We start from the raw sequence: 57,445 nt of genomic DNA, 5'->3' as shown, positions 1-57,445 counted from the left end.
GGCAAACCTCAGCGTAAAAATTCCCCTCGTGGGAGGCGCAATCGAAAAGGCCGCACACGAAGCAGCGGGCGATGCCTTCGACACCGAGGAAGCATTTGCCAACGACGTCCTCGCAAACGAGCGCTAGGCTTCGAGGAACTCCCTGACGGCGCTGGCTTCGCTCGCGTCGAACCACAACACATCGGGAGCGTAGGGATCGTCGGCAACCTCAGCGGCCGAATTCTGGGTGATGAGATAGGCCCGTAGCGGCACCGTTATCGCCTCGCTCTTAAGGAGGTGCGACCACTCGCCAACGTCGGCCGAGGCGTCGCTCTCGAGTGCGCGATCGGGAAGGTCAAACGCTGCGATCGCAATCCGGCCCCCACTTCTGTGCGCGTGGGCGAGGGACAGGATGCATTCACACATCGCCTCGAATTCGCGCTCTTCGGCTTCATCACCAGCGAGCCCCTTAGTCGCCGAGGCCGGCACACCCCACACCCGCGCGCCTGCGGGAAGGTCGAACGTCGGGACCGTCATATCGAGAACGCTCGTATCTCCCGCGAGCGCATCCACAGGGCAGAACACGCGCATGTGCCTCTCCTTGGCTAGTAACAGCTGAGGCCTCAAGACTACCGAAGAAGATTCTGGTCGACGTGAGTGGCGAGCCGCGTGAGCGCCTGCCGAAGTTTCGATTTCGGTGCAGACTCTGACAGGAGGACGCCGTCCCACCTCGCGCGAGAGGCTACCGCGGCATCGAGCGGGAGGGCGAGGCACGTATCAAAATCGAGGCGCGCGCGAAGAGTCCGCTCGATGCTCGCGAGCGTCACGCTTGAGTCGAGTTTGTTGACGACGACGGTCACGGGATTCCGCGCGAGCTCCATGACCTGGGGAGCTTCACGCACAAAGCGCGTCACGCTAATGGGATCAGCGGCCACAACGGCGATCACGTGTGAGGCCGACACAAGTGCGGTTCGCGTGGTGCCATTGCGGTGCTGAGCCCCGAAGTCACCCCCGCTGCCCTCGTGGTCCAGTGGCGCGGCGACATCAACGACGACGGTGTTCGTCGCCTCTCGAGCTTTTCCACATACCGCTTCGAGGGCATTGTCGTAGACCTCGATGTAACGCGACGGGACGCCTATTCCGCTGAGGAGGTGGAGGTCTTCGCTTACGAGCGGAGAATACTGGAGGACAAGCTCGGCTGTGAGCGCGCCTTTATCGCTTGCTCGACATGCGGCGACGAGCCCGGGCACTTCATCAAGGACGCCGAAAATCTGTGATTGGCACGGACCGTAGGTGTCGGCATCGATGAGAATGCTCTCGCCTCTGAGAAGCGACAGTTCGTGCGCAAGATGTGCGGCGACGAAGGAGCGCCCGGGGGCGCCTTCGGGGCCCCATACGGTCACCATCGGAGAGGCTGCTTCGTCGGTGCTTGGCTCTTGGGTCCACGTAGAGTGATCGGGATCCTGCGTTTCGAGCCCCGCGTGCAAGAGCAAGTCGTAGAGCTCATCGGCATCGATTCCGCCGTGCACTTCGAGGGTGATTCCAAGTGTCGCAGGATCGGTGCGGCTCGACTGAGATGTCACGGCAATGACGCCGGTTCCCCCACGCCTGATCTCGTGGACGATTTCACGCGAAAGCCCCGCAACATCAACATCGAGAAGGAGAACATCGCCGAGTTCGGCTCGTGTGAGAGCAAGAAGCTCCGTAAGGTCAACGCACCGCCTAAGCACACGGCAACGAGTGGAAAGTCGCTGCGCGATGGTCGAAACCAGCTGAACTTCGTCAGCACCCGACGCGCACACGAGGATGTCGATCATTCGGAATCCTCAAAAAGCCCCGGCGCTTCGACAACATAGAGGTTGCGCTTTGTTCCGAGTGCATCGAGCACGCTTGCCACGTGTGCGGAGGGGATGAGGACCTCAACTCGCGCGCCACGGCCACTGAGCCCGCCACCCTCATCAACGCCTCGAACGACGGCACCCTCCACGAGGATCGTCGAATTGGCTGCATCCTCACCACCGGAAGCCCACACGTCAACCAGTGCACCCTTTTTGAGCGAAGACGTGACTGGCTGATCGACCTGAATGGTAACGGGACGCATCGATGAATCTGCCGCTTGCCCGACGGCGCTGCGGGGTAGAAGCTCTCCTCGCGCGATGCTTTCACGGGCAACGCTTCCCTCTGCGATCGAGGCGGCTTTGTGCACGTAGTGCTCACGACTCTCCCCCATGCGGACCTCGGCCACCGTAAATTGTTCGGGTGTGAGCACGTCACCCTCGGCGATATCGGTTGTCGCGACAAGAACGTCTTCGCTCGAGGACACCATCGTGAATGCCAGGCCCCCGACGAGAGTGCTACCTAACACGAGTGCAGCGCCCGTAAGCAAGCGGGTATCGCGGTATGGATTCTTTCTGATGCGTCGAAAGCGCGTGCGCTCCCCCATTGACCCCCCAATGTTCGTGAACCACGTAGTTCACGACGAGCATAACGACAGTCGTGGCAGCATGCGAGCGGTTTTTCCAAATGTGGACAACTGCCGGGGCGCCAACCCGTCGACACTTATCCACAGGGTCGCTAATCCGGATGACTGTTCATGCAAAAATAGTGGAGAGCCAAGTTGACCGAGGAGCACCATGCCAATGCACTTCTACACGCTCGATGAGGTGTGCGAGATCCTCGCGATCGAAAAACCGCAGGCCTACTCGCTTGTGCGTAGCGGAAGTCTGCGCGCAATCAAACTTGGAGGGCGCGGCCAGTGGCGCGTTGAAGAGGCCGAGTTACGCGCGTTCGTCGATCGCGCCTACGCCGAGACCGAAGCGGAAATTAATGCGCACAACAGCGCCCGCACCGCCGAGCGCACGCGATAGAGCTAAACGACCCAGATAGCTTCAAGCGAGGAAAACGGCACGGAAATAACGCTCTGCGTCCGCCTGGAAGCGTCGGCCCCTGCGACCGCCCTGATCTCGCAGTGATCTGCGAACACTCGCGCCACCACCCCGGTAAGGTCCCCGGTCACCGTCACGATCACTGCACGACGCCCAGTTTCGGCCATTTCTTGCACGGCACTGCGCAGCCCTAGCCGCGGTCGCCGCTCGTCACCGGGTCGCACCCGACCAAGAGCGCCACTCACCCACGCGACTTTCGCCGCGTTCACGATCATTGTGCGCGAGGGGTGGAGAGCATCGAGCTCGATCCAATCGCGGCCGACACGTCGCACGCGCCCCTCGTATGCCCGACCCGAGCAAAGACTTATCGTCACAGCCTGTCCCGCGGTCCCCGCGATTCGGTCGAGGAGTCCCACTTCCGCACGCTCTGCTTCGGCGAGCTCCTGCGCGTCTTGGCGAATGCGTTCAAGGCGCTCTCGCTCGAGCCAGCGATCGAGATCCTCGAGACGGTCATCGGCACTCATGGCGACAAGGTATCGCACTCTCCACAGTGACCTCTTGCACATCCACCAAAAAGCACATAACATCATTCACGAACATCAAAGTTCATCAAACTGCATCAAATGGTGCGTACGTGCTCAGTACTCCCGAGAGGCTTTCCGCTGCTTCAGCAAAGCTTCGACGTTTCTGCGCGCGAGCAGTCGCACTCACGCATAGGGGGAACACTGTGACCACGACGTTGACCGCGCACAGCCATCGCGCAGAGAGCTTCCAGTCCACCGAGCTCTCCACATTGGCACCCGTCGAAATTCGAAAGACTCGCGCCTTCGCCAAGGCGCTCGCGTGGCTCATCGCGAGCGTCGCCGCTGTCGGTGCACTCACCTTCGCGCTGCATAGCGCTCACTCGAGCGAAGGCACCAGAAAATTCGCGCTCTCGGTCTTCGCGTTAGGCGCCGGAGGGCTCGCCGCGCTCACCGCGCACTTAAGCGTGACCTGGATTCTCATCTCATGCGCGCTCACCGCGCCCAGGCACTCCTCTCGCCGCGCATTCGCTCTCAAGGCTCTACGCCTCTGGTCTCCGCGAGCCGCGCGGCTCGCGGTCGTCGCACTTGGGATCTCGGCAACAGCCCTCTCCCTTGGCGACCCCACACGGGCTCTCGCCGATGCCGCACCAACGCCCCCGTCTGCCACAGCCACTCCACACGCCTCCGATTCGGGAGAAAGAGACAACCCCGTGGAGGCTATCGGCAATAGTGAAGGCATTCCCTTATCCGACGTCACCACCCTCGGTTGGGCTCCACGAGAGGCAAGCTCGGGCATCATCCCAAGCCTAGAGACGACCGCGGAGCCCACACCTTCGCAATCGATGGCGTACAGCGGCGCATCACAGGCCCTCCCAGCGCCAGCGGCTGCCCCAAACGCTATCGAGCAAGAAAACGCATCTCCGGCTCCTACCGCCGCTCGCACCGCAACGGCGCCACGTTCGAGCGATACCTACACAGTGAAGCAGGGCGACACGCTATGGACGATCGCAAAGCGCCATCTCACCAGCCTCAACGGTGAACGCCCCACCAACGGAGCTATCGTTCGCGAAATCGAGAGAATCGCCGCGCTCAATCCCGAAATCGACGACGTCGATCTAATCTTCCCCGGCCAAAACTTCAACCTTTGATCGCTAGCCGCACCACGCAGAAAGATTCACGCCATGCTCACCAATCCTCATTCCCCGTCACCGCGCATCGAAACCCCATTCGACGACGACATCAAGGCACGCAGGCTCGTCGAGGCAGTCTCGCGTCAAGCACTTGAGGTACTCAACGGCTATCGCCCCGTCACGTCGCTAGGCAAAGTTCTCGTTCCGCAAGAACAGGAAAACTTCGCCAAACGCGTCTCCTACGTCAACGCCTACCGGCACACTGCTGGTATCAAAGTCGCCCCACGCGTGAGTGTCGGCGGCGTGCACATATGTCAAGTCAGCGACAGCGTGATCGAGGCGAACTCGGTCGTGCGAGACTCCCTTCGCCCCAGATTCGTGTGCATGAGGTGGGAGAAGAAGCGTTCCGGCTGGAAAATTACAACTCTCGAACTCGGCTAACGCACCTCAGCAGGCTTTAACCGACGGCGAAGGTCAGTTGTTTTTCGTGCGTTTGCGCTCCTCGCGCTCCTTGCGGCGACGCTCGGCACGCGAGAGCGGCCGCTCGGTGGCTACTTCGCCCTCAGCGGAGCTGTAGGAGAAGTCCTCAACCTTCGGCCCTTCGCCAAGACCTTTCGCCGCGATCTCGATGCCTTCGGAGTCGCTGGCCTGGTTTGTGGCCCCAGACCCGGCTTTCGCCCCACCCGGCACAGCCTTTGCCTGAGCCGCAGCTTCGCGCACGAGCTTTGCGACCTGCTCGGGAACCTGCCCCTTGCTGGGTGCTTGCTGCACCTTGACATCAAGATTGAACAGGTACCCCACGACGTCTTCCTTGATGCCAGCGACCATGTCGTTGTACATCAGGAAGCCCTCGCGCGCATACTCAATAACCGGATCTCGCTGGGCCATAGCGCGAAGCCCGATTCCCTCCTTGAGGTAGTCCATCTCGTAGAGGTGCTCGCGCCAGCGCCGGTCGATCACCGAAAGGAGAACGCGGCGCTCAAGCTGGCGCATCGCTGCTTCTCCGAGCTCGTCTTCACGCTTTTCATAGGCAAGCGCGATGTCGGAGCGGATCTCACGCTCAAGACGCTTTGCCGTGAGGTTTTCCTTGCCTCCAACTTCCTCAACGACGTCCTCGGCCGTGATGGAGGCGGGGTAGAGCGCTTTGAGCGAGCCCCAGAGCTCCTCGAGTTCGAAGTCCTCGGCGCTCTTGCCGGCGGTCGCGTTACGCACGAGCGCTCCCACGACGTCGTCGATGTAGCCAGTGATGGAGTTTTCGAGATCCTCGCCTTCGAGAATGCGGTTGCGGTCTTCGTACACGCGGGCACGCTGCTTCGTCAGAACGTCGTCGTACTTCACGACGTTCTTACGAATCTCGAAATTCTGCGCCTCGATACGCTTTTGAGCGCCTTGGATCGACCCTGTCACGATCCTGCCTGTCAGCGGCGTGTCCTCGTCAACACCTCCGCGCTCAAGAATCTGTTCGGCACGCCCCTGCGAGAAGCGACGCACGAGATCATCCTGAAGTGACAGGTAGAAGCGGGACTCGCCGGGGTCTCCCTGGCGGCCCGAACGACCGCGCAACTGGTTATCGATGCGGCGGGATTCGTGGCGCTCCGTGCCAAGAACGTAGAGACCACCGAGGTCGACAACCTCATCGTGTTCCTTGGCGACCTGTTCGCGAGCTTTCTCGAGCGCGTCGTCCCACGCCGCCTCGTATTCCTCGGGCTGTTCCTCGGCGCTGAGACCGCGGTTCTCGAGTTCCTTATGCGCCATGAACTCGACGTTTCCGCCGAGCATGATGTCGGTGCCTCGGCCGGCCATATTGGTCGCGACTGTGACGGCTCCCTTGCGGCCCGCCATCGCGACAACGGCAGCCTCGCCCTCGTTGTTCTTAGCGTTGAGGACGTTGTGAGGGATGCCCTTCTTCTTGAGCAGCCCGGAAAGGTACTCGGACTTTTCCACGCTCACCGTGCCAACGAGAACCGGCTGGCCCTTCTTATGGCGCTCCTCGATATCGGCGACGACCGCGCGGTACTTCGCCTTCTCCGTGCGATAGATCTGGTCCATCTGATCGATGCGCTGAAGAGGAAGGTTCGTGGGAATTGGGACAACGCCAAGCTTGTAGGTACCCATGAACTCGGCAGCCTCAGTTTCGGCGGTACCGGTCATGCCCGCGAGCTTGTCGTAGAGCTTGAAGTAGTTCTGGAGGGTGATCGTCGCGAGCGTCTGGTTCTCGGCTTTGATCGCGACGCCTTCCTTAGCTTCGATCGCCTGGTGGACGCCTTCGTTGTAGCGGCGGCCAGAAAGGATGCGGCCCGTGTGCTCATCGACGATCATGACCTCGCCGTTCATGACGACGTAGTCCTTGTCGCGCTTGAAGAGCTCTTTGGCCTTAATGGCGTTGTTAAGGAAGCCAATGAGCGGGGTATTGAGCGACTCGTAGAGATTGTCGATGCCGAGCTGGTCTTCGACGAGGTCGATCCCCGGCTCAAGGATGCCGACGGTGCGCTTCTTTTCGTCGACTTCGTAGTCACGGTCGCGCTTGAGCTTAGTTGCGACGCGCGCGAACTCAGCGAACCACTTGTTCACGTCACCCGTGGCCGGGCCGGAAATAATGAGGGGCGTGCGGGCTTCATCGATGAGGATTGAGTCAACCTCATCGACAATTGCGAAGAAGTGGCCGCGCTGCACTTTATCGCTAACCGAGTGCGCCATATTGTCGCGCAGGTAGTCGAAGCCGAATTCGTTGTTCGTGCCGTAGGTGATGTCTGCGGCGTACTGCTTACGGCGCTCCACGGGGTCCTGGCCGGAGACGATCACGCCGGTTGTGAGGCCGAGCATGCGAAATACGCGGCCCATGATGTCACCCTGGTACTTCGCGAGGTAATCGTTGACCGTCACGATATGGACGCCTTTGCCGGCGAGCGCATTGAGGTATGCGGGAAGGGTCGCGACGAGGGTCTTGCCTTCACCGGTCTTCATTTCGGCGATCTCGCCGCGGTGGAGTGCAGCACCGCCCATGAGCTGCACGGGGTAGGCGCGCTGGCCGAGTGTGCGGCGCGCGGCCTCGCGAACGGTCGCGAAGGCTTCGATCAGGATGTCGTCGAGCGTCTCGCCGTCGGCGAGACGCTTCTTGAACTTGTCCGTTTCTTCTCGAAGTTCATCGTCGGTGAGTTCGAGGAAGCCTTCCTCGATATCATCGACACGTTGAGCGATGTCGGCGAGGCGTTTACGCTCGCGGCCTTCACCGGCACGAAGGATGACGTCGAAAAGCTTGGCCACTGGAAAACTCCCTTAGAGGATCTCGTCATGCACGCGCGCGTGCGGAACACTCACGGCGCGGTTTCCTTGCGGATAACAGCGCGAACCGTGCCAGTCTACGTGGCAAAGGGGGTCCGCGCGCTACTTGAGCGCCCGGACCCCTCGAGTAAGTCATCACACACCGGAAAAATCGCAACTTAGCTGGATTTTTCGCGGCGGGTCACAATTATTCCAATTCGATAACGCCGTAGTTCCATCCTTTGCGGCGGTACACCACTTTCGGGTTGGCGGTTTCCTCATCAATGAAAAGGTAGAAGTCGTGGCCGACGAGCTCCATCTGGTAGAGGGCGTCGTCGATGCTCATCGGCGTGGCCTTGTGCTTCTTTTCGCGAATGACGATGGGGGAATCAAGTGCGGGGTCGTCAGGGGCCTCCGTGTCGCTGTCATCATTCTCCTCGCGTGGTCCTGACTCGGCTTTGGCGAAAAGCTCTTCAATCCGGTCCGCATCGGCCTGCATCTTGCGGAGCGTCTCGGTATCAGCGCCATGTCCCTTGGAGCGGCCACGGTGCCGGTCCTTTCGCCTATCTGCGAGGCGGCGGAGGCGCTCATAAAGCTTGTCAAGAGCGAGGTCGAGTGCAGAGTATAGGTCCCCGGAGCGTGCTTCGGAGCGGATGATCTGCCCCTCGTCATGGACGGTGAGCTCAACGCGTTCGCTTTCGTCGGCGCGGCGCGGGTTCTTTTCGGACGAAACTTCAACGTCCACTCGCATTGCGCTTGGCGCTAGTTGAGGAACCTTGCTGAGCTTGTCCTCAAGGTGGCGCTGGAAGCGTTCAGAAACGTCCATTTTGCGGCCAACAACATTGATATCCATGGAAATCCTCCAGAGTTGAGAAGTGAATGGGCGGCCACGATCCGCCCGGTTCTACGGGTGGGTGGTTCACCTCCTCCTCACGAGGTTCGCGGCGTCCCTGCCGCTTTGTGGTCTCTCAATTATGAGGCTTCTGACTGAAAACGTACCGCAGATCACACGAGTAGACTGGGAACGTGTGTGCGCGGAACCCTCGCAGACGCGAGCGTCAGTGCCGCGCAGGTGTGCACCCCAAGCCCTGCGAGAGCATCGCTTGTCTTTTTCAGAGTTGTGCCTGTCGTGACAACGTCATCAAGGATGACCGCCGAAACGCCGCGCAACCCCTCCCATTCGTCGCTTCTCCTCGGCCCGATCACACGGCCTCGCCCGGCCGCCCTCTCGCGCTTCGTTCGCGAGTGTTGGCTCGGCCCACTGAGGCGCAACGCCGGGGCTAGGCGCACCCGCGCGTGTGCGCTCACGTGTTCGGCGAGGAGTCGCATGTGATCCTCTCCCCTGCGCCGCACCGCTTCGCTGCGTGAGGGTACCGCGACGAGGATATGTCTGTGGGCGCACCGCTCAGCGAATTCGGCGAGAGCATCCGCAAGGAGTGGCCCGAAGTATTGCGCGAGCGCGAAGTGCCCTCCGTTTTTGTAGTCGAGAACAAGGTTCTTCGCGCGCCCCTCATACTCGGCGAGAGTCACCACGGGAAACATCGGCAGCGCTTCGATCTCGCGGCCGTCGGCACTTGGCCGTGCCTCGCAGACCCCTTCGCATACCTCCTCCACGCGGATCATCCCACCCGAAAGGGCACTCGCACATTCATCACACATGTGAAGCCCTGGTTCTCCGCACGCACACGAAAACGGCACGAGAGTGTGACATGCCCATGCAAGGGTGCGCGCGAGCGCCGAGGTGATGCGTCGTCTCATGGCTCCATTCGACCGCGTTTCTCCGTCAGCTGATGAGCCTCCTCGGCATGCTGAGGATGGAACGTCGCTGTGGAGGGCGTTCCGACGGCTACCGGGCAAGCACTGCCGCACTAATAAAGGGCGATATCCCGCCCACGAGCGTCGATATGCGCCCACGAGTCCACGGTCCTCTCGACGACCTGCCCGTCGTCGCTGCCGACAAACAGCAGCCGTGCTTCGGACGAGCCGGCAACGGACGTCGTGTTCTCTCGAAGTTCACTCACCTGCTCGAATCCCGTGCGCAAGCTCCACGCGATGGCAACAGGCATGGCGCTCGCATCCGACGCGCCCCACAGGAGGATCGATTCCTCGGAGTACCACGCGATGCCCTGAACACTGTCGAGGGCAACGCTCACCTGAAGTGGTTCCGCAAGACCCGTCGGGGTACCGTCGGGCTCCCTCACAATTCCCATGATGCTCAAGGTCATGGCTCCCGGCACCCCATGCGCGATAGCGAAACGCACCCCGTCTGTGGACATCGACGTGAAGGCAACGTCCTCGGTCGGCTCCCACACCACAGCAAACTTTCGCACGGCGCGCTCAGGATCGGGGTGGACCGCGAGAAGCTCCGGCCCTCCAGCCTCCGGCATCGTCCAGGCGTATCCAAACTGGTCGATACTTGGGCTGCAGAGGGCTTCACCGAATGTTTCCCGGCGAACTTCGGCCTTGGTTGTCAGCGCTGAAACGAGAAGCTCGCGTCGATCAAGGCTCACGGCACTTGCGTAACGGCCGCGTAGACTCACGCGTCCACAACGCACGGTCTCGGACGCGAAAGCGGGTACGAGCGATGCCCCTCCCGTGTCACTGGCAAGAGAAATAATGCCGCTGTCACCCGATCCATAGAGCCTATGCCCCACCGATGCCTTCATCGGGTGGGTCTCCGGCGCAACAGAAACCTTTTCGCTACCGTTCATGAAGATGATTGACGACATGCGCTTGACACTCCGAAGTGTCTCGGAAATCTGGGCCAGTGCGAGCGCCCGTTCGCTCTCGGGCAGCTCGAGGACCGAGACCGGCGTCTGCACCAAGAGATCCCCCGCCTCGTTTCTCGACAGCGCGCTCGAGGCAATCACGATGCCCTCATGAAGTGCGGAACGCACGGCCCCCTTGAGGTAGGGGGCCGGCCCAAGTGCAAGCCGATTGAACGCGGAGGCGAACGTCGTTTGACGCATAAACCATCGAGGATCCGCCACGAGCATATTTCCTGCATTCGCAACGAAGTACACGTTGACAGGCTCGTACAACCGGGCGAAGTCCTCCGCCCCCAGAACGAGCGCATCGGGAGCCTCCGCGATTCTCCACTCGCCATCGACCTCGGTGAGCCGAAACTGCGCCAGTTCCCGTGTGGCCTCGAGATTCGTGGTGCGTGCGCCCGTAGCCGAAACCTTTGAGACGACCGGCACCGTGACCGCGACCCCGTTCCCCTCTCGCTCCTGAAACACGAGCCCCTCCGACTCGGCGAATTCAATCGCCGTCGAGGGATTCCATGCCTCGCGCGCATTCCCCGCCAGGTATTCGCGAGCAATGCGGTTACCGTCGTCGACGCCAAGGTGAGCCGCAAGGAAACCGCGCACGATGTCGATCTTTGTCGCCCCCTGATCCGGGGGCGCCACCGCGGCGTTGCCCTGCGCGCCGAGACCGATTCCCTTCACCGGCGCCGTGTGGACGTCCGAGGAATTGGGGATGCGGGCGCACCCCGCAAGCACAGCGGCTCCTGCCCCACCGAGCACGGCACGCCGCGACACATCGCGGGAGAGAGAAAAGTGATTGTTCATTCGGCTTCTCCCTTCTCCGCCGACCGCACAAGCGCGAGCGGCGAGGCGGTTAGCTTCGCCCCGGGACTACGCGGGAGCAGCAGTCGAAACACTGCGGTCTCCCCCTTGACGCCCCATGCCTCAAGAAGCCCCCCGTGAGCCTCGGCGTCCTCGTGTGCAATGGCGAGGCCCAACCCCGTTCCCCCTAGGGTGTGCGTGCGCGACGGCGCCGCACGCCAAAATCGGTCGAAAACACGGGTCGCCTCTTCCGGACTAAGGCCCGCGCCAAAATCCTGCACAGTGAGCGCAAGAGTCGACCCCCGCGAAGCCGTACGCACATCGATCACACCACCTGCACCGTGTTCGATCGCGTTAGTCAGGAGGTTTCGCACGATGCGCTCGATGCGCCTCGAATCCATGTCGCCGACGGTATCCACGCTCAAGTGCTGTACGCGGATATCGGCTGCGTACTCGGCGGCGATCGGCTCGAGTTGCTCAACGACATCGTCGACAAGCCTCGCCAGCGATGTTGGTTTAGCCTCGAGCTCCACGGTTCCGGCCTCGTGCCGAGAAATTTCGAGGAGGTCCGCAATGAGCGACTCGAAACGCGCCACCTGTTCTTTCAACAGTTCGAGACTACGCTTACCCGAGGGGCTGAAGGAGTCCTTTTCCATCTCGAGCATTGAGGCGGCCATCTTGATCGTCGTGAATGGCGTCCGAAGTTCGTGAGAGACATCCGAGACGAAACGTTTTTCAAGCTCCGAAAGCTCGACGAGCTCGGTAATCGTCGATTGGAGCGAAGCCGCCATGTTGTTGAAGCTCGTTCCCATTCGCGCAAGGTCATCGCCGCCTTGAATCGCGAGGCGATAATCCAGGTCATTTTCCGAAATGTGGTCGACGGCCCGCGCGGCGCGTTTGAGTGGTGTCGTCACGATCCGCGAGATCGCGAGGGACACGAGGAAGAAAAGCAGCACGAGAACAGCGCCGCCAATCACAAGAATTGTGTTCACGCGGTCGAGCGTCTCTTGCTCCTGACTGACGGAGTACAGCATGAGAAGCCTGTAGAGGCCCGCTCCGGGAACATCGATCGTCGCTCCCACGAGAATCGCGGGTCCGGAGTCTCCACGTTCGACGTACTCGATACTGCGGTACACGAATTGGTCACTCGCGGCGTCGAGCTCGCGCTCGAACTTTTCGTTCACAAACGCCGTGAGCGCCCCGTTGCTCGTCACTGCCTCGCCCGCGGTACTCCCCATCGGTATCACCGCAAGTCCTTTAAAAACCTTCGGATCCCCGATGGTCGCCCCCTCCATAAACGAAATGATCACGTCCTGACGTTCGTTCACCGACGTGCCCACGAGAGGCTCGAGGTCACTCACGAGCGCGCTACGCAACGCTTCGGACTGTTCAAGCGACCGATCGCGTCTAAGCTCGTAAAGGGCGTCGGAAATCGCCGTGGAGAGGAACGTTTCGACCACGAGGATCGAGAGGACTGATAAGAGCATCGTCGCGAAAACCGCGCGCGCGGCGATCGGCCATGTCGAGAAATCGCGAAAGCGGACACGCCCCGCGCTTCGCGAACTGATCTGTGACTCATCCGCTGAAGCCGGGGGGAAGAAGCGCTCGCGAAGACTACTCACCCGCGCGGTAGCCCACGCCGCGAACCGTCACAATCAAGCGCGGATTGTCGGGGTCAATTTCGATCTTCGAACGCAGGCGCTGCACATGAACGTTCACGAGCCGCGTATCCTTCGAATGCTGATAGCCCCACACCTCGCGCAACAGCTCCTCTCGGCTAAATACCTGAGAGGGATGACGCGTCATTTGCAGGAGCAACCCAAACTCCATCGGGGTGAGTCGTATCGTCTCGCCGTTCCTGATGACCTGATGGCGATCAACGTTGATCTCAAGGTCGCCGAGGGTAAGAACCTCAGCCTCGCCATGAGGCGCACGGCGCACACGGGCACGAATGCGCGCAACGAGTTCTTCGGGCTCAAACGGTTTCGTCAGGTAGTCGTCGGCACCTGCCTCAAGCCCCTCGACCACTTTCTCGGTCTCGGTGCGTGCCGTGAGCATGATGATTGGAACGTTCGAACTCTCGCGAATGTGCCTGCAGATCTCGATGCCGTCCATCACGGGAAGCATGAGGTCAAGGAGAACGAGATCGATGTTGTCACGCTCGAGAATAGCGAGGCCCTCACTCCCGTTGGGGGCCGTAACAACGCTGTAGCCTCGCCCTTCGAGCAGAATTGAAACCATCTCGGCAATGGCCGTGTCATCGTCAATCGCAAGGATCCTAGGGGGTGTGCTCATGCCGTTATCCTGCCAGAAACCAGTAACAGTGAAAACTTTTTAGTCGCGAATGCTTGAAACGTCGCGCGAGATGAGCATGGGAATACCGCCCTCACGCTCGTAGCGGCGCCCACACGACTCGCAAACGATCAGTTCTTTTCCGAGGTCAAGACTCGCGTGGCACTCGGGGCAGCGCACGAGGCTGCCAACCCAGTCCATCCCCTCTAGGTTCCGTTCATCTGGCGACATGGTGCTCTCCTTTTCGCCTTCGCCGTGCGGAGCAACCTCGCCGAGTACCTCCGCCTCACCGCGCACGAGCGCGAGCGCGAAATCTCGCAGGTGCTGCATGGTCGCCTCCTCAGCAGCTTCGACGTTAAGCCGCACGAGCGGCTCGGTCCCCGATGGCCGAACCGAAAGCCACCACTGCTCACGTGGATCAGCTGCTTCATCCCAGTGGGTGAGCGTCACACCGTCGAGGTCGTCGCGTCGCGCACCGCGCTCGACAAAAACTCGCGCAACGCGTTCGAGGATCTCGTTCACGGGTTCGTCGACTCGAGAGTTTATTTCACCGCTTGCCGCATAAGGCGAGTAGCGCTCCAAGAGCGAACTCAAGGATTGTGCATCACTTCGCTCCAGTGCGCCGAGCACATGAAGCGCCGCGAGCATCCCTGAATCAGCGAAGAAAAACTCCCTGAAGTAGTAGTGGGCGGAGTGCTCGCCTCCAAAAACCGCGTCGCGATCCGCCATTTCTTGTTTGATGATCGAGTGGCCCACCTTCGTGCGGACGAACTCGCCGCCTGAGGCCTCCACTACCTCCCGGACCGCTCGACTCGACACGGCATTGCCGATCACGACCGGACGCGAACGACCGTCGAGCATTGAACGCGCAATCTCGGCCTCCGCGATCATTGCGGTCACCGCCGACGGGGGAACGATCTCACCTCGCTCATCCACGACGATGCAGCGATCGGCATCGCCATCGAACGCAAGGCCGAGATCTGCCCCGTTCTCGCGCACCGCGTTTTGCAGGTCCCTCAGGTTCGCGGGGTCGAGAGGGTTTGCCTCGTGATGTGGGAACGTTCCGTCGAGGTCGAAGAAGAGCGGAATAATCTCCACGGTGGGAAGACGCTTCGCAAGTGCGGGGACCGTGTGCCCTGCCATCGCGTTAGCCGCATCGACCACAACCCTCAGTTGTCGCGTGCCCTCAAGCGGCGCAAGCCGCAGCATCGTGTCGATGTAGTCGTCGAGCATATCGAGGCGCTCAATGCGCCCGCCCTCACGAATAGGGATGGAACCTCTATCCAGGTATGCGCGTGCACCATCGTGCACGTCCAGCAGGCCATTTGCCCTCCCCACGGGCTTCGCGTACGCGCGACACATTTTGATGCCGTTGTCGCGCGCCGGATTGTGCGATGCCGTCACCTGCGCGCCTGCCGCGGCGAACAGTCCGCTCGCGCAATAGAGCTGATCCGTCGAGCTCAGGCCCGCGAACGCGACCGTTGAGCCGCGCCTCACCGCTCCGCGCGCGAATGCCTCGGCGAGGTCAGGGCTCGAGATGCGCATGTCGTGCGCGACGATGATGTCGCCGGCATCGAGAAAGTCGGCAAAGGCCGCACCTAGTGCACCTGCAATTTCTGGCGTCAGAGTTTCGTCGGCAACGCCACGAATGTCGTAGCTGCCAACTATCGCCTCAAGAGCCCCTGCATGATCTCGCGCGCCCTCAACGCTCATCGCTCTCATCCTTCACAAGGGTGAGCCGCCTTCGCCCTTGGGGCCGGGGGTCCGACGTCTGTTTGCCTGCCCCGTGGCCTACGTCTTCATAGCTCGGCTTGGCTTCTGGTTCGTCGGCGAGGGCGCGCGCGAGTGCGAGCACATCATCTTCGGGCTCAAGCGGCGCCGGAGCCGTCACGACTGTCCAACCCCTGGGCGCCGTGAACGAAGCGGCGTGGCTCGCGCACAGGTCGTAGGTGTGCGGTTCGCTTTCGCGCGAGAGCGGACCAATGACTGCGGTCGAGTCCGCGTACACGAAAGTGAGCGTCGCAACGGCAGGCTGGGAACATGAGGATTTGGAGCATGAACGGGCAGACACGACGTCCATCTTACGGCCCGATGGCTCGTGAACCACTCGACGCGGCCGCCACGCGTAGGCTTATGGCATGGCTTTCACACGAAATGCCCGGCTGCGTCGCCGAGATCGGCATGGGCGCGGGTTCCGCGGCGATCTCATTCCCTCGCATCTTCCGGGTTTTGCCACGCCGAGCGACCGCTTCGATGCACTCGTTGCCGAGGCGATGGGCCCGCTCTACGAGAGGTACGCAAAACTCGAGTACTTGCAAGTCCTCATCGAAGAGGTTCCGCTCGATACTTCCGCCCTTCACGCTCCTCCACTCGGACGCTATTTCCCGGGCGACCGCCGCACGCGTCCACGGATCGTCCTGTATCGGCGCGCGATCGAATCCCGCGCCGGCAACCGCGAGGAACTCGCCGAGCTCATCTACGTCGTTGTACTGGAGAACGTTGCGGTTGCCCTCGGGAAGCGAGTCGACGAAATCGACCCGTGGGCCGCGTAAGACACCCCGCTCTTCTGGCGCTCGCGCTTACCTAGGCTCGAGGTTGACAGTCATCCCAGTTGCCCGGGCAGCGTTTGCGGCGAGGGGAAGGGTCGTGACGAGTGTGCCGCCATCGTCCGCAGCGGCCGTTTGCGACCAGGACCCCCTGTACGCCCCTCCGTCCTGAGACACCACGAGGAGACCGACGATCGAGGCTGGATCCTTTCCCAGTTGATCGGGGTTCACGGTTACGGAGTGCCCAGCCTCGATATCGACGGAAGTGCTCGCGCCTATCGTCCCGTCACGTCTGATTGGTGCGACACTCACGTGCGCCCCGTGCTCTGAGTTGAGCGTGAGGCTTCCGCCTTCAGCTCCATGCCCGAGTGCGAGAACCGAAGCGGAGTCGATTGCTTCCGAGGGGGCGTACTCGGCAAAGTCTTGCGGAAGACCGACCGTGTCGCCCTGCCGTGCACCGCTTGCAATCGACGAGCGCAACGACGCTGTGACGGCGCTTCGCGCACTCAAGGAGATTGTGTAAGTTCCAGCATTGAGGCCGTCGAGCGGAATCTCTACGGTTGCACCCTGACCCGGGTCTTTGACATCCCACTCTTTCACGAGCTTGCCCTGCGCATCGAACGCACGGGCCGTCGCGAACGCCTCCTCAGAGCGCACCTGCGCCACATCCCCGGGTTCGCCACCTCGGGCGGTGCGTGCGAGCGCAAGGCGTGCACTCCCTCCCTCGCGAAGCACCACTCCCGGCCACGTAAGGGAGCTGCTCGGCTCGCTCGCCTGGACATTTTCAGTCCCCTGAGGCACGAGCCCCTCGCGCCTCACGAGCTCCGTGCTCATGGCGAGCGCGGTGCCTCGCACCTCGACATCGAGGGCTACCGTTTCGCGCTCGTCAACGAGGGTCGAGACCGGAACACGAGCAGTTTCTCCCGGGCCTACGACGATGTCGGAACCCTGGGTTGCCGGTTCCACTCCGTTTTCCGAGTACACGGTCACACGCGCACGGGAAGCACGCGTTCCTGGATTGGACACCACCAGAGTGTCGAACGTGCCCGCTCGCGTGGTGAGACCAGCGAAGGAGGCGGAGGTCGTCGCTTGGGCGCACCGCGCGAGTGCGAAACCTCGGTAATCTCCGCTTCCGGTCACATGGGCTTGGCTCGCATCAAGAACCGGCGCGGTCTCATCTGCGGTGCTCGCGGTGAGGATGGTTGAAGCGTCTAGGGAGTCGAGGCCGTATACCGAGTTCAGGAGGGCGCTCGACGCGGCATCGACATCGGCTGCACGCCCCTGAGCATCGACTCGGGAAAGGCGAGGCGAGGCGTCCTTGCCATTCATGTCGGAAGAGGCAGGGTCGAGATTCGTTTGCGAGGACTGCGTCCCTCCGTACAGAGCATTCGACGAGGGATCGACTGCGACCGCGTTCATCGACACCTGCGGGGAAGGAGCGCCACCGGCGAAGTCCGCGTCTGACGTCTGTGTTCCCGCCGGTCGAGCGACGATTGGCCCCTGGCATACACGCGCGGCACGCGTCGACGTGGCAGCCGCACTTGGGAGACTCGCCTTCGTCAAGGTTTTCTCGGGCACGAGCACAACAACGCTTCCCACGAGCACAACGATGGCGAGAACCGCGAAGGCAGCGAGGAGTGCCCGGGGCTGCTTATGCGTATCGGTCATCGCTTCTCCTCGCTTCGAATCCGCCTCGGGACCGCGACGAGAGCGCACACAATGAGTCCTACGACGGTGACAAGACCAGCAACCGTCTGCACGTCGTTTCGGTACCGCACCTCCAGGCGACCTTTCGCGTTCGCAGGCACGGTAAAGCCCTGCATCCACGTGTCGACCGTCGTGGGGCTGAGCGGCTTGCCGTCGAGTGTCGCCACCCAATGCTCATCTTCGCGCACAGCAAGCGCGAGCGTGCGTTCCGATTGCGCAGCATCGATCGTTCCCGATACCGCTGTTCGCGCCGATTCGAGGGTAGTAGCTTCAGCACCGGCCCCGGATGCATCAATCAGACGCGCCCGAGCGTTCGTGCCTGTCACTCGCCACAAACCGCCGGCATCACTTGCGGTCACAAACTCTAGCTGCGGGGCTGCTGCGAGGGTCTCGTACAGTCTCGTTTGCGCATCGGGCTCACCCGCCACCACGATGTAGCCGATCGCGAAGTCGGCGAGACTCACGCTGCCTTCCGTCGCGGCTGCCGAACCAAGGGCACTCGCGACAGCTTGTGCAAGTGCGCGATCGGCCTGGTCGGAAATATTGCCACGCTCAGCCGCGCGCGCACGCGCGGTCTCCACCGCGGCGGAGGAGTCGTCGATGCTCGGCTGCGCGCCGCTGACGAGGTGCGCGTGCACTTCGCCGCGGGTGTCCTCGTGGAGGACCAGTGTGCGGGTGCGATTGGCGCCTGTCGCCGAATCCGCGGCCACGGCGGGGATCTCTCGCACCGTCGTGCGTTCGACTTCGAGCGCATCGCTGCCCTGAACAGCCCACATACCAACGCACGCCAATACTGTCGCTAGGCACGCTCCTTGCAGCACAAAGGAGGTTATCCTTTGGCCCCGTCGACTCGACTCGTGGGCGCGCCTCACAATGGCGTCGGCCAGGCAAATCAGGCCGACGATTGCCGCTCCACTAGCGACCATGAGCGCCGGCCCCGGGTACGCGGTGTAGGGCGTCGAGCCCTCGAAACCGACGACGGTGCGTTGCGAAATCCACGCGAGACTCACGGCCCCCGCGAGCGCGAGAACGCTGACTCGACCGACGAGACCGGCAGTGTGCCTGAGGAATCCAGAGGCAAGTGCCGCAACGATGGCCATCAGTACCGGGGCTGTCAGGATCGCGAAGGTCCACCAGCTCGATGAGGCACCCACCATTCGTGCGACAGGATCGCCTGCGGAAGGCACGAGGGCAAGGAGTCTTAGCGCATCAGGCATCTCGAACACGCCGGGAGTGCCCGCGTTCACGAAGAGTGTCTCAGGTCGAGCGGCGTAAGTCGGAAGCTCGCCGAGATGCAGGAAGAGCGCGGGAAGACCGCACCACCACAATCGCCCCCTGCGACCAGGAACGAACGGGGCAACAGCCGCGGTTCCGAGAATGAAGAGAAGGGCAAGGGCAGGCTGCACGAGAGAAATCACGGCAATCATGAAACCGGCTCCCGCAGCCGCTGGGATGCTTGCCTGAGACACCTTGTGAGGAAGCCCCACGGCTTTTGCGAAGAAGAACGCGGCAAGGGGAACAGCGATGCCGAGAAGCATGAGCGGCCATCGCCCCTCGAGCACGGCAAAGACGAAAGCGGGAGAGAGTACCCAAAGGGCGGTGGCAATCATCCGCACGAAGATGCTCCGCGAGATCGTGCCGCTCGCCCACCACGCGGCAATGGCGCTCAGAGCGATTCCCGCAACGAGGATAAACGCGCTCACGCTCGCGCCGTTCACGGGGATGAGGGCTGCGACACGTGCGAGGAGGTCTGTCGGCCCTTCAGCCCCGAGCCCTCCGGGTAGCCACGCCGACGTCACGATGTCCCAGTTGTCTCGCGCGTTCGCGGAAAGCGGGTGGTAGTGGGAGCCCCTTAGCGTGCCTTCCCCGATCAACGGCCGAATCGCGAAGAGTCCACCGACGATAGACGCGAGCACAACAATGATGGTCCAGGTTGTGTGTCGGCCGTAATCGGCATCATCGAGGCCGTGACGTGTGCCTGCGATCCCCCAGCTCGTGCGGCGGATCATGCGCGTTCGATCGTCGTCGGCGAACAGAGAGGTCCACCACGCATCGAGTTGCTCGCGCATGGCCACTTTGCGGGGCATATACAGCGCGCTCATGCGCTTGCGCGACAAGCGAGCGCGCCCGGCGGCTCGACGAGATCGCCTCATGACGCCGGGAGCCTTCGCAAAAACTCTCAGGCATGCAAGGAACTCGTGCCCCACCGCGCGAGCGTCGTGCTGCGTGATCGCTCGCGCCATGCGCCCGAGCGTGACGAAAGGCAGGGCGAGGAGGGTCGCGAACGCAAGCAGGAGCGAGCGGAACTTGAGGAGCGAAAGCACCTGAGAGGAGCGGTATCGGAAATCCCTCGGTCTCGTGAGGTCGTCATGCGGGATACGCGTCGAGGCCTGAGGAACCACCCTGACGCGTTCGCCAGCGCGCCATACTCGCTGAGAAAAATCAATGTCATCCCACGGCGCCGTGAGCGCGGGGTCTAATCCTCGGAGCTTGTCAAAAGTGCGCGCACGCACGAGCATTCCGGGTGCCGTAACGGCCAAGACCTCGCTTCGCCAGTCCGTTTGGCCCTGGTCGATCTCGCCTGGTTCGACACTCGTAAGAATCCTGTGCGAATGCGTGAGTGAAAGACCGAGATCCACCAGTCGCGAGGCGGGGCGCTCAACGTCCTCGAGTGCAAGGTGTTTCGTACCCGCGAGGCCCACTGTCGGATCGGCGTCGAGAGCACTCTCAAGTTCCTCGAGGCACGTCAGGTTCGGGGCCGCAGCTGCGTCAAGAATCCACAACCATGACTCGGCTCCACGACTACGCTTACGCCGGCGCCCAGTCCCGCTCGTTCCATACAGCTCGCTCGTATCGTCCCTGAGCCTTTCCGGGACGAGGGCGGTGTGCGTCGCTGTTTTCTCCTCGCGCCGCTCTTCGCGGTCGAGATCGATGTCCTTCGCGCGGCGACCCCGAGCACCGCTCGTGAGATACACGCGCTTTTCCCATTCGAGGTCACGCGTCGAGTGGACCGTGGACTGGGGAGTCTCATCGTGGCGTGTGGGTTCCGACGGTTCCTCAGCGAGTGTCGCACCCTCATCCTCGTGGCGGACTGCCCCACCGAAAGCGGGGTTGAGCAGCGTAAAGTTGCGAGGCGCGCTTTCCTTTTCTCCCGCAGCTTCAGAGACCTCAAGCCGCGGCGCATCGGGAGAACTCGCGCCATCCTGCGTTTCTGAGGCGCGCGAAGACTTGCGCTCGGGACGCGCATCGCGCGCCTGCTTCGCTTCGTCAAGGGAGCCAACGAGATCCTCGACAATGTCGGGGCGACTCGCCTCTGCGGGAGTGACCCGCAGCAGATCAATACGTCCCTCGTCGAGGGCCGACTCAGCGAAGTTGCGCAACTCCTTCGGAGCAGACTCTGGCACGGCTGCAACGACGCAGGAAAGCGGGGCAGATTGCGCACGCACCATTTCGAGGGTGCGGGCAAGATCCCCGATCTCGTGGGTAGCGGAGATGAGGATGAGCGCGGATACGTCGCGTTCAGTCACAGGGCGCGACCACCAATCCGTGACGAAGGGTTAGATCGCACGCTTCTTTAGCTTGCGACGTTCGCGCTCAGACAGGCCGCCCCAGATGCCAAACCGCTCGTCGTTCGCAAGCGCGTACTCCAGGCACTCGGCGCGGACCTCACACGACACGCACACCTTTTTCGCCTCGCGAGTCGAACCGCCCTTCTCAGGGAAGAACGCCTCGGGGTCGGTTTGAGCACACAAAGCCCGCTCCTGCCACGAGCCCTCTCCCTCGCCCTCGGGGAGCAGCGAGGAAAACTCGACCAAGGTCAGCTCGCGGCGAGCATCGTCCTCGAATGCCTGGAGGGTCATGAGGGTCCTTTCGGGTGGGTGGGCTATAGGCACGACTACTGCAGACGCGAGGGGTGCGACGCTACAGTGACGCTACGAATAACGCTACAAGTGACGCTACAGTGGAAGCGCACGCGTTCGGCGTTAGCACTAAAATACACCGATGTAACTTAGGCGCGTCAAGCCGCTTAATCGAATCTTTAGGGTTATGATCCTTTCCTTTAAGGCGCGGCGAGCGCGCCGCACCAGCTTCGGGTCCGCTGCCTGACTCTCTGACCTGCAAAGGAACCGCACATGCCCGCACGCCACCTCCCCGGGGACGAGCCGTTTTTCCGCGAATGGAAGACGTATCACGGCCCGTACGCCCGCTCGCGCTCGCGCGCCAAACTTTTTGCGCGCGAACTCGCCCTTGACACATCGCCCACGATCCCCGTCATCGGCGTCGTAGGCTCCAAAGGCAAAGGCTCCGCAGTCGCCGCGACCACCCAATACCTCATGTCCCTCGGGTACCGGGTAGGCACGATCTCCTCTCCCCCGTTCCTCACCAACCGCGAGCGCATCCGTCTCAACGCCCGCCCGCTCTCGGCTCGCGACTACGACTCCCTCGCCGACCGCGTTGCCGCTGCGCTCGCTGCCATGCCACCCGTTGCCGACACGGGCGGCTACCTCGCCCCCACGGGCCTGTTCACCCTCGCCGGGGCCGCGCACCTCCTCGATTGCGGCGTCGACATCCTCGTCATAGAGGAAGGCCTGGGCGGCGCGAGCGACGAAATCTCCCAGTTCCGGCTCGACACCCTGGTCGTGACCCCCATTTTTCTCGAACACGAAGGGATCATCGGCGACACTATCGACGCGATTGCATGCAACCTCGTCGGTGCCGGTGACGACCGTACACGGGACGTCATCTTCCCCACCACACAGTGTCCCGAAGCCCGCGCCGCCATTCGCGCACTCCTGCCAAACGCTGCGCCGCACGAAGTTCCGGAACCACGCGACCTCGGGTTCGGCGCACTCACCTCCATGAACGTTGCGACTGGATACACCGCGGCCGCAATTACCCACGAGTCAGCCGTCGGACTCCCCCACTCCCCCGTCCCGCACTCACGCGCCGCCCACCTTGCCCAGAGCCTTCGCCTCCCGGGCCGTTCCTCCCACGTCTACGCCCGCGGCACCCGCTGGCTCCTCGATGCCGCCATCTCACGCGAAGGCGTTGAATCCGCCCTCGAGAACGCTCGACACACGGGACGCTTCGATAACGCGCACACCCTCGTGTGCATGCCGGACATCAAAGATATTCGCAGCATCCTCACCCTCCTCGACCGAGACCGCACGATCCTCGCGACAACGCACGAAGACCACCTGTTCTTCGACAACTACCCCGACGATTGGGAAGTCATGCCGCTGACAGAGGCACTGCCCGCTATCCAGCGCCGCTCACGCGAAGTGATCGCCCTTGGCACCATGAGCTTCGCCGCAGAAATGGCGGCCTATCTGGGCCTCGACACCGAAACATGGATCGACCCGTGGGCGCAGGCGCAAAAATGAGCACGCTTCTTCACGAACTGGCCGCCGCCGGAAGCGCCCCCGCACTCGTGAGCTACGCCGAAGACGGACGGACCGAACTGTCCGGGCGTGTCCTCGCCAACTGGATCATCAAATCGATCAACCTCTTCGCGAACGAACTGCTCGTGGACGAAGGCTTCACGCTTGTCCTCGACCTTCCCCCGCACTTCAAGCGCAGCGTTCTCCAGATTGCCGCATGGCACCTCGGCGCGAGCGTCTCCATCGCGGGTGCCGACGACCTCCCCGAGCACATCGACGTCCTCGCCACGTCACGCCCCAACACGGCGCTCGCAGAACGCGCCGAGGACGTCCTCGTCCTCGAAGCTCGTGCGCTGTCCCTCGCGTTCCCGGGCGAGACTCCCCCTCTGGCCCTCGACTGGGTCCAAGCCGTGCGAGCAGCAGGAGACGCCCTCGAAGTCCCCCTCACGACATTCACGGGACCCCAGCCCGCGCCACACCGAACCTGGGGCGATGCCCACCGGGTAGGACTCGAGGACATCGATCGCGAAGACGCGGCAGCCGCGATAGCCGCGTGGTGCGAAAGGCGCACGGTCGTGACGCCACTTTCACGTCTCGACGTCGCTACGCGTGCGGCTGAAGGGCTCGAATAGGCATTCGACGCTCAGGAGCTCGCGCGCAAAGTCTCCACAGCCTCGACCGGATCGCCGTCGAAGATCACGTGCCCCTTCTGCAGCACCACTATCCGCGTGCACAGTTCGGTGAGCATATCGAGCTCGTGGGAGACGATCACCATGGTCTTGCCATGCGCCTGCATCTCGCGAATCCGCGCAAGGCACTTGCGCTGGAAAGGCTCATCGCCAACCGCGAGAATCTCATCGACGAGGAAAATATCGGGATCGGTGTGCACCGCGACGGCAAACGCGAGACGCAAAAACATGCCCGAGCTGTAGTACTTAACGTCCGTGTCGATAAACTGTTCGATCTCACTGAACGCCACGATGTCATCGAAGCACGCGTCAATCTCGGCCTTCGACATCCCGAGAATCGCACCGTTGAGATACACATTCTCGCGACCCGACAGATCCGGGTGGAAGCCCGCGCCAACCTCGATGAGGCCCGCGACTTTGCCGCGCACGCGCACGCGGCCGCGATCGGGAAAAAGCACGCCCGAAATCGTCTTCAGGAGCGTCGACTTGCCCGATCCGTTAAACCCGATCAGCCCGACGGTCTCCCCCGCTCGAACCGTCACATCGACCCCGTTGAGCGCCATGAACGTATCGCGCAACTTTTGCCTCTTGAGCGCCGAAAATACGAGCTCCTTCAGCGCCCTCGTATGGCGAAGCGAGAACTCCTTATACACGTTCTCGATACGCACCATTTCGCGCGGTGATTCAGAAACAGGCATCACAGCTCCTGCGCAAACTTCCGCTTCGAACGCTCGAACACGAACGTCCCGAAGGCAAAGACCGCGATCGCAATAAGCAGCCCCGCCCACCACAGCTGAGTGGCCTCGGCGCCCACGGCAATCGTCGGGGCGGCTTCACCGGTCGAATCGAGCGCACTCGCCATGGGGCGCCAGAACGCCCCGTGGAAACACTCCACGACGATCGTGATCGGGTTGAGGCTGTAGAGAACCCACCACGCGCTTGTGCCAAGGGCGTCCTTGACCATCACGAGAGCGTAGAGAACCGGCGATGTCCACGTCGCCACCATAATGATGAGATCAACGAAATTCTCGACATCGCGGAACGCCGCATTGAGCGCCGCCGCGAGCATGCCAAGTCCCACGGTAAACACGAGCAGGATCACCATGCCGATGAGGAACCACCATCCCTCAGCGATGGAAGGGCGCCAGCCGAAAAGCCCCGCCCCCACCATGAGCACGAGCACTTGGGGCACGAAATGCACAAGCGCCACGAGTGCGCTCGCCCACGGGAATAACTCCGACGGCAGGTAAATCTTCGACACAAGCGGCGCGTTCGACGCGATCGAACGCGTGCAGTTCCCGAACACCTCGCTGAAGAGGTTGATGACGATGATGCCGGAGAAAAGATACGCCGCGTATGCCGGAAGCGAGCGGTTCAGCTGAAGAAAGACTCCGAGTGCCAGGTAGAACACCGCGAACTGCACCGCGGGCTTCGCGTAGCTCCACGCCATGCCCAGCACGCTGCCTCGGTAGCGCACCCGAAGTTCCTTCTTCACGAGAAGGCGCAGCAGGAAACGCTCGTAGAGAGGATTAAGCCATCCCTTGTCGCTTCCCGGTACTCGCCATCCCTGAGCCTTTTCCTCGCGCGTGATGGAGGAGATACTCACGCGTTTCGGCCCTCACGCTTTGGGGCGGGATTCGCCGCAAATGTGCGCTCCCACGCCTCAAACGACGTGAGTTGTGACGCTGCAGCGCGGTACTGCTCGCGCAAGGTGCTCCACTTCGCAAAGAGTTCAGCGTGCGTGCGCACAGCTTCGGCGAGCAGTTCGCGGGCTTGCTTCGGATCTCGCTTGTACCACGCGATCTGTGTGCCTTCGGCGTTGGACACAAGAGCACTGTCGTAGTGCGACAGGCGCCACCAGCGCGCATCTTGGTGCGCAATTGCATCCTGCGGATGTTCGAGCGCGAGCTCGCTCGGCTTCGTGAAAGCCTGCTTCGCAAGCTGCTTGATCGTCCACGCCGGCATGAGGAGTCGACGAGGCTGGCTAAAGCCCCGCCCTTTGCGAGGCGGCTTATTCGTACGCACGTCAGGGTATTCGTCGACGTCTTTCTTCTGCACGGCGTCGTCGAACTGTGCGGCCAGTGCGCGAATCTCGGGAAGCGTCGTCCCTATCGTCTCGTGAAGATGCTCAGGGCCTGCAAGGACATCGCGCTGGGCCATAAGGCGGCCGGTCTGGGTGTAGTACTGCATGGAAATCACATGCTTGATGTCCATGAAGTGCGATTCCTTCACGAGCCTGCCGCCGCGCTCATACGGCGAATGCAGCAGGGCGGTGATGAGCCGGTTGCGCTCGTGGAAGAACGCCTGCCACCCCACAAGATCGTCCTTATCGCCCCACGCAACGTGCCACACTCCGGCTCCGGGAAGGGATACGGTCGAGTATCCGGCGTTCTTCGCCCGTAGACCGTATTCGGCGTCGTCCCATTTGATGAACACCGGGAGAGACAGGCCAATTTCGCGCACAACCTCGGTGGGGATAAGGCACATCCACCAACCGTTGTAGTCGACGTCCACCCGACGGTGCAGCCAGGGCGTCGCCCTCAACGGGTGCGACCCAAGGTCGTAGCTGAGTGACATCTCCTGATGGGGAAGCGCCGGCTGGATGCGCCACCGATCGACGATCTCTCCGAACGTGTGGAGGGACGTGCGATTGTTGAGATCAAACATGTGCGCCCCCACGATCGTGGGCTTTGTTGCGAAATCGGCGAAGGTCACGAGACGCTCGAGCGAGACGGGTTCGATCACAATATCGTCATCGCAGTTCACGACATACGTGGACTCTCCCGCCATGCTTGCCTCGTACATGCCGCGCGAGAAGCCACCTGAACCGCCGATGTTCCCCTGCTCAATGATTCGAAGCTTGCCACCCATGGCCGCCTCGAGCTCGGCGAGTTCCTCGGCGTGATCGCGAAGGCGATCGGTTCCCTGATCGACGATGAACATCGTGTCGAGAGTCTCGAGCAGGCGGGGTGAATCGGCAATCGTGCGGATGTTCTCGAAGCAATAGCTGACCTTGTTCATGGTCGTCATCGCGATCGAGAACGAACCGCGAGCTCGCGCGAGGCTTTCGGGGGCCGAGTACACAGCTCCCTGAACCTCGAATTCGTCTTTTCCGGCGTATGCGTCGAACCAGTACCAGCCGCCGTCGCCGAACGCCGTGAGCGGAAGGATGAAGGTCGATGTTTCCTCACCGGATACAGCCCTCGAGGCCACGCGCTGCGAGCGCCCTTTCGCATTCGAGCGGTTCACGACAAGCGTGCCCTCGCCCTTTGTCCCAATGGTGAGCGTCACCTCACGCACGGGGGTCCAGCGGCGCCAGTACGAAGCCGGGAAGGCGTTGAAGTAGGTACCAAACGAGCGCATGCGCGCCGCCGGAATCGTCAGCCCTGTCCGGGAATAGGCATCAGCACTCGCATCAGCATTCACCGGCGAGGATACGCCCGGGGATCCCCCTGCCACTTCGACCGGGGTGACGTCAGCCTGCGACTCAACGTACAGCGGCATCGTTTCGGGGCTCGCGCCGAGCGGCAAGACAAGCCGGTGGAGTTCGCGGTGCCCTTCGGGCAGGGTAAACGTGTCAGTCATGGTGCTCTTTTCACTCATCGGAGTCACGGCGGATGCGCACAACTAGCGGCGCAAAAGCTCCTCAAGCTTGTTATCAGCCATCGAGAGGGCGGCGCCGATGGCCATGTGCATGTCGAGGTACTGGTAAGTGCCAAGGCGGCCACCAAAGAGCGTCGCGGGCTCAGCCTCCGCACGCTCGCGGTACTCGAGGAGAGTCGATCGGTCGTCCGCCGAATTCACGGGGTAGTACGGCTCATCCTCACGGCTCGCGAACCGCGAGTATTCGCGCATGATGATGGTTTTGTCCTTCGCGTAATCACGCTCAGGATGGAAGTGGCGTGGCTCGATGATGCGCGTGTACGGCACGGACTCATCGGCATAGTTCATCACCGACGTTCCCTGGAAATCGCCCGTATCGAGCGTTTCGGACTCGAGATCGATCGTGCGCCACTTGAGCTCACCAAGCTCGTAATCGAAGTAGCGGTCAACGGGACCCGTGTACACAACGGGAAGCTGGTCGCGCACGTCCTTCTTATTGAACGGCTGCGACTCATCAAAATAATCGACGCCCAGCTTGACCTCGATGTTCGGGTGATCTGCCATATTCTCGAGCCACGCGGTGTAGCCGTTCGTGGGCAGACCTTCGTAGGTGTCGTTGAAGTAGCGGTTGTCGTACGTGTAGCGCACGGGCAGGCGCTTAATGATCGACGCGGGAAGATCCTTGGGGTCCGTCTGCCACTGCTTGCCCGTGTAATGCTTGATGAAGGCCTCGTACAGCGGGCGGCCAATGAGCGAAATGCCCTTGTCATTAAGGTTCTCGGGATCTTGCCCGGCAAATTCGCCCGCCTGCTCGGCGATGAGCGCGCGCGCCTCGTCCGGAGTCATGGCCGCGTTGAAGAACTGGTTGATTGTGCCGAGATTGATCGGCATCGGGTACACGATGCCCTTGTGGTTCGTGTACACGCGGTGCACGTAATTCGTGAACGACGTAAACGTATTGACGTACTCCCACACGCGTGTGTTGGAGGTATGGAAAAGGTGAGCGCCGTACTTGTGCACTTCGATGCCCGTCTCGGGGTCGATCTCGCTGTAGGCGTTTCCGCCAATATGCGGGCGGTTGTCGATCACGGTCACCTTTGCACCGTGTTCGCGTGCGGCGCGGTCTGCGAGCGTAAGGCCGAAAAGGCCGGATCCGACGATGAGAAGGTCGGGTGTGCTCATGCTGTGTCGTTCCCTTCGAGGTCTGATACGTCGATCCCACAATAGCGGTCGCACGCGCAGAATCTCGAGGGCGCACCGACAGCGCGGCGCTGGTTCGTCACATGGGCGGAGCCTCGACGGGTCACGACCTCGGCGCACCCGTGAGACCGCGTTCAATGACGCGCCAATACACGCGGTCGCGCGCAAACGCGGGCACCGCACGATACACCGCGCGTCCCACAAGATTTCTCAGGGCCCTGGGCGCGCTAGTTGCCCCGCTCTTGAGCATCGACCGCTGCATTCGCACATCGCTCTTAAAGAGCGTGAGGCCCCCGCGCCTGCGATAGAGGCTCGTACTCACACGGTAATCCACGAGGACGTCCGCAACATTGCCCATGCGAGAGCCCGTGCATAACAGGCGATGCCATAGGTCATAGTCCTCCATCAGCGGAATGTCCCTGTAGCCGCCTGCCCTGCGCACGGCCTCGACTCGCATGAGAACCGTGGGATGGTGAAACGGTGAGTGATCACGCATATAGTTCGCGATTTCTTCGTGGGTGAGGGGGCGGCGGCGAATACGCTCCTCGCCCGCCTCATCGCGGCGAGGCAGAGAGACCTCGTCGATTTCGCGCATGTTCGCGCCCACGATGTCGAGGCCCCGCTCTCGCAAAGCAGCGAGCTGCACCGCAAACCGTTCAGGATGATTCACGTCGTCAGCATCGGCTCTCGCGACGATCGGACTTTCGCAATGCTTGAGGGCACTGTCGAGGGTGCGTGCGAGTCCACCGTGGCTCTTATTTCTCACAACTCGTGCGCGACCGTATCTTCCGTCGAGAACGTCGGCGATGACGTCTTCCAGGGCGTCGGGAAGCGGACCGTCAATGGCAAGCAGCAATAAGCCTGGAGCGGTGGTTTGGTCGACCGTCGCCGAGGCAATGGCTTCGCGCGCGTACGCCGGGTCGTCCCCCTCCCACAGGGGCATGAGGACGGTGAGGTCTTCCTCGATCTTCCGCACACCGTGCTTACTCACGTGAGTGCCCTTCGTGAGCGTTCGGCGGAATCGATCGAAGATTCGAGCGCGCGGATCTCGGTGGCACTCATGGGATCGGCAGCAAGAACCACGCTCGAGCGCCTGGGCGACGTGAAGAGCCCTTCACGAAGACCCTTGAGCGCGACGGGAAGAACATCCGCGCGAGTGCGCACCAGGGTCTGCATCCACCCAATCGCACTCTTGCCCCCGTAAAGAACCTTTTCAATCGGGGTGAACGAATCGGTTCTCGTGAGGGCCCACAACCGATTGCGCACGTCGAAGTAGAACCTAGAACCAGGATTCGTTTGGGCGTTCGAGAACTTCACGGTGCGGTGCTCAACCGTGCTCGACGCGACGGCGAAGCCATGGGAGTCTCGCAGAAGCCTGCCCGTGAACTCAAAGTCATCGGACCAAATGAAATAGTCGGCAATGGGGAGTCCGTGCTCCCACACGTCTTCGGCAGCAATGAGCGCCGACACGAAGCTCGCCGTGCGGATGGGGCGCGCCCCGAGCTGTGCGTAACGATCGAGGTCGGCGTCACTCGTGCCGAGGCGCGTACGCGAGGAATTCATGGGGTGCGGCCTGCCGTCGGTCCAGACCGCAAGCGAGCTGAGAACGCTTGCATGAACATCGAGCTTGCGCTCTACCTCGAGGAGTTTCTCGAGCGCATCGGGCGCTGGAACCGTGTCGTCGTCCATGATCCACAGGAAATCGGGGTTGTGCTCAAGGAGAGCATGCGCCATGCCGGTACAAAAGCCACCGGCGCCGCCCACGTTGCGATTGAGGTGAACAACGTCGGCGCCAATCGGGTGGGTGTCGGCGACGGCGCCGGAACGGTCCGTGCTTGCGTTGTCGATGATGACGACGCCCTCCAGCGGCCTGCTTTGCGCGTGCAGTGCATCGAGGCACTCGCCGAGGAGGTCAGCGCGGTTGTACGTCACCACCACGGCAACGACTCGTCGAGAGTCCTCCTGCGTGGCATCGGGGTGTGGAACAAAGCGCTCCGGAATGGGGGCTGAGTCCGCTGGATTGCTCGGGATGCTGTTGTCCCGCACCCAGCGAACAGTCTCAGCGAGGGACTCTTCGAGCGATGGCCGCGCGGGCAGAAGCGCGTCGAGTTTCTCCCGCGACATTTCGGCGCTCGGCCGCGCGTCAAGGGCGAATCGCTTGATTCGACGGGGAAGTTCGAGGCCGCTTGCACGAACCGCTTCCCCGGCCCGACCCGCGCGCGCCATGAGGCGCCGGCCGGGAAGGGACAGTGCGAGCGGTGCAGTTTTCGCAATCGAGCGCACGAGGGCGCGCAACTCGTGATCGTCGAGCCGAGGGGAATCTGCAACGTTGAGCACGTAGGGCTCGCCTTCGGGGACGTTCAGATTGAGAGCGGCACGCGTCGCGCCAGCGAGGGTTCCGACGCTTGCCAGGGGGCGCGCGATGACCGTGTGCGTAAGCGAGACCGCCCCTGAGTTCACGAGCGAAGCGATCAGTCGCGAGATGCGCGCATGAGAACCGGGACCAAAAAGCTCGGCCACGCGCATCACCAGCAGGCGTCGGCCCCGCCCCGCACGCACCCACTGGCCGTACAGACGTTCCGCCTCTGCGAACGCGCGCCCTTCGACGGTCGTGGGGGCCTGTGGGTCAGATTCGTGCGCACTATGCCCGTCAGGCGTCTCGCCGTACACGGCGCCGCTCGAAATGAACACGAGGGTTCGAACGTCCTCACGTTCGGCAGCGGCAATGAGCGAACGCGCGCCTCCCACAAGGACCGAGTTGAGCGTACGTGTGCTGACGCTCGACGAGTCGGGAACCCCAGCGGCGTTCACAACCGTGTCGCATCCGCGAACCGCGGCGCACAGGGCTTCGTCGTCACGAATATCGAGCACGCAATGCTCGCCATCACCGCTTGCGGGTCGAATGTCTGCCGTCACCACGGGGGTCCCGTGTTCACGAAGCTCGCGCGCGATATGGGAACCTGCAAAGCCCGCACCACCGAGAACGAGGGTGCGCGGCGGCGTTTGCCGTCGCTCTTTCTCTGACACGTCGTCTCCTCGCCTTTCGCCCACGTTTATCGCAGAGTCTAGGCATGATCTTACGGGCAGTGAGTCCCGAGCCTGAGCACACACGCCATCGCCGGGCCAGATTCACTCGCTCCACCTCGGTGTCCGGGGTTTTGTTGTCGTCGGTGTGTACTGTGGGAGCGCGCATGGTGCGGCTTGCCGCGCCCCCACACGATTGAAGGTGAACACGATGACGGGTGACTTCCCACGCGACGCCGGCACAGGCCGCTCGCGGCCCGGCCATTCGCGCGCCCGCTCGGGCGGGTCGGCGCGACCTCTGACGCGGCCATCCGCGCCGCGTCCACGAGAGTCTGGCGCTCACAGCGAGCCCACCGCCGAAACGCCTACGCGTCAAATGCCAGCTGTACGCAATGCTGCCCGGCCGGCTCCGGTGCGTCTGAATTCGAAGCCATCGGGCAGCCCAGAGCAGCACGCGCAGCATCAACTCCCCCCGATGCACCCAGCGCCCTCGGGCCCGCCTCGCAGAAGAGGCATGTCTCGAAAGCGCGGGTTTCGCCTTGCCCGCTCGATCGTCCTTCTCGTTCTCGTTATTGCCCTCGGGTGGCCGGTTGGCCTCGGGCTGTGGGCCAATTCGAAAATCGCGCACACGGACGCGCTCTCCGGAGCCGCCGATACACCGGGCGAAACCTACCTTCTTGCAGGCGCCGACATTGAACAGGGCGGAGCCCAGCGCACCGACACCCTCATGCTGCTGCACAAGGCACCAAACGGGAAGCAGTACCTTGTCTCCATTCCACGCGACACGCTTGCCGAAATTCCCGAGCACGGAACGCACAAAATCAACGCCGCCTACTCGATGGGTGGTGCTCCCCTCCTCGTCAAAACCGTTGAGAAACTCTCGGGTCTCACGATCGATCATTTTGTCGTGATCGGCTTCTCCGGAGTCGAGGATGTCGTCAATGCAATCGGCACAGTGAACCTCTGTATCGACCGCGATGTCGATGACGTGCGTTCGGGTCTCAAGATGGCCAAAGGCTGCCACGACGTAGGCGGTGAGCAAGCCCTCGCGTTCGTACGCGCCCGCTATTTCGATCCCACGGCCGACATAGGCAGGCAACAGCGCCAGCAGCAGTTCGTGAGCGCTCTGATGAAAAGAGCATCCTCACCGGGCGTCCTGCTCAATCCACTCACCCAGGTGAATCTCGCAAGCGCGGGAACGAAGGCCCTCGTTACCGATAACGACACCGGCCTCATCGACCTCGCGAGTGCCGCCTTGGTCATGCGTGCAGCACCCAACTCTGGAGGTGTTCTCGCCATGCCGATCGAGGACCCGAACTTCAAAACGAAACACTCGGGTGTCGCCATCAAGGTTGACGACGAGGACGTGCACGCCTTCTTCTCATCGATCGCCGACGGCTCGGCCGAATCGAAGCCCGAAGGCTAGGAACTGACTAACGGAGCGAGGCTCATCTTCTCTACTTAAAGAGAAGGTCCGTGACGATGTTGATCGCGTTCAGCAGCGGCTGCCCCTTGGATTTCGAATAATCCGTGTAGAGAATGTGAACCGGATATTCGGCGTACGTGAGATCGTTGCGACCGATTTCCGAGACGATTTCCGAGGCGTGCGCCATACGATTCTGCTCGATCGAGATGGACTCGCACGCGTGGCGGCTGAGCACGCGAAGACCGTTGTGAGTATCGGTGAGATGAACGCCGCTCGTGATGTTTGTGAAGACGATCGCCATCCGCAGCACGATGCGCTTGAGAAAGCCCGGCTTCGTGCGGCTATCGAGGAATCGTGAGCCGAGCACACAGTCAACCTTTTCAGCATTCATCTTCTCGATCATCGCCGCGGCATCGCTCACCTGGTGTTGCCCATCGGCGTCAAAGGTGACGATTTGCTGCATCGACGGATCCCGAAGCGCGTAGTCGATACCGGTCTTGATCGCCGCTCCCTGCCCCATGTTGTAGGGATGGCGCACGACTACGGCACCTGCATCCTCTGCCCTCTGAGCAGAATCATCATGTGAGCCGTCGTCCACGCAGACGACTAGTGGATAAGTTTCGCGCAGCTTTGCGATAACTTCGCCAATTACCTGAGCCTCGTTGAAGAGAGGTATCACGAACCAGGTGGAGTCGGCTCCGGGGCCTAACGTCATCAGAAAATCCTTGTAGAAATTGACGGGGCTGCGAGAGTCGCACTGCAGGTGGGACAATCTCATCCCCGCAAACGATACTCTAGTTCCAGTTGCAGGACTCCCTGCGCGCACGCCGATGAATGCGAAAGGATTCCCCATGAGACCTCCGCGGCCCGAAAATGGGCTTTCAATTTCTTTGTGGCGCTCAGGTACCAGCGAAGGAAAAACCACTTGGAAGTCGACATGACCATGCTCGCTCCCTTCTCCACCGTCATAGCTTCGCCAGCGGGTGTCGTTATGGAGAACCGCACTCTCATCATCCAGGTTCTCCTTATCCTCGGAATCGTCGGAATCACCGGATGGCTCTTCATTAAACGAGGGGCCCGGCAACTTGCGATTAGGCGCCTGCTCATCCTGGCTTTCGCGGGATTCGCCGTGCTCGCTGTCATATTTCCTGCGTCAGTCACAGCAATTGCACGCTTTGTCGGGGTCGGCCGCGGCACAGATCTTCTTCTTTACGCCACGGTGGTCGTGCTGCTGGGCTTTCTCGCACTCCAAGAGGCCCGTACCAAAACCGCGGAGAAACGCACGACAAAGCTGGCGCGCAAGGTAGCCGTGTACGAAGCGGAGTCCCCCGAGGCTTACCGCAATCACGCCTTGGCTGCGTCTAAGGAGACACCATAGGAAGCCGGGAGCTCCCTCGCCGCGCCCTTCAACAGTCCCGAGTATCCACGGGCTTAGCTCTCGAAAGTGTTCTCGTTCGTCGCTGTTGAGGGCTTGCGGGACTCCCGCAGCTTTATGCCTTTTTCGTACGCGAGATCGCGCAATCCTGTCTGATACCTCACCATTTTTTCACGGATTTCTCGTGCAAAATCCGAATCTCCGGAACCCAAAATGCGCGCTGCGAGGAGCCCGGCGTTGGCAGCGCCACCGATCGATACGGTTGCGACGGGCACTCCCTTCGGCATTTGCACGATCGACAAGAGTGAGTCCATACCGTCGAGGTGCCGCAACGGAACAGGAACGCCAATCACAGGAAGGGGGGTAAGGGCGGCGAGCATTCCCGGCAGGTGTGCGGCTCCGCCTGCACCGGCGATGATCGCACGCAGGCCGCGCTCGTGCGCGGACCGTCCGTACTGGACCATGTCTTCGGGCATGCGGTGAGCACTCACGACCTCGACCTCGCACGAGATGTCGAAATGGGCGAGCTGCTCTTCGGCATCCTTCATCACGGGGTAGTCCGAATCGGACCCCATGACGATACCGACCAGGGGCTTCTTACTCATGTGTTATTCCTTTGATTCGTCGCCGGTCACGATGGTGTGCGCCGCGGCGCGGGCCCGGCGCTCCGTCTCCTCGAGGTCGGATCCGAGAGCGGTCACGTGCCCAAGTTTGCGGCCTGCGCGAACGCTCTTGCCGTACAGATGCAGCTTGATTCCGGGATCGTTCGCGAGAGCCTCTCGTGCACCTTCGGCGAGGTTTTCGCGGGTGCTGCCAAGAGTGTTGACCATGACAGTCCACGCAACGGTGGGTGTGGTGTCTCCGAGTGGGAGGTCTGCCACTGCGCGCAGATGCTGCTCAAATTGGCTCGTGACACACCCGTCCATGCTCCAGTGCCCCGTATTGTGGGGCCGCATCGCGAGTTCGTTGACGGCAATGCGACCATCCGGGTACTCGAACAGTTCGACAGCGAGCATTCCCACGACCTCGAGGTCGCTCGCGATATTTGCGGCGAGGGTGCGTGCTCGCTCGGCGACGTCCGATGCGAGATTCGGTGCGGGCGCGCTCACGCGAAAGCACACCCCGTCTTTTTGCTCGGATTCGGTCACGGGGTAGGTGGCGATCTCACCACAGGGGCGCCTCGCCACTTGCGCCGAGAGTTCGCGGACGAAGGGGACGCGCTCCTCGGCGAGCAGCGGCTGTCCTCTTTCGAGCCACTCGCGGGCGTCCTCGAGCGCCTCGACCCGCATCACTCCATGACCGTCGTAACCGCCGCGAGCGGTCTTCAAGATGAGGTCTCCCCCGCTCTCGCGGAGGGCGGTTTCGAGGTCAGCTTCGGTCTCGACGCGCCACCACCGGGGGCATGGATGGCCAAGCTCGCTGAGGCGCGCACGCATGGCGAGCTTGTCCTGTGCGTACACGAGCGCGTTGGGGCCCGGACGCACCACCACCCCTTCATGCTCGAGCGCGTGAAGGAGGCCCGTAGGGACGTGTTCGTGATCGAAGGTCACGACGTCAACGCTCCTCGCGAAGGCCGTGACTGCCTCGGGGTCGTCGTGACGCCCGAGCATGACGTGAGGGCTCACGCGCGCCGCGGACTCATCCGGGGTAGTCGCGAGGACATGCAAGTCGAGGTCGAGTTCGATTGCGGCGGGGATCATCATGCGCGCGAGCTGTCCACCACCGATCACCCCAATACGCGGCGAGCGCGCACCTTCCACATGTGATGTGCTGGACTTGCGGGCGTGTTGAGTACTCACGCCGCTAGTGTAGTGCGCCGTCCGCACTTGCGTCCCCGGCACGCTGGGCGGAACTTGCGTCGGTGGGCAATGCCTCAAGAGCGTGCGCCGCGGAGGCGGCGGCTTCTCGTTGGTGCCGCTCGGCGCGTCGCTTGTCCCGTCGCGCCACGAGCCCGTGGGCTTTGGCGGGGTCCGACGGCTGCTCGTCTTCTGTGTCTGCGAGCTCGGGGTCCTCGGGAGCGGGCGCCGTCGAGAGGAAAATGCCAAAGCGCGCGGGACGCTCATCAATGAGTTCGAGTCGACCGCCGTCATCCTCGACGAGGGTGCGGGCAAGGGCAAGGCCGACGCCCGTTCCACGCGAGTCTTTGCCTGAGACGGAGCGTTCGAAAATTCGCTGGCCCAGAGCCGGGTCGATGCCGGCACCTTCGTCGACGACCTCGATGACGGTTGATTGCTCGTTGCGGCGCACCTTCACGCGGGTCGTTCCCCCGCCGTGGGCGAGGGAGTTCTCGATCAACGTGGCGATCACTTGAGTGAGCGGCCCGTGCGAGGCCCATACGGCTGCGGCGTGCGGGACCTGGATTCGCAACTCGCGACCGGCGCCGCGGAAGGCGTGCTTCCATTCTTCGGCCTGCTGCACGAGGACTTGGCGGAGATCGACGACCCCGGGAGTGCGGCGTTGGGAGGAACGGGGGGCGTTGATGAGGTCATGGACGACCTGGGTGAGGCGGTCAACCTGTTCGAGGGACACGCGCGCTTCCTCGCGGACCCATTCTTCCGAGCTCGTTGCGAGAATTTCGTCGAGCCTCATGGACAGGGCCGTGAGCGGTGTGCGCAGTTGGTGGGAAGCGTCGGAGGCGAGTGCCGATTCCGCCTCGAGCCGTTCGGTGAGCATCGCGCCGGAGCGGGTAAGTTCGACCGCCACGGTGTCAATTTCGGCGATCCCGCTCGGCTTCCACTCTGAGCGGCTCCTACCGCTGCCAAGTTCTTCAGCGCGCCTCGTGAGGCGAACGAGCGGTGCGGAAAGCCTCTGCGCTTGCCACAGCGCGACCGACACGCCGATCGCAATCGCGCTTATCGCGGCGACGATGATGAGCACCCACGCGCTTGCCGTATGCGCTCGGACATCGGACTGGGGAATGCGCACGGTCACGATCTGGCCGTTGACGCCCTGTGCCGACTGTTGGAGAGCATCGGCGCCTGCGTCTTCGCCTGCTTCGAGTTCCGTGTTTTGATACGTGACCGCAATTTGCACGTCGAGGTTCACAACCTGATCGACCGTCTCTTGAAGCATTGTTTCGTCGATCGGGAGCCCCTCGTTGAGGCGGTGATCCGTTTCAGAAATGACGTCTTGAAGAAGGGTGCCGGCTTGAGCGGAGAGGTTGTCGCGTACGGCTGTCAGCCATGCCGCACCCAGGGGGATGCCAAGCAGGAGGACCGCAAGAAGCACGGTCATGAGGGTGGCCTGGAGAACTCGAAGTTGCATGGTGAGCGCCTAGCGCGCCTTAGTGGGCGTCGGTGTCTTCGAAGCGGAAACCCACGCCGCGAATCGTGGTGATGCGCTTGGGACTTGTCGCGTCATCGCCAAGTTTGCGGCGCAGCCACGAAATGTGCATGTCGAGCGTTTTTGTGGAGCCCCACCACTCGGCGCCCCACACCTCCCGCATGAGGTCGTCGCGAGTGACGACGCTTCCTGCTTCGCGCATGAGTACCGCGAGAAGATCGAACTCTTTAGCGCTGAGGGAGAGCTCCTCGCCGTCGACGTACACGCGGCGCGCGGATGGATCGAGGCTCACCCCGTTGATGTCGTACACGTTCGAGCTCGTGTCTTCTGCGACCTGGGTCCGCCGAAGGAGGGCGCGGATGCGAGCCTGGAGCTCACCGAGGCGGAAGGGCTTAGTCACGTAGTCGTCGGCGCCAGCGTCGAGACCCACAACCGCGTCGACCTCGTCGGCTCGCGCGGTGAGAATGAGAACGGGGGCCTCGAGGCCACCTTTGCGAAGCCTCCTGCATACTTCGAGGCCGTCGATGTCGGGTAGACCCAGATCGAGAATCACGAAGTCGATGTGGTCCTCGCTCGCGGCGATGGTCAGGGCGTCAATTCCTCTCGACGCTCTCACAACGGAATAGCCTTCGCGGTCGAGGGCTCGCGAGAGGGGCTCTGCAATCGCCGAATCGTCTTCAACCAGAAGTAGTCGTGTCACGAAGTCATCCTTACCCGAGTGCGTGTGTCCCCGCTGTGAGAAGCGCAGACCTTCAAGCGACTCTCTACTCTCTCACGAGTGACGCTCGATGAGCGAGGCCGCAGCCCGTTCGACCCTCACAATGGCGGTCTCGCCGATCCCGTGAAGCTCCTCTGTCCATTCGGCTACGCGCGTAAATCCGCCGGGGAAGGCGCGGTCGACCAGATCCGCCGTCTCGCCGTCGATCACGACCGCACCCGGTTCGGCGATACCTTCGAGCCTCGCCGCGAGATTCACTTTGGGGCCGAACACATCCCCGTAGCGGGAAAACATGTTTCCCCACGCAAGGCCCACGCGCACGTTGGGCAGCGACGGCTGACGCTTGATGTTTTCGGAGATCGACAGCGCGATTCTGACGCCGTCCTCCGGGGTATCGGCGAGGAACATGACTTCGTCGCCCACCGTCTTGACGACGCGCCCGCCGCCGTCGGAAATGACGTCGCGTGTGAGGTTCTCGAAATCCCTGATGACCCCGGCAAGCTCGATGCCATCGATCGACTGGGCGAGGCGCGTGAACTGGACGAGGTCCGCGAAGCCAACGGCGCGCGGGAGCGGGAGAGAATCGTCGTCCCATTCGCTCGTCGAGGTCCGCAGAATCTCCGCACCGGCACGCGCGGTGTAGGCCGACATTTGCCGGCGGAACACGTGGATCGCTTGGTGCTCGAAGATTTCGACGAACTGCGGAACGCTCTCGAGCATGCGCATACGCGCTTCGGTGTCGCTCATGCCGTGGCGTTGCTTGGCATCGTCCACGAGTGCCTCGGTGAGCCACATCGCGAGGCGTCCCATATGAAAGCCGAGCCCGCGAACAATCGTGACAAATGCGTCGTCGCTCAAGGTGCCGTCATTGACGAGAGCGGCGAGGTCGGCGATCGCTTCGGCATCGTCTTCGGTGAAGACGGTCGTGTCGAAGGCGACGTTGGAAAACCCGAGTCCGCGCCAATAGTCGGTACTAAGTTGCCGGTCGACGTTGAAGTCTTCTTCGAGATCCCGCCTGGAGTATTCGCGTTCGCCGTCGAGGAGGGAGCGCTCGAGTGCACCGATGGCGCCGCGCACGCGCGCGAAGCGTTCGTTGAGCTCATTCGGCACGGCGTCGCCTGCGACGTGTGCGTTGGGCTCCTCACGATCGTGAACGGTACTCATCGGGTCCTTTCGTTCTGTCCTCGAATCCCGCATCTCCAGGTACTCACACTTGCTTCGGCCGCGCCAGATGAACGTCGGCGGCATCGAGAGCGTGGTGACCTCGATCGGCATTGTGGACGAGCAGCCTGCCCACTGGATCGATGCCAAGCGCCCTCGCGCTATAGGTGGCGCCCGCCGGTGTCGTCACGACAACCGACGACCCCACAGTGAGGCAGTTCACAGCATACCGCCTCTGCAGGTGTCTGAAGTCCTCTCCGCCGTGATCGACAAGTGCGAAAATGCGCGCGATGCTTCGCGCGAGCACGGTGCCAAACTCGCAACGCCCATCCGCATCGGCGAGAACTCCACCGTACAAAGCATCCATGCTCGCAAGCGTCTGCGCCTTCTCCAACCCCTCGCGCCCCCGTTCAATCTCCCCCACGAGATTGACGCCAACTCCCGCGAGGAGACGCCCGCGGTCAAGCCGAACGAGAATCCCCGCGATCTTCTCGCCTGAGAGCGAGAGAATGTCGTTTGGCCACTTCACACGAGGTAATACGGCCCCGGGGGCTGCTTCAGCGCAAGCATCGAGAACGGCGAGGGCCACGGCGAGCGGGTACCAGCCTCGGCGCTCGGGGCCCGGCAGCGGCCACGCGAGTGTAAGCGCTAGGGATTCTCCCGGCCGGTTCTGCCAGCGCCGCCCTTGCCGCCCATGCCCGGCGCGCTGATCGAGAGTCATGAGAGCGAACGGCGCTTCGAGCGTGTCGTAGGGCGGCTCGGTGAGAATGTCGAGGGTTGAGGTGCAGGAGTCCACATAGTCGATACGCAAATGCTCACTCACGGCCTTTCACTCCCTCTTCGCTGCCTCGCTTTTCCACTATGGCGTACACTCACGAGAGCAATTGTGCCAGGCCACGACGGAGCAGGAGTGGGAGTGAACGAGACCCCGAGGCGGTCCACGACCGCCGAGAGACTTGACGAACTTCGGTCCCGCGAGAATGCGGCCGTCACGGAGGCGGGGGCCGCAGCGATCAAGAAGCAGCACGCGCGCGGCAAGAAAACCGCCCGCGAGCGGATCGAGGAACTCCTCGATGCGGGATCGTTTGTCGAGACCGATCGCTTCGTGCGCCACCAGAGCCACAATTTTGGGCTCGAGAATAAACGTATCGATGGCGATGGAATCGTCACGGGATACGGGACGATCGACGGCCGTCAGGTGTGCGTGTACTCGCAGGATTTCACTGTTCTCGGTGGCTCACTCGGCGAGGCACACGGAAAGAAGATCCAGAAGATTCAAGACCTCGCGCTGTCCACCGGCGTTCCGATTATCGGGATCCTCGACGGCGGTGGCGCGCGCATCCAGGAAGGCGTTGCGTCACTCGCGGCCTTCGCGGGAATTTTCCGGCGGAACACGCGTGCTTCGGGCGTTATCCCCCAGATTTCTCTGATCATGGGGCCCGCGGCTGGCGGCGCCGTTTACTCGCCTGCGCTCACGGACATCATCGTGATGGTGGAGAAGTCCTCGCACATGTTCATTACGGGTCCCGACGTCATCAAGACCGTCACCGGCGAGAACGTGGGCTTCGAGGAGCTTGGCGGGGCTCGCACGCACTCGAGCACGTCCGGAGTCGCGCATTACATGGCGAGCGATGAGTCAGACGCACTCGATTACGTACGAGACCTTCTCTCGTATCTTCCGGCGAACACACTTACTGAGGCCCCCGTCTATCCCGACGAATCGGATCTCGAACCGAGAGCGGAAGACCGCGCCCTCGATCGCCTCGTCCCCGATTCCCCGAATCAGCCCTACGACATGCTCAGCGTGGTCGAGGCGGTCCTCGACGACGAGTTCCTCGAGATCCACGGAAATTTCGCGAAAAACGTCATCGTGGGTTTCGGGCGAGTCGAAGGGCACAGCGTCGGCATCGTCGCGAATCAGCCTTCGCAACTCGCAGGCACGCTCGATATCGATGCGAGCGAGAAAGCCGCACGCTTCGTTCGACTATGCGATTCCTTCAACATTCCGGTGCTGACGTTCGTGGATGTGCCGGGTTTCCTCCCGGGAACGGGCCAGGAGTATGGCGGCATCATTCGCCGCGGTGCGAAGCTTCTGTACGCGTACGCTGAGGCGACCGTCCCGCTCATTACCGTCATCACCCGCAAGGCGTACGGCGGCGCGTACATCGTGATGGGCTCGAAGGAGCTCGGTGCGGATATCAATCTCGCGTGGCCAACTGCTCAAATCGCGGTCATGGGTGCACAGGGAGCGGTCAATATCCTTCACCGAAAGGAACTCAAAGCAGCCGGCGAAGCAGGCGAGGACGCCGAGGCGCTTCGCGCACAGTTCCAAACCGAGTACGAAGAGACCTTCGCAAATCCCTATGTGGCCGCTGAGCGAGGCCTTCTCGACGGCGTGATCCAGCCTCACGAGACTCGCGAGGCGATTACGCGGGCGCTCAGGGCACTGCGGACCAAGCGTGACGCCCTGCCCACAAAGAAACACGGGAACATTCCGCTGTGAGCGCTCACGAGCAGCTGAGTCCCCCTTCATTCGCCGGAAGCGACGGAGCAGAGCCTCGCCCAAGCGTCGAACTTGTCTCGGGCCGCCTTACCGAGGAAGAAATCGCCGCCATTTCGGTGGCGGTCGCGGCGATGAGCGCGATTTCGCGAGAAGAGGCGCACCAGCGTGAAATCGCAGAGCGCACAGGGGGCTCATCCTCGGCATGGAATTCTCCCGTGCGCACCCACAGATCGGCTCACTCCCTCCGCGCGAACGCAGGCCAAAGCTCCTGGATTTTCTCCCAGCGCTGACTCACGTGACTACAGTGGTGCCATGACAACGAAGCGCACCCCTAGCCCTACCGATCACGTCGCGAATGATTTTGTTGAGCGCTCGATCGCTTTGAGCCCCATGACCGCCACGAGCCTCGGCGTCCCCGGCCAGGACCATCTCATGGACGACCCGTCCCCAGAAGGTCTTGAGAAAGGTGCTTCACTGACGCGCGAGACGCTCGCCGCCCTTGACGGCGTTGAGCGTGAGCATCCTGGCGACGATGTCGATCACGTGACGCGCGCAGCCATGCGGGAGCGCCTCGGCCTCGAGCTCGAGCATCACGACGCGCTCCTCACGCATGCGACCGTGAACAACATCGCCTCCCCCGTTCAAGGGATCCGCAGCATTTTTGACATAATGCCGAACGAAAGCGCCGAGGATTGGGACACGATCAGCGAGCGCCTCGCACGCGTGCCGGCGGCCATCGAGGGCTACGCCGAATCGCTCCGATACGCCGCGTCGAAGGGGGTTCTCGCGGCAAAGCGCCAGCAGCTCATTGGCGCGGAACAGTCACGCTCCTTCACGAAGGCCGACGGTTTCTTCCCCTCCCTCGTCGCCAAGTCCCGCCTTGAGGGCTCGGCCCGCGCGAAGCTTGAACAGAACGTGCACCTCGCGTGCGAGGCCTATACGAAACTCGCAGAGGTGTTTGAGGAGCTTGCGGACAACGCTCCCGAGAAGGACGCCGTCGGCCGCGAGGCCTACCAGCTCGGTTCGCGCACGTTCCTCGGCGAAGAGATCGACGTCGAGGAGGCATACGAGTTCGGTGTTGAGGAACTCACGCGCCTGATCGACGAACAGAAGCAGGTAGCCTCGCGCCTGAATGCGCATTACGGCAATGGCGGCGGCGATTCTATCGATGCCGCGATGGCCTCCCTCAATGCCGATGAGTCGCTCGTTCTTCACGGCACCGACAACCTCAAGGCGTGGATGCAGGAGCTTTCCGACGCGGCGATTCGTGATCTTGCCGGGACGCACTTTGATATTCCGGAGGAGCTCACGCGCCTGGAATGCATGATCGCTGAAACGGGCGCGGGCGGCATCTACTACACCGGCCCGAGCGAGGACTTCTCGCGCCCCGGTCGCATGTGGTGGGACACCCCCGCCGGAGTTGACACGTTCCGCACCTGGAGTGAAACCACAACCGTGTACCACGAGGGCGTGCCCGGGCATCACCTCCAGGTGGGCACGCAGCAGCTTCAAGCGGAGCGTCTGAACCGCTGGCGTGCGTCGTTCATGTGGGTGTCGGGCCACGGCGAAGGCTGGGCGCTGTACGCAGAGCGGCTCATGGAGGAGCTCGGCTATCTCACAACCGACGGAGAAAAGCTCGGCATGCTCATGGAGCAGCGCATGCGCGCCGGCCGCGTCGTCCTCGATATCGGTCTTCACAACGAACTTCCCGTTCCTGAACAGTTTGGTGGCGGGCAGTGGACCTACGAGCGCGGTTGGGAGTTCGTCCGCGAACACTGGCGCATGGAAGAGCCGATTCAGCGCTTCGAGTATCACCGCTACCTCGGTTGGGCCGGCCAGGCCCCGAGCTACAAGCTCGGACAGCGAGTCTGGGAGCAGTTGCGCGACGAGGCTCTCGCGCGCGGCACGTCCCTTCGCGACTTCCATCGCGAAGCGCTCGAGCTCGGCAGCCTGCCCCTTTCGGTGCTGCGCTCCGCTCTTTCGGCTCCCCACGGCAGCGGGGTCGGTGCATGAACAGCGGGCTCCCCGGGGTGGGCGAAGGGGCCGACGGCAGCCCGGCAACCGTCGGAACCCCACTTCACGAACCGCTCCTGCTCCTGGCCTCCCAATCTGCCGGACGTAAGGCCGTGCTGACGCGTGCCGGGATCGAGTTCACGACCCTGCCCGCGGATGTGGACGAGGAAGCTGTTCTCGCCGCGGCACTCGAGTCCTCGGGCAAGCTGGCCTTCGAGGATCAAGTGCTGACACTCGCCAGAGCGAAGGCCGAAGCGTCGTGCGCGGCGAGCGAAGGTGGGTATGTCGTTCTCGGCGGCGATTCGATGCTCGAGATCGATGGCGCCCTCGTAGGCAAGCCCCGCACGGCAGATGCCGCACGTGAGAGGTGGCGGGAGATGCGAGGAAAGAGGGCGCGACTTCATTCGGGGCACTGGCTCATCGATGATCGCGACCCGCTGGATGGCGGAACCGGGGCGACGTTCGGCAATACGGCATCGACAGATGTCTATTTTGCCGAGCTTTCCGATGCCGAGATCGACGCGTACGTGTCGACGGGCGAACCGCTGTGGGTTGCGGGCGCCTTCACGATCGACGGGTACGGCGGCCCCTTCATTGAACGCATCGAGGGCGATCACCACGCGGTCATCGGTCTGTCGCTTCCGCTTCTTCGCCGGATGCTCGCGGAGATTTCTCTCCCGATCACTGACCTTTGGCGTCCAACGTCCTCGTCGTAAAGCTCTTTCGTCTACGGGCGGTATATGCTCGGAAGGTTGCTGAGCACTTCGCCCGACACCTGAAAAGGATCCCGAATGCCTAAGCCCGCGCTCCATCGACCGTTCCGCACGGTTCTCATTGCCAATCGTGGTGAGATCGCCGTACGCATTGCCCGTGCCTGCCGCGACGCCGGGCTGCGATCGATCGCCGTGTATTCCGACTCGGATCGCGACGCTCTGCACACGCGCGTCGCTGACGAGGCCTACGCCCTCGGCGGAGCGAGCGCCGCGCAGAGCTATCTCGTGATCGACAAGCTTCTCGACATCGCGCAGCGAAGCGGCGCTGAAGCAATCCACCCGGGCTACGGGTTCCTGTCGGAGCGTGCGGACTTCGCGCAAGCCGTGATTGACGCTGGCCTCGTGTGGATCGGCCCCAGCCCCGAGGCCATCGAGAAGCTCGGCGACAAGGTCTCCGCACGCCATATTGCCCAGGCGGCAGGAGCGCCGCTCGTTGCGGGCACCAAGGATCCCGTCAAAGATTCGGGCGAAGTGGTCGCCTTTGCCAAGGAGCACGGCCTCCCAATCGCCATCAAGGCGGCATTCGGCGGGGGCGGGCGCGGTTTGAAAGTCGCGCGTGAGCTCAGTGAGGTGCGCGAGCTCTTCGACTCCGCGACTCGCGAGGCAATCGCATCGTTCGGCCGTGGAGAATGCTTTGTTGAGCGCTACCTCGACGCACCGCGCCACGTGGAAACGCAGTGCCTCGCCGATAGCCACGGCAACGTCCAGGTCGTGTCTACCAGGGACTGCTCGCTCCAACGACGCCACCAGAAACTCGTCGAGGAGGCGCCTGCACCATTCTTGAGCGACGAGCAACACGCGCGCCTTGTCGAATCGTCGAAAGCGATTTTGAAGGAAGCCCACTACGTGGGGGCAGGCACGTGCGAGTTTCTCGTGGGCCAGGACGGCACCATCTCGTTCCTCGAAGTCAACACGCGCCTCCAGGTTGAGCATCCCGTGACCGAAGAGGTCACGGGAGTCGACCTTGTGCGCGAACAGTTCCGCATCGCCGCGGGCGAGAAAATTTCCCCCGTGGATCCTCAGACCCGCGGACACTCCTTTGAGTTCCGCATCAACGGCGAAGACGCGGGGCGAGGATTCCTCCCCTCCCCCGGGCCCGTCAAGCTTTTTGAACCGCCCCTCGGCCCGGGCGTGCGCGTGGACTCGGGCGTGCGCACGGGTGACTCGATTTCCGGCTATTTCGACTCCATGCTCGCGAAGCTCATCGTGACCGGTGCGACCCGCGAGGAGGCGCTCGAGCGCTCACGTCGTGCCCTCGCCGAGTTCCGTATCGACGGCATTCCCACCGTCATGCCCTTCCACCGACTCGTCGTCGACGATCCAGCATTCGCACCGAGCGATCCGGATACTCCCTTCGCCGTGCACACGCGCTGGATTGAGACGGAATTCTCGGGTGACATCACCCCCTCCGCTCTCCCGAACGCCACGGACGACGTCGAGGATCGCGAGGACGTCATCGTCGAGATCGACGGGCGCAAGGTCGAGATCTCGCTTCCCGCGTCTCTGCGCGCGCCTCGTGCAGCCACTCCCCAGCGCCGCAAGCGTCGCACGAGCAGCGCCCGGAGTACCTCGGCCGGCGGCCATGCGGTGAGCGCACCCATGCAGGGAACCATCGTCAAGATCGCCGTCGAGGAGGGGCAAACCGTCGCCGACGGTGACCTCATCCTCGTCCTTGAGGCGATGAAAATGGAGCAGCCGATCCTTGCGCACCGGAGCGGAATTGTGACGAACCTCGACGCGGAGATCGGCGCCACGGTTTCCGCGGGTGCGCAACTCTGCTCGATCGAAGATTAGGAGGTCCCGCGCGGGTAGGCTTGTCGCATGACTGACAATGCACACACGACACCCGACCCGTACCTCCTCGCCAAGGACGCGGCAAACGCCCTGCGCGAAGCCTCCGGCATCGAGCGAATTGACATTGCCGTGACGCTCGGATCCGGCTGGTCCGGGGCAGCCGAGCTCCTCGGCACCGAACTGTTCAGCACTCCCGCCGACGCGATCCCCGGTTTCCAGAAGCCCTCGGTCAAAGGCCATGTCGGGACCCTCCGCATCTTTGAGATTCCCGGCGGGGCCCGCGTACTCGTGCTCGGTGCCCGCACCCACTATTACGAGGGCCATGGCGTAAGCGCCACGGTCCATGGCGTGCGCACCGCTGCCGAATTTGGCGCGACGACGCTCGTGCTGACCAACGGCTGCGGCGGCCTGAACGAACAGTGGAAGCCGGGTAGTCCCGTGCTCATCACCGATCACATCAACTTCACGGGTGACAGCCCGATCACGGGTGCGACCTTCGTCGACCAAACCGACATCTACACACCGCGCTTGCGCGAGATCGCGAAGTCAATCGATCCGAGCCTCGACGAAGGCATCTACATGCAATTTCGCGGACCTTTCTACGAGTCCCCCGCAGAGGTCCAGATGGCGCGCGTTCTCGGTGCGAGCCTCGTGGGCATGTCGACCGTGCTCGAGGCCATGGCTGCGCGCGAAGCGGGCCTCGACGTGCTCGGCTTCTCGCTCGTAACAAACCTTGCCGCGGGAATCTCACCGACGCCGCTCAACCACGAAGAAGTCGTTGAGGCAGGGCGCGCTGCGGCTCCGCGCCTCGCGAAGCTTTTGTCAAGCACCATCCACGCCATCGCAAAGGAGAGCAACCGATGAACGCTCTCGAGCCAAACCTCGCGTCCCGCGCGCGTGCATGGATGGAGGATGACCCGGACCAGAGCACGCGCGAGGAACTCCAGCACCGCATTGCCGCTGCTGAGTCGGGCAACGAAGCCGAACTCGCCGAACTCGAAGGAGCCTTCGCCGGAACTCTCCAGTTCGGCACCGCCGGTCTTCGAGGTGCGATGGGCCCCGGCCCGAACCGCATGAATGTTGCGGTCGTGTCGCGCGCCGCGGCAGGAATCGGCGCTTACCTCAGCGATGCCGTTGGGACGGCACGCATCGTGATTGGCTACGACGCGCGCTACAACTCGCGCACGTTTGCCGAAACGAGCGCCGCTATCCTCACCGCTGCCGGCCACGAGGTCATCCTGATGCCCCACCACTGGCCAACTCCCGTACTCGCGCACGCCGTGCGTGCGAAGAGCGCAGACTGCGGCATCATGGTGACGGCTTCCCACAACCCCGCCCGGGACAACGGCTACAAGGTCTACCTGGGTGGCCGCGCCGCAAGTGAAGACGGCAACGGCGTACAGATCGTCCCGCCGGCCGACGCGGATATCGCCGCGAAGATCGCCTCCGTGGGTGCGGTGCGCGACATTCCCCTCGCCGAAAGCGGGTGGGAGACGATGCCCGAATCCTTCGTCGACGAGTACGTCGAAGCTATCCTCCCGATTATTGAGCGAAGCGACGCGACCGATACGGGTGCGGCTCGCGCCGCACGCGCGAACCTGCGCATCGTCCACACGGCCATGCACGGCGTCGGTAGCGCGACGATGCTCTCCGCCTTCGAGAGCGCTGGCTTCACGGATGTCCACAGCGTGAAGGAACAGCAAGAGCCAGATCCCGACTTCCCGACCGTTCCCTTCCCGAACCCGGAGGAAAAGGGCGCGATCGATCTCGCGGCAAAACTCGCCGAACAGGTCGAGGCCGATCTGGTCATTGCGAACGATCCCGACGCGGATCGCTGTGCCGCCGCCATTTATGACCCACGCCGCGAGGCATGGCGCATGCTGCACGGCGATGAGCTGGGACTGCTTCTCGCGACCTACATTGCGGACCACCGCGAGGTCGAGGGGACATTCGCGAACTCGATCGTGAGTTCACGCTCCCTCGGGGCGCTCGCGAAAGCTCGCGGATACGCGAGCACCCAGACCCTCACGGGCTTCAAATGGATCGCCCGCGCACACAACATTGCGTTCGGGTACGAAGAAGCAATCGGCTACTGCGTGCTCCCCGATGTCGTCAAGGATAAGGACGGCATGTCTGCGGCTCTCGCGATCGCCGAGCTCGCAGCCCTCACGAAAGCACACGGCGCGAGCCTAGTCGATCTCCTAGACGACCTTGCGCGCGAGTGCGGGCTCTACCTCACCTCGCAACTCTCGATCCGGGTGAGCAACCTCGACCGCATCGGCGAGATGATGACCACCCTGCGCACGACTCCCCCGAGCGCGCTCGCGAACTCGCCTGTGGTCGATGTCCACGATCTCGCCGAGGGGTCGCTCGAGACCACGGGCCTGCCGCCCACAAACGGCATGTTCCTGCTCGCCGAGGACGACTCGCGTGTGATCGTGCGCCCGTCGGGAACCGAGCCGAAGCTCAAGGCCTACCTCGAGGTCGTCAGCCCTATCGCGACAGACGCAAGCTTTAACGACCTCTCGGCCGCACGTGAACGCGCGGCCGAGAAGCTCGAACTCATGAAGAAAGAGCTCAGCGAGCTCCTTGGCGCCTAGAGCCTAGGAACGCGCCTCAAGCTCATCGAGGATCGCCGCGGAACCGGACAGGCCGAGCCTGTTTGCGCCCGCGGCGATCATCTCTTTCGCAGCTTCGAGCGTGCGGATGCCACCCGAGGCCTTCACGCCGAAGTCTTCACCCACGGTTTCGCGCATGAGCGCGACGGCGTGGGCGCTCGCACCGCCGGCGGGATGGAAGCCCGTGGAAGTCTTCACGAAATCGGCGCCCGCGCGCTTAGCCGCCTCGCACGAGGCAACAATCTGCTCATCGGTGAGCGCTGCGGACTCGATGATGACCTTGAGAATGACGGGCTTCGGCGCGGCCTCGCGCACAGCGCGGATCTCCTGCTCAGTGAAGTCGCTGTCGCCCGCGATCGCGCGGCCAACGTTGATCACCATGTCGATCTCTTCGGCCCCCTTCTTGACCGAATCGGCGGCCTCGTAGGCCTTCACTTCAGGCGCTACCTGCCCCGAAGGAAAGCCGCACACGGTCGCGACGTGGACGCTCGTCTCGATCGGGAGCATCGATGGCGACACGCAAATCGAGTAGGTGCCAAGCTTCTCAGCCTCGCGCGCGAGAGCCGCGGCGTCGGCCGGAGTCGACTCGGGCTTGAGGAGCGTGTGGTCGATCATCGCGGCCAGCTCGTCGTAGGACACGGTGGTGTTGTCGTTGTGATTTGTCATGCGTTCATTCTCCCACGCGCCGACCGGGGCTCTCTCAAAGCCGATGGGCATAGGATGAGGTTCCGTGAGTCATCCCCCAATTTCCCAAAGCCCCGCCTCGATGCATCGCCCACGCACCGGCGCACCCGCGCGCCGCATCGTCCTTCTCTCCGGCCCTTCGGGAAGCGGCAAGGGGCGCCTTGCGGAGCACTCGGGCTTGCCCGTGCTCAACCTCGATGACTTCTATCGCGACGGCGATGAAGAGGGCCTCCCTTCCGCCTTTGGGATCGTGGACTGGGACGATCCGGCCTCGTGGCGCGCAGGCGACGCCCTCGCAGCGCTTGAAACCCTCTGCTACGAGGGGGCGGTCGAGGTTCCCACGTATTCGATTTCGCAGTCCCGGCGCACGGGCACCCGCATCTTTAGTGCGGAGGAATCTCCACTTGTCATTGCCGAAGGCATTTTCGCAGCCGAACTCGTCACTTCCCTCGCCGAGCGCGGGCTTCTCGCGGATGCGATCGTCCTCGATCGTCCCGCCGCCCTCGTTTTCGCCTTGCGGTTCGTGCGCGACGTTCGCCAGGCGCGCAAGCCGATCCCCACTCTCGTTCGCCGCGGTCTCGCACTCGCCCGTTCCCAGGGTCGAGATGTCGACGCATGGGCCGGGGCCGGGATGCGCCGCCTCGCACTCGGGCCGGCCCTCGCCCGCCTTGGCGGGCTTGAATGCCTGTGGGAGGCCGACGCTCGCTCAGCAACCGTCGAACCCGCGCGCTCGCGCGAGACACTGCCCACAATCACGGTGTCTGCCGTATGCTTCTACGGCAAGTCCCAAGGCGAGTGGCAGGTCCTCGGCGTCCGCAAGCGCGGGACAGAGAAGTTCATGCAACCGGGCGGAAAACCCGAAGCGGGCGAAACCCCACTCGACTGCGCGGTGCGGGAGATTCACGAAGAGCTCAATCTCCGCCTCGATCCGGAAAAGCTCACGCACCTTGGGCATTTTCAAACCGCCGCCGCGAACGAAGCCGGTACTCTCCTCATTTCCGATGTCTTCCTCGCGCCCGAAGTTGCGAGCCCCGGGGAGTTCACCGCGCACGCAGAGATCGAAGAGGTGCGGTGGTTTCCGATCCACCCCGAGCCGGGCGAGGCGCACCTCCTTGCCCCGCTGTTTCGCGACGAAGTGCTTCCGCGCTTACGCGCGAAACTCAACGCCGCACGCTGAGCAGCGAAAGGGGCAGGGCCCCATTCGCTCTTTAGGCGATCCGGTCGAGCACGAGTGATCCGCGCTCGAAATTCTCGACGTCCTCGATGCACCACGCGCCTTCGATCGCTTCGAGGGAGCGCGCAAAACGATCCTCGGTATCGGTGAGGAGCGTCGCGAGAACTTCGCCCTTCCTGACGCGATCGCCAACGGTCTTGTTGAGGCGCACGCCCGCGCCGAACTGGACGGCTTCGCCGGGCCGCGAACGGCCAGCACCGAGGCGCCAACCGGCAACGCCGACCTTCATGGCATCGAGGCCGGTCACGCAGCCGTCGGACTGCGCGATGACCTCGTGGCTGTGCTTCGCGACGGGGAGTGCGGCCTCCGGGTCGCCGCCCTGAGCGCGAATCATGGCCTTCCACGTGTCCATCGCGCGGCCATCCTTGAGCGCGGCGTCGACGTCAACGTCCGTGACGCCCGCTGCGGCAAGCATTTCGGTCGCGAGGGCAACGGTGAGTTCAACGACGTCGGCCGGGCCACCGCCGGCGAGAACCTCGACGCTTTCCTCGACCTCGATCGCGTTGCCGACCGCGCGCCCGAGCGGGACGGACATGTCGGTCAGGAGCGCGACGGTATTGACGCCCGCATCGGAACCGAGATCGACCATCGTGCGGGCGAGCTCCCGCGCCATCGACTCGTCTTCCATGAACGCGCCCGAGCCGGTCTTCACGTCAAGCACGAGGGAGGCGGTTCCCTCGGCAATCTTCTTGCTCATGATCGAGCTCGCGATGAGGGGAATGCAGTTCACGGTCCCCGTCACATCACGCAGCGCATAGAGCTTCTTATCGGCGGGGGCAAGGCCGCTTCCTGCCGCGCACACGACCGCACCAACGGTCTCGAGCTGGCGCATCATTTCATCGTTCGTGAGATTTGCGCGCCAGCCGGGGATCGACTCGAGTTTGTCGAGCGTACCTCCCGTGTGGCCGAGACCGCGGCCGCTGAGCTGCGGAACAGCCACCCCGAAGGAGGCGACAAGCGGAGCAAGCGGAAGGGTGATCTTATCCCCCACGCCACCCGTGGAATGCTTATCGGTCGTCGTCTTCGACAGGGCGTCGAAGCTCATCCGCTCGCCCGAAGCGATCATGGCTTTCGTCCACAGCGCAATCTCTTCGCGGTTCATTCCGTTGAGGAAGATCGCCATCGCGAGCGCACTCATCTGCTCCTCGGCGATCACACCGCGCGTGTACGCGTCGATCGTCCAGGCGATTTGCTCGGGCGTGAGCTCGCGCTTGTCTCGCTTGGCGTGGATGACATCAACCGCATCAAATGCTTCAGCCATGGGGTGTCCTTTCGACTGTGTCAATTGAGAAAACGCGCCTACGCCTCGGGCGCGGCAGCATCGAGATCGGCAGGGCCGAACGATTGGGGAAGCATCTCGTCGAGGCTCGCCTCCCCTTTCGGCGTCAGGATCGTGAAGTCGCTCGCCGCGTGTTCGGCGAGAAGTTGCCGGCAGCGGCCGCACGGCATGATGACCTCGCCGAGCCGGTTGACGCACACGAACGCACAGATCTTCCCGCCACCGCTCGCCATGAGCTCTGAGATCATGCCGCACTCGGCGCAAAGCGTCACACCATAACCGGCGTTCTCGACATTGCACCCGCGTACGATGCGCCCGTCATCCACGAGCCCCGCGGCCCCCACAGGGTAGTGCGAATACGGGACGTAGGCGCGGGCAGCGACCGCTCGCGCTGCCTCAAGCAAAGGTTCGAAGTCGGTCATCGCCGAGGCCCCTACTGCTTGATGTACGGCTCGCCATCAGCAGCGGGCACGCGAACACGTCCCACAAAACCGGCGACCGCGAACAACGTCACGACGTACGGCAGCATCGCGAGGAACTCCGAGGGCACGGTGGCCTTGTGAAGGTCCGGCGGTAGCGAGCTCGAGAGAATGCCGAGGTTCTGCTGGAGGGCAGTTGCGAACGCGAAGAAGAGCGCCGCACACATTGCTCCAACGGGATGGTAACGGCCGAGGATCATCGCGGCGAGAGCGATATAGCCCTTGCCCGCACTCATTTCCTTCGCGAACGCCACGTTCGTGCCAATGGTGAGGGTCGCGCCGCCGAGGCCGGCGACGGCCGAGCCCAGAAGAACATTGCTCCAGCGCGTGCGTGCAACGTTAATGCCCACGGTGTCGGCGGCGAGGGGGTGCTCACCGACGGCACGTACGCGAAGACCCCAGCGGGTCCAGAAAAGCGCGGTCGTGAGGATGGCAACGATGACCCACATGAGATACACGAGAATGTTCTGGTCAAAGAGCGCGGGGCCGATCACCGGGATATCGGCGAGAACGGGAACGCGGAGGTTCGGCAACCGCATGGGGGTGTTGAAGTGTTCCGGATCCTGCTTCATGAGCGTTCCAAACAGGAAGCCCGTGAGGCCTATCGCGAGCACATTCAGCACCACACCGACGATAATTTGCTGCACATGGTAGCCGACCGCAAAGAGCGCGAGCAGTGCACCGATCAGGAGCGCGACGATCGGCGCGGCGATCATGCCGATCCACGGGCTGCCCGTCATCGAGCCTACGAGCGCGGCACCGAACGCGCCGAGTAGCAGCTGGCCCTCGATCGCGATGTTGACGACGCCCGCGCGCTCCGACAGCACGCCCGAAAGCGCACCGAACACGAGCGGAACCGCGAGGGCAAGAGTCGCCTGGAGGAGGTAGCCGAGGTCAAGTGCCTGACCCGCGACGGCCCACACGAGAAAGTCAAAGGCCCACAAAACGCCAAAGAGAACCTGCAGGAGTGCTTTCGTGCCGCGCGGCCACGCGAGGTTCTTCGCCTGCACGATCCACGCAAGGACCGCGAGGGCGACGAGAATAAGGCCCAGCACAAGCGAGGTTGCTTGCGCGGGCATCGATATTTTCCGGGGCACCCCCATGTCGGTAAACATCGACTCGCGGGCGATCGCGAATGTCGAGTCGTGCCCGGGAACCGCCCCGAGCCAAAACCCTGCAAGAGCCACGAGGGCAAAGACGCTCAGGGCAACGGGCATATGCCACCAGTTCGGGAGACGCCCCTTGACGGTGTCGAGAACGACGACGTCGTCCGTGGGAAGGGCGCGGGGATCCTGAACGCTCATCTCATGCCTCCTTTGAAGCGTCGGCGGAGTCGGCTGCGGGGGCACTTGCCCGGTGACTGCCGGCTGCGGCGGGGGTTACGGTTCCGACGGTTGCCGTGGAGGCGTCGGATTCCTCCGTCGCGGGAGCGGCACTACCCGCCGGTGTGTCGTCGTCCTTTTTGTCTCGCGCAAGGAACGAGAGACCGGTGAGGGTCCTCACGAGCGGTGGCGCGGCAATGAAGAGCACGACGAGCGCCTGGACGATGCTCACAAGGTCGATCGGGACTCCCTGGTTCGACTCCATGAACCGACCACCCACGCCGAGGGCCGCGAAGAGTAGACCCGCAAGGAGGATCCCGATGGGGCCCGAGCGGCCGAGGAGCGCAACCGTGATCGCGTCGAAGCCGACGTTGCCGGCGATTCCGCTCGTGAGGCGGTGCTCGGTGCCGAGCAAGTGAACGGAGCCGGCCAGACCCACGAGTGCGCCGGCGACGACCATGACGAGGAAGCTCGTCGTGCCAACCTTGATGCCCGCGACCTGCGCGGCGCGGGGATTTTCACCGACGGTCCGGAACTTGAAGCCGAGCGAGCTGCGCGTGAGCAGCCACCACATGAACACGCCCGCGAGGAGCATGATGAAGATACCGGCGTGCAGACGGTAACCGGAGATGAGAATGGGAAGCTGTGCATTCACGGCGACGTTCGGCGAGATGGGCTGCGACGAGTTCGCTGCGGTGAAGGCCTTCGTCGTCAGGAGGAAGCCGAGAAGCGAGACCGCGATCCAGTTGAGCATGATGGTCGAGATGACCTCGTTCGCCTCGAATCGCGCTTTGAGGAAGCCCGCAATGCCGCCCCACACCGCACCTGCGAGTGCACCGACCGCAAGCGCGACAATGAGGTGGACGACAGGCGGAAGGAACGTCCACGTGAATCCGACGTATCCGGTCATTGCAGCACCGATGAGGAGCTGACCGGTGCCGCCGATGTTGAACATGCCCGCCCTGAAACCCACGGCCATGCCGTAGGCGGCGATGATCAGCGGAGTCGCGACTGTCAGTGTCTCGAACAGAGGGCGCCACATGAGGGCGGTCGTACGCGCGTTGTAGTCGAAGATAGCGCCGCGGAACATCGCCTCGTACGCCCCGGCGATCGCTGCCCACGATGCCCCAAAGAAATCGCTCGGGCGCGCGAAGACATAGCCGAAGGACTCACGCACATCTTCATTGGCGATCAGGATGAGAACGCTACCGATGATCGCGGCAATGATGAACGCACCGATGACGACCGAGACTTCGCTGCGGCCAATCCGCTGCGCGAGGGTGCGACTCGACGCGGTATTTTTCTCGCTCACGAGAGCTCTCCTTCCTCGGTCAGGGCGCCCTCACTCAGCGTTCCCGTTCCGTTAGCGACGGCCTCGCGAGCCGCCTCGGCGGTGTACCCGGCCATCATGAGGCCCAGCACTTCGCGGCTTTCGTCTCCAGGCACAATCCCGAGGATCTCACCGCGGTACATCACCGCGATGCGGTCGGCAAGCTGGCACACCTCGTCGAGTTCGGTCGAGACGATGATGACCGGGGTTCCCTTATCTCGTTCGAGAACGATGCGCTTGTGAAGGAACTCGATCGAGCCGACATCAACGCCGCGTGTGGGCTGAGAGGCGATAAAGAGCGAAAGGTCTCGCGAAAGCGCGCGGCTCATGACGACCTTCTGCTGGTTGCCACCCGAGAGGGATCCAACGGGAAGGTCAATTCCGGCCGTGCGAATGTCGAACTCCTTGACCTGGCTTTCGGCGTGCGTGCGAATCGTGCCCGGGTGAAGGGAGATTACCGAGCCGAAAGGCCTGCGGTCGTGTTGGTCGAGAACAAGATTCTCAGCGACCGAGAACGACTTCATGAGGGCGTCTTCGGTGCGGTCCTCGGGAACAAACCCGACGCCCTCGTCCAGGATTCGTTTCGTGCTGAGGCCCACGAGATCCTTGCCGTTCAGGACGGCGTGACCGCTCACGTTCTCCTGAAGGCCGAGGAGAGCTTCGGTGAGTTCCGTCTGGCCATTGCCCTGAACACCCGCGACACCGAGGATTTCTCCCTCGTGGACGTCAAAGCTCACGGAGTTCAAAAGCTTGAGCCCCTGCGAGTCCGTGACCGTGAGGTCCTCAACTCTGAGGGCCGCCTTGCCGCCCTTCGGCTCAGACTTCGCAAAGTCGAGGGCCACCGGACGGCCCACCATCAAGTTTGCAAGTTCGGTTTGCGGCGCGCTTGGATCGGCTGCGCCCACAACCTTGCCGCGTCGAATGACCGTGATACGGTCCGCGACTGCCTTAACCTCGCGCAGTTTGTGGGTGATGAACACGATCGATGTGCCCTCATCCTTCAACTGACGCATGATCTGCATGAGCTCATCGGTTTCCTGCGGCGTGAGCACCGCCGTGGGCTCGTCGAGAACAAGAACCTCGGCGCGGCGCGAAAGCGCCTTGATGATCTCGACTCGCTGCTGCGCACCGACGGGGAGATCTTCGACCTTTGCGTCCGGGTCGATGTCGAAGCCGAAGCGCTTGGAGATTTCGCGCACCTTCGCGCGTGCTTGGTCGAGGTCGAGGAAGGCGCCCTTCGTAGGCTCGTGGCCGAGCGCCACGTTTTCCGCAACGGTGAAGACCGGGATGAGCATGAAGTGCTGGTGCACCATGCCGATACCGGCGGCCATAGCATCTCCGGGGCCCGCGAAATGCACGGGCTGATCATCGATAAGAATCTGGCCGCCGTCGGGCTGATAGAGCCCGTACAGAACGTTCATGAGGGTGGACTTACCCGCGCCGTTTTCGCCGAGGAGCGAATGAATTTCGCCCTCGTTGATGACCAGGTCAATGTGGTCATTGGCTACGAGCGAGCCGAACACCTTCGTGATGCCTCGCAGTTCGAGTTTCACGAGCGCTGCCTTCCGTGAGTCACACGGACCCCGCGGGCCCGAGGGGTGTGGATTCGAGTATAAGGGGGATGGGCGTGCTGGCGGCCCCCTCCCGCGGGAGGGGGCCGCCAG

51 protein-coding genes (1 of these 51 cut by a window edge) are annotated in these 57,445 nt (G+C 62.9%); 17 read left to right on the top strand and 34 right to left on the bottom strand.

All coding sequences use genetic code 11. The features are described from left to right. Positions 1–127 carry the 3' portion of a DUF2505 domain-containing protein gene (locus HMPREF3176_RS03020; RefSeq protein WP_070458131.1) on the top strand. It extends 377 nt beyond the left edge of the window, so 127 of the gene's 504 nt are visible here — the last part of the coding sequence; the start codon falls outside the window, past its left edge; it ends in the stop codon at positions 125–127. Here HMPREF3176_RS03020 and HMPREF3176_RS03015 read toward each other — a convergent pair. The 3 genes from HMPREF3176_RS03015 to HMPREF3176_RS03005 are packed head-to-tail and all read right to left on the bottom strand — an operon-like array spanning position 124 to position 2,344. Continuing rightward, positions 124–570, bottom strand: coding sequence for a hypothetical protein (locus tag HMPREF3176_RS03015; protein WP_070458129.1), 447 nt, complete (start codon positions 568–570; stop codon positions 124–126). The two genes, HMPREF3176_RS03020 and HMPREF3176_RS03015, sit on opposite strands and share 4 nt — an antisense overlap. 38 nt (positions 571–608) lie before the next feature. Further along, positions 609–1,796 carry a CpaE/TadZ family protein gene (locus HMPREF3176_RS03010; protein WP_070458126.1) on the bottom strand — a complete coding sequence of 396 codons (1,188 nt, stop codon included), beginning with the start codon at positions 1,794–1,796 and terminating at the stop codon, positions 609–611. Next, entirely contained in the window at positions 1,793–2,344 is a 552-nt protein-coding gene (locus HMPREF3176_RS03005; protein ID WP_168161940.1) for an SAF domain-containing protein, read from the bottom strand. Before HMPREF3176_RS03005 ends, HMPREF3176_RS03010 begins: the two co-directional genes overlap by 4 nt. A gap of 268 nt (positions 2,345–2,612) precedes the next feature. Between HMPREF3176_RS03005 and HMPREF3176_RS03000 the strand changes: the two genes are divergently transcribed. Continuing rightward, the gene (locus HMPREF3176_RS03000; RefSeq protein ID WP_070458120.1) at positions 2,613–2,846 is read left to right on the top strand and encodes a helix-turn-helix domain-containing protein; all 234 of its coding nucleotides are present in this window, start codon (positions 2,613–2,615) and stop codon (positions 2,844–2,846) included. Positions 2,847–2,848: 2 nt separating this feature from the next. Here the strand turns inward: HMPREF3176_RS03000 and HMPREF3176_RS10310 are convergent, their stop codons facing one another. Beyond that, positions 2,849–3,388, bottom strand: a complete 540-nt coding sequence (locus HMPREF3176_RS10310) for a hypothetical protein (RefSeq protein ID WP_070458117.1) — start codon at positions 3,386–3,388, stop codon at positions 2,849–2,851. Between the two features lie 203 nt (positions 3,389–3,591). Between HMPREF3176_RS10310 and HMPREF3176_RS02990 the strand changes: the two genes are divergently transcribed. Both HMPREF3176_RS02990 and HMPREF3176_RS02985 read left to right on the top strand, forming a co-directional pair. After that, positions 3,592–4,536 carry a LysM peptidoglycan-binding domain-containing protein gene (locus HMPREF3176_RS02990; RefSeq protein WP_070458115.1) on the top strand — a complete coding sequence of 315 codons (945 nt, stop codon included), beginning with the start codon at positions 3,592–3,594 and terminating at the stop codon, positions 4,534–4,536. A 33-nt stretch (positions 4,537–4,569) separates the two neighbouring features. Continuing rightward, a complete protein-coding gene (locus HMPREF3176_RS02985; RefSeq protein WP_070458112.1) occupies positions 4,570–4,959 on the top strand; it encodes an Rv3235 family protein in 390 nt (129 codons plus the stop codon). A 33-nt stretch (positions 4,960–4,992) separates the two neighbouring features. Here HMPREF3176_RS02985 and secA read toward each other — a convergent pair whose 3' ends face one another. The 8 genes from secA to HMPREF3176_RS02945 all read right to left on the bottom strand — a co-directional run bounded on the left by secA (position 4,993) and on the right by HMPREF3176_RS02945 (position 15,720). After that, complete coding sequence (gene secA, locus HMPREF3176_RS02980) at positions 4,993–7,782, bottom strand: preprotein translocase subunit SecA (protein ID WP_070458108.1); 2,790 nt, start codon at positions 7,780–7,782, stop codon at positions 4,993–4,995. Positions 7,783–7,987: 205 nt separating this feature from the next. Then, positions 7,988–8,632 carry a ribosome hibernation-promoting factor, HPF/YfiA family gene (gene hpf, locus HMPREF3176_RS02975; protein WP_070458105.1) on the bottom strand — a complete coding sequence of 215 codons (645 nt, stop codon included), beginning with the start codon at positions 8,630–8,632 and terminating at the stop codon, positions 7,988–7,990. Between the two features lie 152 nt (positions 8,633–8,784). Further along, on the bottom strand, positions 8,785–9,537 hold the full coding sequence (locus HMPREF3176_RS02970; RefSeq protein ID WP_070458103.1) for a ComF family protein: 753 nt from the start codon (positions 9,535–9,537) through the stop codon (positions 8,785–8,787). Positions 9,538–9,647: 110 nt separating this feature from the next. Beyond that, on the bottom strand, positions 9,648–11,351 hold the full coding sequence (locus HMPREF3176_RS02965; protein WP_070458101.1) for an LpqB family beta-propeller domain-containing protein: 1,704 nt from the start codon (positions 11,349–11,351) through the stop codon (positions 9,648–9,650). Continuing rightward, positions 11,348–12,970, bottom strand: coding sequence for an MtrAB system histidine kinase MtrB (mtrB, locus tag HMPREF3176_RS02960; protein ID WP_070458098.1), 1,623 nt, complete (start codon positions 12,968–12,970; stop codon positions 11,348–11,350). Before mtrB ends, HMPREF3176_RS02965 begins: the two co-directional genes overlap by 4 nt. Beyond that, entirely contained in the window at positions 12,963–13,643 is a 681-nt protein-coding gene (gene mtrA / locus HMPREF3176_RS02955) for an MtrAB system response regulator MtrA (RefSeq protein ID WP_070458095.1), read from the bottom strand. Before mtrA ends, mtrB begins: the two co-directional genes overlap by 8 nt. Positions 13,644–13,682: 39 nt before the next feature. Further along, positions 13,683–15,353 (bottom strand): phosphomannomutase/phosphoglucomutase, encoded by a 1,671-nt coding sequence (locus HMPREF3176_RS02950; protein ID WP_070458092.1) that lies wholly within the window; start codon positions 15,351–15,353, stop codon positions 13,683–13,685. Beyond that, positions 15,343–15,720: a DUF3499 domain-containing protein gene (locus tag HMPREF3176_RS02945; RefSeq protein WP_070458089.1), complete on the bottom strand. Its 378-nt coding sequence runs from the start codon at positions 15,718–15,720 to the stop codon at positions 15,343–15,345. Before HMPREF3176_RS02945 ends, HMPREF3176_RS02950 begins: the two co-directional genes overlap by 11 nt. A 58-nt stretch (positions 15,721–15,778) precedes the next feature. Here HMPREF3176_RS02945 and HMPREF3176_RS02940 point away from each other — a divergent pair, with 58 nt between their 5' ends. Continuing rightward, on the top strand, positions 15,779–16,192 hold the full coding sequence (locus HMPREF3176_RS02940; RefSeq protein ID WP_016665004.1) for a metallopeptidase family protein: 414 nt from the start codon (positions 15,779–15,781) through the stop codon (positions 16,190–16,192). Positions 16,193–16,219: 27 nt separating this feature from the next. On the opposite strand, the gene HMPREF3176_RS02935 is transcribed toward HMPREF3176_RS02940, so the two are convergent. Genes HMPREF3176_RS02935 through HMPREF3176_RS02925 form a run of 3 tightly spaced genes read right to left on the bottom strand, consistent with a single transcriptional unit; the run spans position 16,220 to position 21,753 of the window. Then, complete coding sequence (locus HMPREF3176_RS02935; protein ID WP_070458086.1) at positions 16,220–17,854, bottom strand: DUF5719 family protein; 1,635 nt, start codon at positions 17,852–17,854, stop codon at positions 16,220–16,222. Then, positions 17,851–21,420, bottom strand: a complete 3,570-nt coding sequence (locus HMPREF3176_RS02930; RefSeq protein WP_070458084.1) for a hypothetical protein — start codon at positions 21,418–21,420, stop codon at positions 17,851–17,853. The genes HMPREF3176_RS02935 and HMPREF3176_RS02930 overlap by 4 nt, the downstream gene beginning before the upstream one ends. 30 nt (positions 21,421–21,450) lie before the next feature. After that, the gene (locus HMPREF3176_RS02925) at positions 21,451–21,753 is read right to left on the bottom strand and encodes a WhiB family transcriptional regulator (protein ID WP_016665007.1); all 303 of its coding nucleotides are present in this window, start codon (positions 21,751–21,753) and stop codon (positions 21,451–21,453) included. Positions 21,754–22,026: 273 nt separating this feature from the next. Here HMPREF3176_RS02925 and HMPREF3176_RS02920 point away from each other — a divergent pair, with 273 nt between their 5' ends. Then, positions 22,027–23,277, top strand: coding sequence for a folylpolyglutamate synthase/dihydrofolate synthase family protein (locus tag HMPREF3176_RS02920; protein ID WP_070458081.1), 1,251 nt, complete (start codon positions 22,027–22,029; stop codon positions 23,275–23,277). After that, positions 23,274–23,906, top strand: a complete 633-nt coding sequence (locus HMPREF3176_RS02915; protein ID WP_141742348.1) for a TIGR03089 family protein — start codon at positions 23,274–23,276, stop codon at positions 23,904–23,906. The genes HMPREF3176_RS02920 and HMPREF3176_RS02915 overlap by 4 nt, the downstream gene beginning before the upstream one ends. 11 nt (positions 23,907–23,917) lie before the next feature. Here HMPREF3176_RS02915 and HMPREF3176_RS02910 read toward each other — a convergent pair whose 3' ends face one another. The 6 genes from HMPREF3176_RS02910 to HMPREF3176_RS10005 form a co-directional block, all read right to left on the bottom strand. Continuing rightward, positions 23,918–24,661 (bottom strand): ABC transporter ATP-binding protein, encoded by a 744-nt coding sequence (locus tag HMPREF3176_RS02910; protein WP_061212111.1) that lies wholly within the window; start codon positions 24,659–24,661, stop codon positions 23,918–23,920. Then, complete coding sequence (locus HMPREF3176_RS02905) at positions 24,661–25,569, bottom strand: ABC transporter permease (protein WP_083286205.1); 909 nt, start codon at positions 25,567–25,569, stop codon at positions 24,661–24,663. The genes HMPREF3176_RS02910 and HMPREF3176_RS02905 overlap by 1 nt, the downstream gene beginning before the upstream one ends. Further along, on the bottom strand, positions 25,566–27,548 hold the full coding sequence (locus HMPREF3176_RS02900) for a glycosyltransferase (protein ID WP_246826639.1): 1,983 nt from the start codon (positions 27,546–27,548) through the stop codon (positions 25,566–25,568). Before HMPREF3176_RS02900 ends, HMPREF3176_RS02905 begins: the two co-directional genes overlap by 4 nt. 42 nt (positions 27,549–27,590) lie before the next feature. After that, a complete protein-coding gene (gene glf, locus HMPREF3176_RS02895) occupies positions 27,591–28,748 on the bottom strand; it encodes a UDP-galactopyranose mutase (RefSeq protein ID WP_070458077.1) in 1,158 nt (385 codons plus the stop codon). 121 nt (positions 28,749–28,869) lie between these two features. Continuing rightward, on the bottom strand, positions 28,870–29,757 hold the full coding sequence (locus tag HMPREF3176_RS02890; protein ID WP_083286204.1) for a glycosyltransferase: 888 nt from the start codon (positions 29,755–29,757) through the stop codon (positions 28,870–28,872). Continuing rightward, on the bottom strand, positions 29,754–31,793 hold the full coding sequence (locus HMPREF3176_RS10005) for an NAD-dependent epimerase/dehydratase family protein (RefSeq protein ID WP_141742347.1): 2,040 nt from the start codon (positions 31,791–31,793) through the stop codon (positions 29,754–29,756). The genes HMPREF3176_RS02890 and HMPREF3176_RS10005 overlap by 4 nt, the downstream gene beginning before the upstream one ends. 511 nt (positions 31,794–32,304) lie before the next feature. On the opposite strand from HMPREF3176_RS10005, the gene HMPREF3176_RS02880 reads away from it, so the two are divergent. Continuing rightward, entirely contained in the window at positions 32,305–33,216 is a 912-nt protein-coding gene (locus HMPREF3176_RS02880) for an LCP family protein (protein WP_070458074.1), read from the top strand. A 31-nt stretch (positions 33,217–33,247) separates the two neighbouring features. On the opposite strand, the gene HMPREF3176_RS02875 is transcribed toward HMPREF3176_RS02880, so the two are convergent. Continuing rightward, a complete protein-coding gene (locus HMPREF3176_RS02875) occupies positions 33,248–33,931 on the bottom strand; it encodes a glycosyltransferase family 2 protein (RefSeq protein ID WP_070458072.1) in 684 nt (227 codons plus the stop codon). Between the two features lie 222 nt (positions 33,932–34,153). On the opposite strand from HMPREF3176_RS02875, the gene HMPREF3176_RS02870 reads away from it, so the two are divergent. After that, positions 34,154–34,594 (top strand): DUF2304 domain-containing protein, encoded by a 441-nt coding sequence (locus HMPREF3176_RS02870; RefSeq protein WP_246826637.1) that lies wholly within the window; start codon positions 34,154–34,156, stop codon positions 34,592–34,594. Positions 34,595–34,647: 53 nt separating this feature from the next. Here HMPREF3176_RS02870 and purE read toward each other — a convergent pair whose 3' ends face one another. The 6 genes from purE to HMPREF3176_RS02840 all read right to left on the bottom strand — a co-directional run bounded on the left by purE (position 34,648) and on the right by HMPREF3176_RS02840 (position 40,575). Beyond that, a complete protein-coding gene (gene purE, locus HMPREF3176_RS02865) occupies positions 34,648–35,196 on the bottom strand; it encodes a 5-(carboxyamino)imidazole ribonucleotide mutase (RefSeq protein ID WP_070458069.1) in 549 nt (182 codons plus the stop codon). A 3-nt stretch (positions 35,197–35,199) separates the two neighbouring features. Further along, on the bottom strand, positions 35,200–36,390 hold the full coding sequence (locus HMPREF3176_RS02860; protein WP_083286267.1) for a 5-(carboxyamino)imidazole ribonucleotide synthase: 1,191 nt from the start codon (positions 36,388–36,390) through the stop codon (positions 35,200–35,202). 4 nt (positions 36,391–36,394) lie between these two features. Beyond that, positions 36,395–37,855 carry a sensor histidine kinase gene (locus HMPREF3176_RS02855; RefSeq protein ID WP_070458066.1) on the bottom strand — a complete coding sequence of 487 codons (1,461 nt, stop codon included), beginning with the start codon at positions 37,853–37,855 and terminating at the stop codon, positions 36,395–36,397. 19 nt (positions 37,856–37,874) lie between these two features. Beyond that, a complete protein-coding gene (locus HMPREF3176_RS02850; protein ID WP_016665036.1) occupies positions 37,875–38,573 on the bottom strand; it encodes a response regulator transcription factor in 699 nt (232 codons plus the stop codon). 72 nt (positions 38,574–38,645) lie between these two features. Next, the gene (locus HMPREF3176_RS02845; protein ID WP_070436242.1) at positions 38,646–39,755 is read right to left on the bottom strand and encodes an adenylate/guanylate cyclase domain-containing protein; all 1,110 of its coding nucleotides are present in this window, start codon (positions 39,753–39,755) and stop codon (positions 38,646–38,648) included. 43 nt (positions 39,756–39,798) lie between these two features. Continuing rightward, positions 39,799–40,575 (bottom strand): biotin--[acetyl-CoA-carboxylase] ligase, encoded by a 777-nt coding sequence (locus tag HMPREF3176_RS02840; RefSeq protein ID WP_070458064.1) that lies wholly within the window; start codon positions 40,573–40,575, stop codon positions 39,799–39,801. A gap of 93 nt (positions 40,576–40,668) precedes the next feature. Between HMPREF3176_RS02840 and HMPREF3176_RS02835 the strand changes: the two genes are divergently transcribed. The 7 genes from HMPREF3176_RS02835 to HMPREF3176_RS02805 all read left to right on the top strand — a co-directional run bounded on the left by HMPREF3176_RS02835 (position 40,669) and on the right by HMPREF3176_RS02805 (position 49,435). Further along, complete coding sequence (locus HMPREF3176_RS02835; RefSeq protein WP_070458061.1) at positions 40,669–42,255, top strand: acyl-CoA carboxylase subunit beta; 1,587 nt, start codon at positions 40,669–40,671, stop codon at positions 42,253–42,255. Then, on the top strand, positions 42,252–42,545 hold the full coding sequence (locus tag HMPREF3176_RS10685) for an acyl-CoA carboxylase epsilon subunit (RefSeq protein WP_070458058.1): 294 nt from the start codon (positions 42,252–42,254) through the stop codon (positions 42,543–42,545). The genes HMPREF3176_RS02835 and HMPREF3176_RS10685 overlap by 4 nt, the downstream gene beginning before the upstream one ends. Positions 42,546–42,567: 22 nt before the next feature. Then, the gene (locus HMPREF3176_RS02825) at positions 42,568–44,268 is read left to right on the top strand and encodes a DUF885 domain-containing protein (protein WP_070458056.1); all 1,701 of its coding nucleotides are present in this window, start codon (positions 42,568–42,570) and stop codon (positions 44,266–44,268) included. Continuing rightward, the gene (locus HMPREF3176_RS02820) at positions 44,265–44,984 is read left to right on the top strand and encodes a Maf family protein (protein ID WP_083286202.1); all 720 of its coding nucleotides are present in this window, start codon (positions 44,265–44,267) and stop codon (positions 44,982–44,984) included. The genes HMPREF3176_RS02825 and HMPREF3176_RS02820 overlap by 4 nt, the downstream gene beginning before the upstream one ends. A gap of 75 nt (positions 44,985–45,059) precedes the next feature. Then, the gene (locus HMPREF3176_RS02815) at positions 45,060–46,835 is read left to right on the top strand and encodes an acetyl/propionyl/methylcrotonyl-CoA carboxylase subunit alpha (RefSeq protein WP_016665042.1); all 1,776 of its coding nucleotides are present in this window, start codon (positions 45,060–45,062) and stop codon (positions 46,833–46,835) included. Positions 46,836–46,862: 27 nt separating this feature from the next. Beyond that, positions 46,863–47,699 (top strand): purine-nucleoside phosphorylase, encoded by an 837-nt coding sequence (locus HMPREF3176_RS02810; protein WP_070458053.1) that lies wholly within the window; start codon positions 46,863–46,865, stop codon positions 47,697–47,699. Continuing rightward, the gene (locus tag HMPREF3176_RS02805) at positions 47,696–49,435 is read left to right on the top strand and encodes a phospho-sugar mutase (protein WP_070458050.1); all 1,740 of its coding nucleotides are present in this window, start codon (positions 47,696–47,698) and stop codon (positions 49,433–49,435) included. Before HMPREF3176_RS02810 ends, HMPREF3176_RS02805 begins: the two co-directional genes overlap by 4 nt. Positions 49,436–49,438: 3 nt before the next feature. Here the strand turns inward: HMPREF3176_RS02805 and deoC are convergent, their stop codons facing one another. Then, positions 49,439–50,119 (bottom strand): deoxyribose-phosphate aldolase, encoded by a 681-nt coding sequence (gene deoC / locus HMPREF3176_RS02800; RefSeq protein WP_034375094.1) that lies wholly within the window; start codon positions 50,117–50,119, stop codon positions 49,439–49,441. A gap of 64 nt (positions 50,120–50,183) precedes the next feature. Here deoC and HMPREF3176_RS02795 point away from each other — a divergent pair, with 64 nt between their 5' ends. Beyond that, positions 50,184–51,314, top strand: coding sequence for an NUDIX domain-containing protein (locus HMPREF3176_RS02795; RefSeq protein ID WP_246826634.1), 1,131 nt, complete (start codon positions 50,184–50,186; stop codon positions 51,312–51,314). 31 nt (positions 51,315–51,345) lie between these two features. On the opposite strand, the gene HMPREF3176_RS02790 is transcribed toward HMPREF3176_RS02795, so the two are convergent. The 5 genes from HMPREF3176_RS02790 to HMPREF3176_RS02770 are packed head-to-tail and all read right to left on the bottom strand — an operon-like array spanning position 51,346 to position 57,334. Next, positions 51,346–52,632, bottom strand: a complete 1,287-nt coding sequence (locus tag HMPREF3176_RS02790) for a thymidine phosphorylase (RefSeq protein ID WP_070458044.1) — start codon at positions 52,630–52,632, stop codon at positions 51,346–51,348. 38 nt (positions 52,633–52,670) lie between these two features. Beyond that, positions 52,671–53,072, bottom strand: a complete 402-nt coding sequence (locus tag HMPREF3176_RS02785; protein ID WP_070458042.1) for a cytidine deaminase — start codon at positions 53,070–53,072, stop codon at positions 52,671–52,673. An 11-nt stretch (positions 53,073–53,083) separates the two neighbouring features. After that, positions 53,084–54,433 carry an ABC transporter permease gene (locus HMPREF3176_RS02780; protein ID WP_034374000.1) on the bottom strand — a complete coding sequence of 450 codons (1,350 nt, stop codon included), beginning with the start codon at positions 54,431–54,433 and terminating at the stop codon, positions 53,084–53,086. A gap of 1 nt (position 54,434) precedes the next feature. After that, the gene (locus HMPREF3176_RS02775; RefSeq protein ID WP_070458039.1) at positions 54,435–55,763 is read right to left on the bottom strand and encodes an ABC transporter permease; all 1,329 of its coding nucleotides are present in this window, start codon (positions 55,761–55,763) and stop codon (positions 54,435–54,437) included. Further along, complete coding sequence (locus HMPREF3176_RS02770) at positions 55,760–57,334, bottom strand: ABC transporter ATP-binding protein (protein WP_016665051.1); 1,575 nt, start codon at positions 57,332–57,334, stop codon at positions 55,760–55,762. The genes HMPREF3176_RS02775 and HMPREF3176_RS02770 overlap by 4 nt, the downstream gene beginning before the upstream one ends. Positions 57,335–57,445 lie beyond the last annotated feature (111 nt).

It is taken from the genome of Dermabacter sp. HMSC08H10 (genome assembly GCF_001807585.1).
GTDB lineage: Bacteria > Actinomycetota > Actinomycetes > Actinomycetales > Dermabacteraceae > Dermabacter > Dermabacter hominis.
This window is presented reverse-complemented; position numbering and strand designations above follow the sequence as displayed.

What these genes read in the sequence shown, in the direction of transcription:
- HMPREF3176_RS03015 (WP_070458129.1), bottom strand. Translation starts at nt 570, where the DNA reads ATGCGCGTGTTCTGCCCTGTGGATGCGCTCGCGGGAGATACGAGCGTT.
- HMPREF3176_RS03010 (WP_070458126.1), bottom strand. Translation starts at nt 1,796, where the DNA reads ATGATCGACATCCTCGTGTGCGCGTCGGGTGCTGACGAAGTTCAGCTG.
- HMPREF3176_RS03000 (WP_070458120.1), top strand. Translation starts at nt 2,613, where the DNA reads ATGCCAATGCACTTCTACACGCTCGATGAGGTGTGCGAGATCCTCGCG.
- HMPREF3176_RS10310 (WP_070458117.1), bottom strand. Translation starts at nt 3,388, where the DNA reads ATGAGTGCCGATGACCGTCTCGAGGATCTCGATCGCTGGCTCGAGCGA.
- HMPREF3176_RS02985 (WP_070458112.1), top strand. Translation starts at nt 4,570, where the DNA reads ATGCTCACCAATCCTCATTCCCCGTCACCGCGCATCGAAACCCCATTC.
- hpf (WP_070458105.1), bottom strand. Translation starts at nt 8,632, where the DNA reads ATGGATATCAATGTTGTTGGCCGCAAAATGGACGTTTCTGAACGCTTC.
- HMPREF3176_RS02970 (WP_070458103.1), bottom strand. Translation starts at nt 9,537, where the DNA reads ATGAGACGACGCATCACCTCGGCGCTCGCGCGCACCCTTGCATGGGCA.
- HMPREF3176_RS02965 (WP_070458101.1), bottom strand. Translation starts at nt 11,351, where the DNA reads ATGAACAATCACTTTTCTCTCTCCCGCGATGTGTCGCGGCGTGCCGTG.
- mtrA (WP_070458095.1), bottom strand. Translation starts at nt 13,643, where the DNA reads ATGAGCACACCCCCTAGGATCCTTGCGATTGACGATGACACGGCCATT.
- HMPREF3176_RS02950 (WP_070458092.1), bottom strand. Translation starts at nt 15,353, where the DNA reads ATGAGCGTTGAGGGCGCGCGAGATCATGCAGGGGCTCTTGAGGCGATA.
- HMPREF3176_RS02945 (WP_070458089.1), bottom strand. Translation starts at nt 15,720, where the DNA reads ATGGACGTCGTGTCTGCCCGTTCATGCTCCAAATCCTCATGTTCCCAG.
- HMPREF3176_RS02940 (WP_016665004.1), top strand. Translation starts at nt 15,779, where the DNA reads ATGGCTTTCACACGAAATGCCCGGCTGCGTCGCCGAGATCGGCATGGG.
- HMPREF3176_RS02935 (WP_070458086.1), bottom strand. Translation starts at nt 17,854, where the DNA reads ATGACCGATACGCATAAGCAGCCCCGGGCACTCCTCGCTGCCTTCGCG.
- HMPREF3176_RS02925 (WP_016665007.1), bottom strand. Translation starts at nt 21,753, where the DNA reads ATGACCCTCCAGGCATTCGAGGACGATGCTCGCCGCGAGCTGACCTTG.
- HMPREF3176_RS02920 (WP_070458081.1), top strand. Translation starts at nt 22,027, where the DNA reads ATGCCCGCACGCCACCTCCCCGGGGACGAGCCGTTTTTCCGCGAATGG.
- HMPREF3176_RS02915 (WP_141742348.1), top strand. Translation starts at nt 23,274, where the DNA reads ATGAGCACGCTTCTTCACGAACTGGCCGCCGCCGGAAGCGCCCCCGCA.
- HMPREF3176_RS02910 (WP_061212111.1), bottom strand. Translation starts at nt 24,661, where the DNA reads ATGCCTGTTTCTGAATCACCGCGCGAAATGGTGCGTATCGAGAACGTG.
- HMPREF3176_RS02900 (WP_246826639.1), bottom strand. Translation starts at nt 27,548, where the DNA reads ATGACTGACACGTTTACCCTGCCCGAAGGGCACCGCGAACTCCACCGG.
- glf (WP_070458077.1), bottom strand. Translation starts at nt 28,748, where the DNA reads ATGAGCACACCCGACCTTCTCATCGTCGGATCCGGCCTTTTCGGCCTT.
- HMPREF3176_RS02880 (WP_070458074.1), top strand. Translation starts at nt 32,305, where the DNA reads ATGTCTCGAAAGCGCGGGTTTCGCCTTGCCCGCTCGATCGTCCTTCTC.
- HMPREF3176_RS02875 (WP_070458072.1), bottom strand. Translation starts at nt 33,931, where the DNA reads ATGACGTTAGGCCCCGGAGCCGACTCCACCTGGTTCGTGATACCTCTC.
- HMPREF3176_RS02870 (WP_246826637.1), top strand. Translation starts at nt 34,154, where the DNA reads ATGACCATGCTCGCTCCCTTCTCCACCGTCATAGCTTCGCCAGCGGGT.
- purE (WP_070458069.1), bottom strand. Translation starts at nt 35,196, where the DNA reads ATGAGTAAGAAGCCCCTGGTCGGTATCGTCATGGGGTCCGATTCGGAC.
- HMPREF3176_RS02855 (WP_070458066.1), bottom strand. Translation starts at nt 37,855, where the DNA reads ATGCAACTTCGAGTTCTCCAGGCCACCCTCATGACCGTGCTTCTTGCG.
- HMPREF3176_RS02845 (WP_070436242.1), bottom strand. Translation starts at nt 39,755, where the DNA reads ATGAGTACCGTTCACGATCGTGAGGAGCCCAACGCACACGTCGCAGGC.
- HMPREF3176_RS02825 (WP_070458056.1), top strand. Translation starts at nt 42,568, where the DNA reads ATGACAACGAAGCGCACCCCTAGCCCTACCGATCACGTCGCGAATGAT.
- HMPREF3176_RS02820 (WP_083286202.1), top strand. Translation starts at nt 44,265, where the DNA reads ATGAACAGCGGGCTCCCCGGGGTGGGCGAAGGGGCCGACGGCAGCCCG.
- HMPREF3176_RS02815 (WP_016665042.1), top strand. Translation starts at nt 45,060, where the DNA reads ATGCCTAAGCCCGCGCTCCATCGACCGTTCCGCACGGTTCTCATTGCC.
- HMPREF3176_RS02810 (WP_070458053.1), top strand. Translation starts at nt 46,863, where the DNA reads ATGACTGACAATGCACACACGACACCCGACCCGTACCTCCTCGCCAAG.
- HMPREF3176_RS02805 (WP_070458050.1), top strand. Translation starts at nt 47,696, where the DNA reads ATGAACGCTCTCGAGCCAAACCTCGCGTCCCGCGCGCGTGCATGGATG.
- deoC (WP_034375094.1), bottom strand. Translation starts at nt 50,119, where the DNA reads ATGACAAATCACAACGACAACACCACCGTGTCCTACGACGAGCTGGCC.
- HMPREF3176_RS02790 (WP_070458044.1), bottom strand. Translation starts at nt 52,632, where the DNA reads ATGGCTGAAGCATTTGATGCGGTTGATGTCATCCACGCCAAGCGAGAC.
- HMPREF3176_RS02785 (WP_070458042.1), bottom strand. Translation starts at nt 53,072, where the DNA reads ATGACCGACTTCGAACCTTTGCTTGAGGCAGCGCGAGCGGTCGCTGCC.
- HMPREF3176_RS02780 (WP_034374000.1), bottom strand. Translation starts at nt 54,433, where the DNA reads ATGAGCGTTCAGGATCCCCGCGCCCTTCCCACGGACGACGTCGTCGTT.